The following is a 57080-nucleotide window of genomic DNA, read 5'->3' on the forward strand; positions in this document are numbered from 1 at the left end:
GTGAGAGCACGCTCTCACGGCACCTCTCACCCGATCGGGTGCGGCGTCCGAGGTCCTTGCGGTGAAAGTGACGCGAGGGTTTTGTGAGGCCAAATCTCGTTACCAACGGCAACTCGGTGACTACCAGCGTGGCGGTATGTCGCTTCCCCGATCGCTCGGAAGATCGAGCAGGGTGGGTTGTCGAACGAGGGGCCAGCCGATGGCATCGACCAGGAAACATCCGCCGATCTGCGAAAAGGCCAAAGGGCACGTCTGCAAGTGCGGGAACTGTGGTGGTTCACAACACGGCTGGGTAGGTTGGACCAGGCTCGCTCGGGAACCGGATCGGGTCCGGGAGGCCGAACGCTCGAAGATCAGCGAAAAGCTGAGGGAATGGTGGTCTTCGAAGCGTGGCGCGAAGGTTGGCAACAAAGCCAAGGCCGCGATCATGGATTTGCTGCGGTTCGACTGCACCCGCTGGCTCGCGTGGAATGACCAGCAGGCGGCCGAAGTTCCGACGCAACGCCCGGATGCCGATTCCGCACCGGAGCGATCGCCGGATGACCGACCGCTCGCACTGCCTGGAGCTGATCCTCGGCTTGAGCACGCGGGTGACACTCCTTCTCCCGTGACTATCGACATCGGGCAACCGGCCTCGCTGCCAGAGCACTCAGAGTGGTCGCCAGTGGTGGATCAGGTGGACGCTCTTGCACGGGCGATGACCCAGGAGATCTGGCGGGACATCGTCGAAAACATCGAGGGAAGTCCCGCGGAGGTCAAGGCGATTCGCCTGCAATTGGCCGATCACGGCTGGTGCGACCTGTTCATCGGCTTCGTGATGGTCTTGGAGAAGTTCCGCAAGGTGTTCGACGAAATTCCCGACACGGCGAAGAAGCTCATTGTCGAGGCGGTCCTCCGGTCCAGTAGGCAGGAGAAACGGCCACAGCTCACTGAGCAGGTGGTCGGGATGATCGTGGACAAGGCATGGGGAGCGTTCAAAGCCGCCTTGATCGCACACTCGCCTCTGCTCGGCGCTCTGACCAGCGACGAACTGCTGCGAAACCTTCGCCTGCTCGCGGTGTTCATCTGCCCGGCGCCGGAGAAGCACGAGGAAGTGCAGAAGCATGCGGTCGAACCGCTGGTCGACGACGTTCGCGGTTATGTAACGGACGAAACCAAGGAATGGTTGAGGAGAGAGTTCGGCCAGTGGGCTACCGGCGTCGAACGACAGGCGAAAGCCGACGGAGCGGTTCCGGCAGTTCGTCCGGCGCCCGCGTGATGCTCAAGGCCTGGGCGGACGCGGAGGAGTAGGCCAGTACGGCTCGGCCCGCGCCGCGGCCGCCGCGACGGCTCGTCCGTCGATGGTGGTCGCGGTGCGGGCGAGGCCGACCTTCCGCCACTCGACGCTGAACTCGACCGGCTCGGCCGGCAGCGGGCTGAGCCACAGCTGCCGGTCGCCTCGGTAGCGACGGTCGTCGTAGCTCGCGCCGCCGCCGATCTCCGTCAGGGTGCCTCGGCTGACTCGGAACTGCAGGCCGGCGTCAGTCGGGCCCGGGTAGCCGCCCGCGTGACTGTCGGCGATGTTTTCCCAGGTCACGGTGTCCAGCGAGCCCCGCCGCACGGTCAGGTGGACGACGAAAGTACAGCCGGCCGGGTAGGCGACGACATGCTGTAGCGCGACCACGGCGAGGTCGGTCCGCGCAACGAACCGCGCGATCGGCACCGGGCAGCCGAGCACGTCCACGGGCGGGCCGGTCGTCTCCATGCCCCCAGCGTCCTCGGGCGCGCAAGCAGATACCGGGCCCCGGACCACCGGCGAAACTCGTTCACCGGTGTTTCCGCCACGTGGCCCACCGCCCGGCGAGGCGTTACCTGCTCGTTTCACCAGACCGTTGACGGCTGTGCTCCGGCTCACTACAGTCCCCGGAAACCGTCTGTAAAGTATCCTAATTAAGTCGGGAGCGACGAGTGCGAGCCGGTAGCCCGCGGATGCTGCGCGAGATCAACGATCGCGCCGCCATCGAGGTCCTCCTTCGGGAAGGCCCGCTGACCCGCGCCGAACTCGAACTCGCCATCGGGCTGTCCAAGCCCGCCACCGCGCAGCTCATCACCCGGCTCGAGCTGGACAACCTCGTCGTCAAGGCCGGTGTCCGCGGCGGTGGCCGGGGGCCGCGGGCCCAGCTCTGGGCCGCCAACGGCAGCCTCGCCTTCGTCGCCGCCGTCGATCTCACGCCGCACGTCGCGGACTTCGTCGTCGCCGATGTCGCCGGGGTCGTGCTCGCCGAACACCGGACGCCGCTGCCCGTGCACGCCGGCGCCGATGTCGTCGGGACCTTCGGCCAAGCCCTGAGCCAGGTCGCCGAAGCAGCCGGAATCAAAAGAGAAGACCTGGCCCACGTCGTGATCGGCGCGCAGGGGGCGTTCGACCCGCGGACCGGCCTGCTCTCCTCCGCCCCGCACATCCCCGGCTGGCTCGGCTTCGACGTCCCGCAGAAGCTCTCCGACGAGCTCGGCGTCGACGTCCTCATCGAGAACGACGTCAACCTCGTCGCCGTCGAGGAGATGAGCGTCGGGATGGCCCAGGACGTCGACGACTTCGTCATGGTCTGGCTGTCCGAAGGCGTCGGCGGCGCCGTCGTCATCGGACGGCGGCTGCTGCGCGGTGCCACCGGCGGAGGTGGCGAGATCGACTGGATGCGCGTGCCCGATCCGGCCACTGTGGACACCGGGGACGTCTGGCCCGAAGCCGGCGCCCGGTTCGGCAACCTCGTCGACTCGCCCGCCATCTGCCGGCTCGCCGCCGCGCATGGCATCGAAGCAGCAACCGCCTGGGATGCCGTGGCGAAAACCGGACCGGACCACCCTTTCCGACACGATCTGGCGAGAAGGGTCGCCGGCGGCGTCGCCAACCTCGTCGCCGTCGCCGACCCGCAGCTCGTGCTCCTCTGCGGGGACACCAGCCGCGCCGGTGGCGAGGAGTTCGCCGCGCTGGTGCAGGAAAAGCTGCACGAACTGGTCCTGCCGCGCACGCCCGTCGGCTGCGCTTCCGTGCAGGGCAACGCCGTTCGCGCCGGCGCGCTGCAGTCCGCGCTGGCCACCGCCCGTGAAGACGTCTTCGGCGTCGTCACCCCCACGCTCCTCGGGTCGCAGGCCCGAGGACGAAAGCACCCGTCCCCGACCGAGTAGACCGACCGATGAGGAGGAGGGCCATGCCCCCTACCACCCGGACCCGCCGCGGCGCCCTGCTGGTGGCCGCCGCCGCGGCGTCCGTCCTGCTGACCAGCGCCTGTTCCGGCGCCGCCGCTCCGAGCGGGGGTGACGCGGCGGCCGCGCCCGGCAAGGACGACAAGATCACGATCACCGTGTACTCCAAGTTCACCGACCGCGAGTACGGCGTGGTCACGGCGGGCCTCAACAAGCTCAAGACGAAGTTCCCGAACATCGAGATCAAGCACGAGGGCAACCAGGACGACGACAAGCTCACCCAGTCGATCCGCGGCGGCAACCCACCCGACGTCGCGATTTCCTTCTACACCGACAACCTCGGTGCCTGGTGTTCGACGGGCAGCTTCCAGGACCTGAAGCCCTACATCGACCGCGACAAGATCGACCTGAACCAAATCCCCGAAGCGGTCCGCAACTACACCGAGTACCAGGGCAAGCGGTGCGCGATGCCGATGCTCGCCGACGTCTACGGGCTCTACTACAACAAGGACATGTTCGCGGCGAAGGGCATCACGTCGCCGCCGAAGACGACGTCGGAACTGTTCGAGGCCACCAAGAAGCTCACCGAGTTCAACCCGGACGGGTCGATCAAGGTCGCCGGCTTCCTGCCCTCGATGCCGTTCTACGCCAACCAGGCCCAGTACTGGGCGCCGAACTTCGGCGCGCCCTTCCTCGGCCCGGACGGCAAGTCGGACCTCGCCACCAACCCCGGCTGGAAGGCGATGTTCGAGTTCCAGAAGCAGCTCATCGACTTCTACGGCGGCCACGACAAGGTCGAGCAGTTCAAGGCCGGCCTCGGTGACGAGTACTCCGCCGACCACGGCTTCCACAAGGGCAAGCTGGCGATGATCTACGACGGCGAGTTCCGCACCGCGTTCCTCAAGGACCAGGCGCCGAACGTCAACTACGGCACCGCGCCCGCGCCGGTGCTCGACACCATGGCCGACCACTACGGCGGCGGCTTCACCACCGGCACGATCATCGCGATCCCCAAGGGCGCCAAGAACCCCGGCGCCGCGTGGGAGCTCATCAAGCAGGTCACCCTGGACACCGACACCCTGGTGGACATGGCCAACGGCCTGAAGAACGTGCCCAGCACCAAGGCGTCGCTGACCTCGCCGCGGCTGGACCTGCAGCCGCAGTTCAAGACTTTCCTCGACATCTACGACAGCGGCAAGCTGGTGGCCAACCAGACCACCCCGATCGGCGACGCGCACCTCAAGGCGGTCAACGACTTCGCCGAGAAGTGGCAGGCCGGCGCGGTGCCCGACCTGACCGCGGGGCTGCAGAAGGTCGACGCGCAGATCGACGACGAACTGAAGCAGAAGGGCGCGGGCGGATGACTCTGTCCGATGGGGTCTCGGCGGTGACGAGTACCTCGCCCCGCACGCTCGCTGTCGAAACCGACGGAACCCCGTCCGCGCCGAGCAAGGCGCGGGCGGGGGCCCGCCGGGCCAAGCGCCGCCGGACCGTCTTCCTCTTCATGGCGCCCGCGTTCGTCGGGTTCCTCATCTTCTTCGGCTACCCGCTGATCGCGACGGTCTACTACTCCTTCACCCGGTACGACCTGATCAACCCGCCGGTGTTCATCGGCTTCGACAACTACGTCCGGATGTTCACCAGCGAGCCGCTGGTCGGCACGGCCGCGTACAACACGCTGTGGCTGGTCGTCGTCCTGACGGTCTGCCGCGTGGTGTTCTCCCTCGGCGTCGCCTCGGTGATCTCCCGGCTCAAGTCGGGCGTCGGCCTGGTCCGGACGCTGTGCTACCTGCCGACGCTCGCCCCGCCCGCGGCGGCGACGCTGGCCTTCGTCTTCGTGTTCAACCCGGAGTTCGGCCCGGTCAACCGGTTCCTGCGGCTCGTCGGCATCGACGGCGGGCTCTGGTTCAACAGCCCGGCGATGTCGAAGCCGGCGTTGACGCTGCTGGCGCTGTGGGGCTCCGGCGAGCTGATGATCATCATCCTGGCCGCGCTGCTCGACGTCCCGACCGAGCAATATGAGGCCGCCGAGCTCGACGGCGCCGGCCCGATCCGCCGGTTCTGGCACGTCACGCTCCCGTCGATCTCGCCGGTGCTGCTGTTCGGCGTGGTCAACTCGATCATCTACGCACTGCAGTTCTTCACGCAGGCGATCGTCGCCGCGTCCGCGTCGGCGGGCACCGCGGACGTCGCCGGCAACTCGAAGCTCATCGGGGCGCCGCAGAACTCGACGCTGACGTACCCGATCTGGCTGTACGTCCAGGGTTTCCGCTACTTCAACATGGGCTACGCGGCCGCGATGGCCGTCCTGCTGTTCATCGTTTCCGCGGCCTTCACGTGGATTCTCGTGCGGCAGCTGCGGAAGTCCCAGCACCAGGAGGAGGGCGCATGAACATACCTTTGCGACAGCCTGTTCATGCGCCCGACCGGGTGCGGGTGTCCCGCAAGATCGGAGCGGGCGCATGACCGCCGTGGCCGAAGCGCCGCAGCGCGACGCGGGCGTACCGCCGAAGGTGCGGTTCAAGCGGAACTGGGACAAGCGGCTGTCGTTCATCGCGCTGCATTCGGTCGGCATCGCCATGGGCGTGATCTTCATGCTGCCGATCCTGTTCGTCTTCCTCACCGCGGTGATGGCGAGCGACCAGGCGATGACGGCGAGCCTGTGGCCGACGGAATGGCACTTCGAGAACTTCGTCAATGTGTTCCAGAAGGCACCGCTGCTCGAATACTTCGGCAACAGCCTGCTGTATTCGGCGCTGGCGACGGCGGGCGCGCTGCTTTCGGCGATCCCGGCGGCGTACGCGCTGGCGAAACTGAGGTGGCGCGGGCAGAACCTGTTCTTCATGCTGACCGTGGCCGCGATGCTGCTGCCGCCGCAGGTCACCGTCGTGCCGCTGTACGACCTGTGGGTCCGGATGGGACTCACCGGCACGCTGGTTCCGCTGATCGTGCCGTACTTCTTCTTCGACGCGTTCTCGATCTTCCTGCTCCGCCAGTTCTTCCTCACCATTCCGAAGGACTACATCGAGGCGGCGAAGATCGACGGCTGCAACGAGTTCCAGGCGATGGTCCGGGTGCTGATTCCGATGGCCAAGCCGGGGATCGCGGCCACCGCGATGTTCTGCTTCCTGTTCACCTGGAACGACTACTTCGGGCCGCTGCTCTACACCGGTGAGAACCAGGACCACTGGCCGCTTTCGCTGGCGATCGCGTCCTTCCGCGGCATGCACCACGTCGAGTGGAACATGACGATGGCGGCGACCGCGCTGATCATGGCGCCGGTGATCGTGCTGTTCATCTTCGCGCAGAAGTCGTTCGTCAAGGGCATCACATTCACGGGAGTCAAGGGATGAAGCTGGCAGTCGTCGGTGGCGGGTCCACCTACACGCCGGAGCTGATCGACGGGATCGCCGGGCGACGGTCCACTTTGGACGTCGACGAGATCGTGCTGGTCGACCCGGACGCCTACCGCGTCGAGGCGGTCGGCGGGTTCAGCCAGCGGCTCCTCGACCACGCCGGCCACCCGGCGCGGGTGCGGACCACGCAGTCGCTGGAAGAGGGCGTCGACGGCGCTTCCGCCGTGCTGATCCAGCTGCGGGTCGGCGGGCAGCGGGCGCGCCGCTCGGACGAGACGTTCCCGCACGCCTGCGGCTGCGTCGGGCAGGAGACGACCGGCGCGGGCGGCCTGGCGAAGGCGCTGCGCACGGTCCCGGTGGTGCTCGACATCGCCGACCGCGTTCGCAAGATCGCCGGCGACGACACGTGGATCGTCAACTTCACCAACCCGGTCGGCATCGTCACCCGCGCCCTGCTCAACGAGGGCCACCGCGCGGTGGGGCTGTGCAACGTCGCGATCAACCTGCAGCGCCAGTTCGGCAAGTTGCTCGGCGTCGGCGCGGACGACGTCAAGCTCGTCCACACCGGACTGAACCACCTGAGCTGGGAGCGCGGCGCGCTCGTCGACGGCGTCGACCGGCTGCCGGAGCTGCTGGAGGAGCACCTCGACTACCTGTCCGATGAGGTCAGTGTGCCGGAGAAGTGGCTGCGGCGGATGAACGTCGTGCCGTCGTACTACCTGAAGTACTTCTACGCGCACGACGAGCAGGTCACCAAGCAGCGCACCGAGCGGCCGCGCGCGGACGTCGTGTCCGACGTCGAGGAAGAGCTGCTGAAGATCTACCTCGACCCGGAGCAGAACACGAAGCCGGAGTCGCTCGAAAAGCGTGGCGGCGCGTACTACTCGGAAGCCGCCGTGCAGCTGGTGCACGCGCTGACCGCGGGCGGGCCTGCCGAGGAGCACGTGGTGAACGTCCGCAACGACGGGACCTTCCCGTTCCTGCCGGACGACGCCGTCATCGAGGCGCGATCCATTGTGGACTCGAAGGGGGCGACGCCGATTCCGCAGCCCCCGGTGGAGCCGCAGTTCTCGGGCCTCATTTCGGCGACGACGGCCTACGAGTTCCTCGCGTTGGAGGCGGCGATCAAGGGTGGCCGGGATCGCGTCGCGGACGCGTTGCTGGCGCACCCGTTGGTCGGTCAGTACACGAAGGCCGACACGCTGGCCGATTCGCTGGTGCAGATCAACCGCGAGTACCTGCCCTGGGCCCGCGGATGAAGCCTGCGATTATCGCGATCGACGGCGGCAACAGCAAGACCGAGGTCCTGGTGATCTCGGAAGACGGCGTGGTGCTGGGAAAGTCCCGCGGCCCGGGCGCGTCGCCGCAGAACATCGGCGTCGCGGCCTGCGTCACGGCGCTGGAGGGCCTGGTCCTGGAGGCCTACCCGGACTTCGGGGAGAAGCCGTTCGCCGTGCACACTTCGGCGTACCTGGCCGGGCTGGACTTCCCGCGCGAGGAGGAGGCGCTGCACACGGCGCTGTCCGCGCGCGGGTGGAGCGACACCCTGACGGTCGGCAACGACACCCTCGCGCTGCTCCGGGCGGGCAGCGCGGGGGTGGGGGTCGCGGTCGTGTGCGGCGCCGGGATCAACGGCGCCGGCGTCGGCCCGGACGGCCGCGTCCACCGCTTTCCCGCGCTGGGCAAGATTTCCGGCGACTGGGGCGGCGGCTACCGGCTCGGCGAGGAGGCCCTGTGGTGGGCCGTGCGCGCCGAGGACGGCCGCGGGCCGCGGACCGCGTTGATGCCCGCGGTGGCGGCGTACTTCGGCAAGCCGACGCTGCTGGACGTGGTGCAGGGCCTGCACTTCGAGGAGATCGACGCGGCGTCGATCCACGGGCTGTGCCCGCTGCTGTTCGAAGTGGCCGCGGCGGGCGACGAGGTCGCGCAGGAGATCGTGACCCGGTTCGTCGAGGAGGTCAGCGTCTTCGCGGCGGTGATCCTGCGCGAGCTGGACCTGACCGAGGACGCGCCGGAGATCGTGCTCGGCGGCGGCGTCCTGACCGGCATCGGCGCAGCCGTCATCGCGGAGATCGAGAAGCGGTGCCTGAAGGTGGCGCCGCGCGCGGTGGTCCGCGTCGTCGACGTGAACCCCGTGGTGGGAGCGGCGTTGTTCGGACTCGACACGCTGGGCGCGTCCGAGGCTGCGAAGGCGGCCTTGAAGGCGGCGACCCAGCGCGTCTGAAGACCCTGGCGGGGCCTGCCTCGAAGCGGCGCGAGACAGGCCCCGCCAGACCCCCTTACGGCACCAGGATTTCGCCGGTCTCCAGCAGGGACTTGAGGTCGGAGAGCACCCAGGCCCAGCCGCCACCGGCGTTCTCGCCCGGCCCGGCGTTGACGTCCTCGTGCACGCCGCCGACCATCTCGGCGGTGAGCGGCGCGCCGGTGACGTCGTGGGTGACGGTCAGTCTGGTGCCGGCGGTCTTCGTCGCCTCGATGTCGTAGGTGAGCGTGGTGTAGGGCTCGGCGCCCATCCCTTCCGGGCCCATCAGCAGTTTCCAGGTGATGACGAGCTTGCGCGGCGGGTCGACTTCGAGCACTTCGCCGTCGACGAGGTCCCCGGTGAACCCGGCGTCGATGAACTCCTGCGTCGGGCGGGTGCGGTGCTTGCCGCCGACCTTGAGGTCGAAGTCGGCGAGGCCGGTGTAGCCGTACTTCCGCGTCCACTCGGGCTTGGTGATGGCTTCCCAGATGCGCTCCGGGGTGGCCTTGATGTAGACGCGGTGGACCTGCACGGTGGTCGTCATGGTTCTTCGCCTTCCAGTTCGTTCTTGAGGTCGAGCAGCGCGCTGACGTGGCGTTCGGTGTACTTGTCGATCCACCGGTCGTGGATCTGCCGGATGGGCACCGGGTTGAGGAAGTGCCGCTTTTCCCGGCCTTCCTTCCGCGCGACGACGAGCCCGGCCTCTTCCAGGAGCTTCAGGTGCTTCATGACGCCGAAGCGGGTCATCTCGACCTGGGTCTCCAGCTCGGTGAGCGTGCGGCCGTCGCGCTCGAAGAGCAGGTCGAGCAGGAACCGGCGGGTCGGATCCGCCAGCGCCTTGAACACCAGGTCGTCGTCGGGCACGTCAGCGAGAATAGGTGACCAAAAGGTCACATGTCAAGAGTCGTCACTTTCCCCGTGAAAGTGTTCCGGAGGCCGCACCTCCGGAACACTTTCACGGGGAAAGTGCCGCTTTAGACGACCAGGGACAGGGGGAGGATCAGGGCGATCGCGACCACCGAAATCAGCGTCTCCATCACCGACCAGCTCTTCAACGTCTGGCCCACGGAGAGTCCGAAGTACTCCTTGACCAGCCAGAACCCGGCGTCGTTGACGTGTGAGAAGAACAGCGAGCCGGCGCCGATGGCCAGGACCAGCAGGGCACTGTGCGACGGGTCCATGGTCGCCGCCAGCGGGGCCACGATGCCTGCCGCCGAGACGGTCGCCACCGTGGCCGAGCCCGTCGCCAGGCGGATCGCCACCGCGACCAGCCAGCCGAGCAGCAGCGGCGACAGGTGCGCGTCCTTCGCCAAGCCCGTGATGACGTCGCCGACGCCCGCGTCGACCAGCGTCTGCTTGAAGCCGCCGCCCGCGCCGACGATCAGGATGATCCCCGCGATCGGGCCCAGCGACTCACCGACCACAGTGGACAGCCGCGCGCGGTCGAGGCCGGCCGGGCGGCCGAGCAGCACCATGCCGACGAGCACCGCCGCCAGCAGTGCGATCAGCGGGTCACCGACGAAGTCCAGCACGAGGCGCGCCTGGTTTTGCTTGGCCAGCAGGATGTCCGAGAGCGCTTTCGCCAGCATGAGCACGACCGGCAGGAGCACCGTCGTGAGCGTCACGGCGAAGCTCGGGCGCGGCTTGCCGGTGTCGGCGCGCTCCGGGATCAGGCGCTCCGGCGGCGTCGCGTCCGGGACGAGCCGGGCCGCCACCTTGCCGAACAGCGGACCCGCGATGACCAGCGTCGGGATGCCGACGAGCAGGCCGAACGCCAGCGTCACGCCGACGTTCGCGTTCAACGCGCCGGCCGCGGCGAGCGGGCCGGGGTGCGGCGGCACCAAGCCGTGCAGCACCGAAAGCCCGGCGACCGCCGGAATCCCCAGCAGCATCAACGGTTTCCCGGTGCGCTTGGCCGCGAGCAGCACGACCGGGATGAGCATGACGAGCCCGATCTCGAAGAACATCGGCAGCCCGATCAACGCGGCCACCAGCGCCATCGCCCAGGGCAGCGCGCCGCCGCGGGCCTTGCCGAGGACGGTGTCGACGATCTGGTCGGCGCCACCGGAGTCCGCCAGCAGCTTGCCCAGCATCGCGCCGAGGGCGATCAGGATGCCGACGGACGCGACCGTGCTGCCCACGCCCTTCGAGAAAGTCTCGATCACTTTGCTGATCGGCAACCCCGCGATCAGCCCGAGCAGGAGCGAGCCGAGCACCAGCGACAGGAACGGGTGCAGCTTCACCTTCGTGATCAGCACGACGATGACGGCGATCGCGACGACGGTCGCGACGATCAGGCGGGTGTCGTGGCCGGTCCAGCCGGCGGCGAGGACGGTGTTCACGCGTGCTCCCGGAAGGCGGTCAGGGCGGCTTCGGTGATCTCGGCGGGCGTTTCGCGGATGTCGAAGATCGCGCCGGGCTCGTCCGCTTCGAGGGGTTCCAGGTCGGCGAGCTGGGAGTCCAAAAGGGACACCGGCATGAAGTGACCCGAACGCGACTTCATGCGCTCGGCGAGGATCGCGCGGTCGCCGTGCAGGTGGGCGAACCAGACGTCGCCACCGGTCCGGAGCACGTCGCGGTACCGGCGCTTGAGCGCGGACGACGTCACCACGCCGCCGGTGTCCTGGTGGTCGCGGATCCAGCCGGCGATGGCCTCGAGCCAGGGGGCGCGATCCTCGTCGGTCAGCGGATGCCCCGCGGTCATCTTGTCGATGTTGGCCTGCGGATGGAACGTGTCCGCCTCGGCGTACTCGACGTCCAGCGCGTTCGCGAGCGCCGTGCCGATCGTCGTCTTGCCGGAGCCTGACACCCCCATCACCACGATGACGGTCATCCGCACCTCCCACTTCGTTGTGCCCAGGTGAGTCAAACTCAAAAGTACTACTTATTCAAGATGAAGTACTACTTAATCGAGTCAGACGGCTAGGTTGGGTCCGGTGAGGCACGAGCAGGTACTGGACGCGCTGGGCGCGGCGATCGCGAACGGGTCCTTGGCGCCGGGCACCGTTTTGCGCTCCGAAGAGCTTCAGGAGCGCTTCGGCGCTTCGCGGACGGTGGCGCGCGAAGTCGTCCGGGTGCTCGAGACGATGCGGCTGACCAGCAGCAAGCGCCGGGTCGGCGTGATCGTGCGGGAGCCGGCGGAGTGGAACCACTACGACCCACGGCTGATCCGGTGGCAGCTCGACGGCCCCACGCGGCCGGCGGCCCTGGCGACGCTGAACGAGCTGCGTTCGGCGATCGAGCCGTGCGCGGCGCGGTACGCGGCCCTGCGCGCGACGCCGGAGGAACGCGGCCGGCTGGGTGCGCTGGGGGAGCGGCTGGCGCGTACCGGCCGGGCGGGGGACCTCACGACGTTCCTCGAGTTCGACATCGCCTTCCACGACCTGCTGCTCACCGCGTCCGGGAACCCGATGTTCGCGCAGCTGTCCGAAGTCGTCGCGGAGGTGCTCACCGGCCGGACCGGGCACGGGCTGATGCCGCCCCAACCACAGCCCGAGGCCATCGCGCTGCACCTGGAAGTGGCCGCGGCGGTGGCCGCGGGGGAGGCGGACCGGGCGGAGCGGGCGATGCGGGACATCGTCGTCCAGGCGCGTGAGGAGATCGCGGCGCTGGTCGAGTAGCCTCCTCGGGTACTGGAGTTTTCTTCTGCCGGGGGGCACGGGTGAGCGCGGCGCGCGCGATCGGACTGGTGTTGGGCGTGGCGGCCGACGGCGCCCTGGGCGACCCCCGCCGGCGGCTCCCGGTGACGGCGTTCCGCCGCCTCCCGCAGCGCTCGGGCGCGGTGGCCGCGGGCGTCGCGGTGGCCGGCGGTTTGCTGCTCGAACGCGCCGGCCGCGGCCGCCCGCTGATCCAGGCATCGGCGACGGCAGTGACGACGTGGGCGGTCCTCGGCGCGGCCGGCCTGGCCCTGCAGGGCACGGAGCTGGCCCGCGACCTCGAGGAGTCCCGCTTCGACCCGGCCCGCGCGACACTGTCCGAACTGGACCCCCGCGTGGCCGACAGCCTGGATTTGGTGGGGCTGTCGCGCGCATCGGTGGAGACGGTCGCGGAGAACACCTCGGACGCGGTGGTGGCGCCGCTGGTCTGGGGCGCGGTGGCGGGCGTCCCCGGGCTGCTCGGAGCGCGCACGGTGAGCCTGCTGCGCCGGGCCCGCGTGGGCCGGCGGGGCCACTGGGCGATCGACCGGCTGGACGAGCTGGTCCACCTGGTCCCGACCCGCGTGGCTGCGGGGCTGACGGTGCTGGCGGCCCCGGTGGTCGGCGGCTCGGCGGGCGGCGCGTGGCGGGCGTGGCGCCGCGACACGATCGCCCACCCGAGCCCGAACGCGGGCCGCGTCGAGGCGGCGTTCGCGGGGGCGCTGGAGGTCCGGGTCGGCGGGCGGACGGTTTACCCGCACGGAGTCGCGGAGCTGCCCGTGCTGGGCGTCGGGCGGAATCCGGATGCCGGGCACGTGACGCGGGCGGTGGAGCTTTCCCGGGTCGTCGGGTGGCTGGCGGGGGTTACTTCGGTGGTGCTCGCGGTGGTTGCGGGGCTTTGGCGCCGGTCGCGCTGAATCTTGTCCACAGGCGGGGGTGGATGTGGACAAGTGGTGCGCTCGGCTGGGCGTTCCGGCAGTTCTCTCGGGCGGCGCCGATAGACTGGCCAAGGGGCCGCCCCCCAGGGAAGGGCAGGGCTCCGGCAAAGTCGTGGCCGCGCGGTCTGCCCGGCGTCGCGGCGATGTCATGAAAGGGTCGTTCACGTCGTCTGACGAGGTGAACGACCCGTTCATGACGTGCGGGCGACCGGATCGGCCGCGCTGACCTGACTTTGCCGGGACCCTGCCAGGGAAGGGCGGGGGCCGTGAGTCTCGTCAGGCCCGGCGGCGCAACTGGGCCAACGCCTCCGCGTCGAGCCGCGCGCCGCGTCCGGTCAGCTTGCCGGCGATCCGCTCCCGGTCCTCGGCCGTCTTGTTGCCGCCGAACTTGAACTTCGCCCGGACCCCCGTGATCGTGAACTCGATCCCGCGGATCCCCGGCAGCAACCGCCGGTCCGAAGACTCCGGCGCGGCGCTCACCGGCGCCCGCGCGCCGTCCGGCTCGAAGTGGCGCAACTGCTTGTCCAGCAACGCCGCCTTCGCCGCCGGCTCGTCGACCAGCCGGACGTCACCCTCCAGCTGCACCGTCGCGTAGTACGACGTCGGCACGCCGACCGCCGGGTCGCCGGCCGTGTTCCAGTCCGCGCGGATGTACGTGTAGTCGTCGACCACCGTCAGCAGCGCCCGCGGGTGCTCCTCCAGCAGCGGCCAGATCGGGTTGGGACGCGCCAGGTGCGTGATGATCGTGTCGGCGCCGTCGAACGCGAAGTGCGCCGGGGTCACCACCGGCAGGTCGCGGCCCTTGCCGCCGGCGATCAGCTGGCCGAAGTCGTGCCCGGACAGCCATTCGCGCCACTCCGCGTCTTCGGCGGCGTCCCAGGGGTGGATCAGCATGACCCCAGTGTCACCACCGAAGTGGCCCGGAAGAAGGTCCATTTCGGAGCTATTTCTGATGGCCACTTTCGGCGAGCTCGTCTTCGGCCAGGATCTCCGCGACGGACTTCCGGCGCTGCGCGGGGGCCGCGGACGCGTCCAGCGCCCCGCCCGGCTTCAGCTCACGCACGGTGAAGTACAGCCAGCCCAGCAGCGCCATCGCGCCGAACGCGATCCACTGCAGCGCGTAGGACAGGAACGGCCCGGAGTCCGTCTGCGGCAGCGGCAACGCGCCCAGCACGCCGGGCTGGCCGGTGTCGAGCTGGAAGTACCCCGGCCGGATGTCGAGCTTCCCCGCCCGCGCGACCACCCGCGAGTCGACGACGTAGCTCTGCAGCTGCCCGCCGGTCGACGCGTCGGCGAAGGCGTCCCGGTTCTTCGGGTCGGTCTCGTCGGCGCGCACCCGGGCCGTCACGGAAACCGTCCCGGGCGGCGGCGGCGCGTACGGCAGCACGCCGGACTTGCTGTCGAGCCGGACGTACCCGCGGTCGATCAGGACGACCGTGCCGTCGGTGGTCCGCAACGGCGTCAGCACCTCGAAGGCGCCCTCGCCCTGGACCGTCCGCAGCCGTGCGACGACTTCCTTGTCCGCCAGGTACTGGCCGGTGATCGAGACGAGATGCCACTCGGTGCGCTGGTCGGGCACGCTGCCGGGCGGCAGCAGCTGCGCCAGCGGCAGCGGCGCGGCGGTGAACGAGGCCTCCAGCGCGGAGTTCTGCTGCTCGCGTTCGGCGTTGCGGCTGAACTGCCACGGCGAGAGCAGCGTGAAGCAGCAGATGGCGAAGGCGAACACCACCACCGTCAGAGCCAGCCACCCGGGCTTGAGCAGGAACCGCAACCGCACCCCACCACGGTAGGCCGTGCCCCGGTGCGCCCGCCCGCCGACCTCCGCCGATTGTGACCGTTACCCGCGCGAACGGACCCAATCCAGCAAACCGGGCACCGCGCGTTCGATCATGCCGAGGACGTCCTCGAAGCCGTCGTCGCCGCCGTAGTAGGGGTCCGGGACCTCGGCGCCTTCGGGGGCCGACGGGTCGAACGACCGCAGCAGCCGCACCTTCGCCGGATCGTCGACGCGCGCCCGGAGGAACTCGGCGTGCCCCTCGTCTGCGGCGAGCAGGAGGTCTGCGGCCAGGTCTTCGTCCGACACCTCGGAGGCAACGTGCGCGGTGGGGTAGCCGTGCGCTTTGAGCGTCGCCCGGGCGCGCTTGTCGGCGGGCTCGCCGGCGTGCCAGGGGCCGGTGCCGGCGCTGGTCACGCGCACATCGCCGATTCCGGACTCGTCGAGCTTCGCGCGGAAGACGAGCTCGGCCATGGGGGAGCGGCAGATGTTGCCGGAGCAGACGAAGACGAGGTGCGTCACGTCGCGAGCGTAACCGGCTGGTTCACCCGGTCACCCGCTCGCTCGGCGGTACCCGCCGCCCCGCGGGGTCACTTAGCGTCGATCACGCGAGGACGCGAACCGGAAGGAGAGCGATCATGCACGGGTGCTGCTCGAAGTGCACGGGACAGGGCTGCGGCTGCTGCGGCAACTGCAACTGACGCTGCGCACGGCGCTCGCGGCGGCGGTGTGGACCCGCCGCCGGGGCGCCCCTCAGCGCGGCAGGCAGGTCGCCGACGTCGCTTCGGCCAACGCTTGCGCGTGCAGCGCGTCGAACCGGTGGACCACGTCCGCGAAACCCGCCGCCACCAGCTGCCGGGCCGGGCACGCACGAGACCCGCGCAGCGGAAGCGTCGAAGCCAGTTCCGTCAGCAACCCCTTGTTCAACCCGTCGATCACCGGGCGGATCTGCGAAAGATCGGGGCGGGTCGTCGGCACCTCCGACGGGTGCGCGTCCCAGCGCGCGTACCACCCGCGCTGGACCAGCTTGTTCGCCTCGATCTGGGCGCGGAAGAACCGCACCGCGTCCGCCGGGTCCAGGCCCAGCGCCGGCGCCTGGGCCGACACCGAGTCGTAGATCTGCTGCTCGCGCGCCGGGTCGTCGATCGGGGACGGCGTTCCGTACTTCGCCGCCGCCACCTGGTCCGCGATCGCCACGCGCTGCGCCGCCAGGTCCGTCAACTGCCACAACGAGGTCGCGGAAGCCGAAGCCGGAACCGAAGCCAGGACCAGGCCCGACACCACCGCGATGAACACAGCCAGTACTCGCATGGCCCGCGACGGTACATGCGAAGATCCCCCGGTGCCCACGCTTTCCGAAATCATCACCGTCCTGGAGCAGGCCTACCCGCCCGCGCTCGCCGAGTCGTGGGACGCCGTCGGCCTCGTCTGCGGCGACCCCGCCGAGCCCGTCACGCGCGTGCTCTTCTGCGTCGACCCGGTCGCCGAGACCGTCGACGAGGCCGCCGCGCTCGGCGCGCAGCTGATCGTCGCCCACCACCCGCTGCTGCTGCGCGGCGTGCACGGCGTCCCGGCCGACACCGCCAAGGGCGCGCTCGTCCACCGGATGATCCGCGAGGGCATCGCCCTCTACTGCGCGCACACCAACGCCGACTCGGCCGACCCCGGCGTGTCCGACGCCCTCGCGCAGGCGATCGGGCTGCGCGTCACCGGCCCGCTCGAACCCAACGAAGACGGCGTCACCGGCATCGGCCGCCTCGGCGAGCTGCCCGAAGCCGAGCCCTTCGCGCGGTTCGTCCAGCGCGTCGCCGACGCCCTGCCCGCGACCCTGCCCGGCGTCCTCGGTGCCGGCGACGCCGACCGGCCGATCCGCACCGTCGCCGTCTCCGGCGGTGCCGGCGACTCCTACCTGAAGCAGGCCACCGCGGCCGGTGTCGACGCCTTCGTCACCGCCGACCTGCGGCATCACCCCGCCGGTGAGCACCTGGCGAACCCCGGCGCCGTGCCCGCGCTGGTCGGGCTGACCCACTGGGCCAGCGAATGGCCCTGGTGCGGGCAAGCCTCGGCGGTCGTGGCGCGAGCGTTTGCGGGTAACGTCGACGTTCACGTCTCCACGCGGCGCACCGACCCGTGGAACGTCCGCGCCGAGCGCACATCGATTTAGAGGAGCACCGTGAAGGCCGAACCCGCCGTGCAGCGCCAGTTGCTCGAGCTCGCCAAGGTGGACGCCGAGCTCTCGCGCACCGCGCACCGCCGCCGCACCCTGCCCGAGCTGGCCGAGATCGACGCGGGGGAGAAGACCGCCCGCGAGCGCCGTGACGCGCTCGTGTCCGTGGAGACCGCCGCCTCCGACCTCGACCGCGAGATCGCCCGGCAGGAGAAGGAGATCGAGTCGGTGCGCGCCCGCGAGGACCGCGACCGCAAGCTCCTGGCGTCCGGGTCGGTCAACTCGAAGCAGATGACCGACATCGAGCACGAGCTGCAGACCCTGCAGCGCCGCCAGAGCGCGCTCGAGGACGACCTGCTGGAGCTGATGGAGCAGCGCGAGGCCCTCGGCCTGGACGCACAGCGCACCGGCGCCGAGGTCGACAAGGCCGAAGCCGAGGTCGCCGCCGCGGTCGCCCGCCGCGACGAGGCGTTCAAGGACCTGGACACCACCCGCGCGCGCCGCGACGAAGACCGCGTGAAGCTGCTGCCGCGCTTCCCGGAGCCGCTGCTCAAGCTGTACGAGCGCGTCCGCGAGCACAAGGGCATCGGCGCCGCGCTGCTGCGGGCCCGCCGCTGTGGCGCGTGCCAGCTGGAGCTGGACCGCAACACCGTCAACGAGATCAAGGCCGCCCCCGAGGACGACGTCATCCAGTGCGAGAACTGCGGCGCGATCCTGGTCCGGACCATGGAGTCGGGTCTGTGACGTCGCACGTCATCGTCGAGGCCGACGGAGGGTCCCGGGGCAACCCGGGCCCGGCCGGCTACGGCGCGGTCATCAAGGACAGCGACGGCGAAGTGCTCGCCGAGCGCAAGGAGAGCCTCGGCGTCGTCACCAACAACGTCGCCGAGTACAACGGGCTCATCGCCGGGCTGACCGCCGCGGCCGAGCTGGGCGCGTCCACTGTGGACGTCCGGATGGACTCGAAGCTCGTGGTGGAGCAGATGTCCGGGCGCTGGAAGATCAAGCACCCGGACATGCAGCCGCTCGCCGAGCGCGCCAAGGAGCTGGCCGCCGGCTTCTCGCGCGTGAAGTACGAGTGGATCCCGCGGGCGCGGAACTCCCACGCCGACCGGCTCGCCAACGAAGCCATGGACGCGGCGGCCGGGAAGCCCACGCAGCCAAAGCTGCCGACCCGCAAACCCGACCGCGCGACGACCGCGTGGACCGGGGCGAAAGGCACCCCGACCCGGCTGCTCCTGCTGCGCCACGGCCAGACGGAGATGTCGGCGCTGCGCCGTTACTCCGGCCGCGGCGACGTCCCGCTGACCGAGCTGGGCCGCTCCCAGGCCGCCGCGGCGGCGAAGCGGCTGGCCGCGATGGACGGCCTCGTCGTCGACGGCCAGGCCGTCCCGATCATCTCCTCGCCGCTCACCCGCACGAAGCAGACCGCGCAGGCCGTCGCCGACGCGCTCGGCGGCCGCGTCGAGACCCACCCCGGGCTCATCGAGACCGACTTCGGCGACTGGGAAGGCCTGACGTTCGCCGAAGCGGCCGACCGCGACCCCGAACTGCACTCCTCGTGGCTGGGCGACAGCTCGGTGCCGCCGCCCGGCGGGGAGAGCTTCGACGTCGTCCACCGCCGCGTCCGCAAGGCCCGCGACGAGCTGATCGCCGAGCACGGCGGCACGACGTTGGTGCTGGTCAGCCACGTGACGCCGATCAAGACGCTGCTCCGGATGGGCCTCGACGCGGGGCCGCAGCTGCTGTTCCGGCTGCACCTCGACCTGGCGTCGTTGTCGATCGTCGAGTTCTACCCGGACGGGAACGCTTCGGTCCGGTTGGTCAACGACACCTCGCACCTGGCCTGACCGGCGGAAATGTGGGGTGGATCACGGTCAATGCCGACGCGTGGCCGACCCAGGATGGGGTATTGGCTACAGTGTCTCGACCGCGTCGCCGCGGTGGCGGGTCGGCTGGATCGACCCACTCAGGGGGCGCCAGCTCGCGCGTATCCCACCGGCAGAAGCCTGCGGGCGGAACAGTGACGAGGACATGACGGCTAGCGCACTCACCGAGACCTCCCCGAGCGACGTCCCCGAGGACCCGGCACCCGCGACGACCACGCGCGGCTGGGGCGCGCGCCTGGCGCCGGTGCTGGCCGTGCTCGTCGGCGTCGCGGCGGTCGCCGCCCACGCCACCCGCTACGGCCACTGGATCGTCGACGACGCCGCCATCACCTTCTCCTACGCCCGCAGCTTCGCCGACGGCCTCGGCCCGGTGCTGCAGCCGGGCGCCCCGCCGGTCGAGGGCTTCTCCGACCCGACGTGGATGGTGCTGCTCGGCCTCGGCAAGCTCGTCGGTCTCTTCGACCACGGCGCGCTCTTCGGCATCCCCGACTACGTGCTGTTCCCGAAGGCGCTGGGCCTGCTGTTCACCGGCGGCATCCTGACCGCCTGCCACATCGCGGCGAAGCAGATCTTCACGCGCTTCGCGTGGCTGGCGACGCTGATCGCCGGCCTGACGCTCGCGACGGTCCCGTCGTTCGTCATCTGGGTCGTGTCGGGCCTGGAGAACTCGCTGTTCGCGTTCGCCGTCGTCACGCTGGCGGTGACGCTGTTCGTGGCGGTGCGCAACGATCGCCTGCTGACCCCGAAGGTCGCGCTGTGGGCGGGCGTCATGGTCGCGTTCGCGGCGCTGACCCGGCCGGAGGGCCTGATCTACGCGGGCGCGTACCCGCTGGCGGCGCTGTTCCTGCTGCGCGGCGGCCTGTTCTGGAAGAGCTTCCGCCTCGCGCTGCTGTCGGTGGCGGCGTTCGCGGTGCCGTTCGGCGCGTACGTCGTCTGGCGGCACGCCGAGTTCGGGCGGCTGCTGGCCAACCCGTCGGTGGCCAAGCAGCAGGGCCTGCCCGGTATCGACGCTCTGAAGCGGCCGTTCGAGCTGGCGGGCTACGCGGGCTGGGCCGGGGTGGTCGTGCTGGCGCTGGTGATCGTGTTCGCGCTGGTCAAGGCCCCGTGGCGGCGCCCGCTGATCGCGCTGCTGGTGCCGCTGGGCCTGGGGATCGTCGCGTACGGCGTGATGGTCGCCGACTGGATGTACCAGCACCGGTTCGCCAGCCCGATCTGGCCGCTGGCCATCATCGCGGGCACGCTGTCCGCGGGCGAGCTGCTCAAGCACCGGCGCGCGTTGCTGCGGATCGGGATCGTGGTCGTGCTGGTGGGGGCGTTCGTGCCGACGGCGGTCGGGTTCGCGGCCGCGGCGGACAAGTTCGCGAAGAACCCGAACATCACGGCGTGCCTGGTGGCGGACCGCTTCGGCCGCGGGTTCAACACGTACGCGGACATCCTGGGCATCCAGAAGGCGTCGCTGCTGCTGCCGGACCTGGGCGGGTCGTCGATGACGAGCCGGCTCGAGCTGGTGGACATGGCGGGCCTGGTCAACAAGCCGATCGCGGACCTGGTCCACGACAACGACCTGGCGGGCCTGCGCGACTACGTGTTCGACACGGTGAAGCCGACGTTCATCCACTCGTGGGGCCCGTGGGCGGCGGGCAACGGCATCGCGCTGGACCCGCGGCTGGACCGGGACTACGTGCTGATCTATTCGTCGCCGATCGAGGGCCTGCGCAACGGCGACTGGGTGCGCAAGGACGCGGTGACCGACCCGGCGAAGCTGAAGGCGGCGCAGGACTACGCGGCGAAGACGATTCCGGCGGTGGCGGCGGACCGCTTCGGCGGCCCCCTGGACGACTGCGGCGCGACGATGAAGCCGGGCCAGACGATCACGATGCCGGGCTGACCGTCAGCGGAAGGCGTCGATCTGCCGCTGGACGCTTTCCGGCGTGCCGGGCTGGTTGTCGAGCCTCTCGACCACGCTCGACACCCGGTGGAGTTCGCCGGGGTGCCGTCGCCAGTGGGCCGGCGGCACCTTCAGCAGGGCGACCAGCAGGTCGCCGGGGTAGAAGTCGCCTTCGGCGAGCGGATCCCGCTCCAGGAGGTTGAGCGCGAGCGGCACGAGCAGCTCGATGCTCACCTGCTGGAGCAGCAGGAGCCGGAGGTCTTCGGCGCTCAGGGCACCGATCGGCTTGCGCCGGAGTTCGTGAGCCGTCCGGACCAGTCGGGTCGCGTCGGCGGGCGGGGCGCCCCAAGACTGGCCTTCCAGCTGCTCGAGGCTCAGCGACATGTCGGCCACGGCTAGCTCGCCACGCTCAGGCTCAGCCACAACGCCCCTGTCGCCGCCACCAGGCACAGGGGCGTCGTGATCGCCCCGAGCGCGTGGAACGTCTTCGCCGACGGGTGCTCCGGCAGCGTCCGGCGCCACAGCAGCGTCGCCAATGAGCCCAGGTAGCTCGCGTTCGGGCCGATGTTGACGCCCAGCAGGACCGCCAGCAGCACGCCCGGCGCCGGGTGCGGGCCCAGGACCGACAGCAGGATCAGCGTCGCCGGGAGGTTGTTGACCAGGTTGGCCAGCAGGGCCGCCACCCCCGCCGCCACCAGGAGGTCGAGCAGGCCGGTCGACGTCGGCAGGACGTCGCGCAGCAGCCCGCCGAGCACGTGTTCCGAGACCGCCTCGACGACGACCGCGAGGCCGAGCACGAACAGGCACAGCTGCGGTGATGCCTCGGTGACCAGCTGCCACGGCTTGATCTTGCCCATCGCCAGCGCCCGGACGCCCAGGATCAGCGACGCCAGCGCCGCGATCCAGACCGGCTCCACGTGCCCCAGCTGGCCGACGCCGAAGCCGACGAGCGTCAGTCCCAGGATGACGAGTGCGAACGTCGGTGTTTCCAGGTGCTGCTTCGGCTCGGCGGTCTCGCGCGGACGCAGGTCTTCGGCGAAGAACCGGAGGAACACGAGCAGCTCGATGGCGATCGTGACCAGCCACGGCAACGCCATCGCCGCCGTGAAGCCGGCGAACGTCAGCCCCGATGCGGCGAAGGCCAGGAGGTTCGTCAGGTTGGACACCGGCAGCAGCGTCGACGCCGAGTTCGCCAGGTGCGCGCAGGCGTAGACGTGCGGGCGGGGCGGGAGTTTCAGGCTGGTGGCCGTCGCGAGGACGACCGGGGTGAGCAGGACGACGGTGGCGTCCAGGCTGAGGATCGCGGTCACCCCGGCGGCCGCGGCGAAGGTGAGGACGAGCAGGCGGCGGGGCTTGCCGTGGCACGCCTCCGCCAGGCGGTTGCCGAGCCACGTGAAGACGCCGTCCACACTGGCCAAAAAGGACAAAAGCAGGATCGCGGCCAGGAAGCCCAGGGTCGGGAGGATTTCGACGGCGCGGTCCCCGGCCGCTTCCGGCCGCACGAGGCCGAGCAGGAGCGCGAGCCCGGCGGCCGGCACCGCGGCGACGGCTTCGGGCCAGCCGCGCGGGCGGACGATGGCGAACACCAGCACGGCGGCGAGGAGCGCCAGGCTTCCCGCCCCGGCCCAGAAGTTCACGCTCCCACGCTAATCGACGTCCGGCGCCGGGGCCGCGGGGGCGCCCCCCGTTTTCCACGCTACCGGAAGGCACCGACAATTCCGCGAGCCCGGTGGCGGGCCGCCCGGCGGCGTCGGCGGCGGCCGCTCGGCCGTGGGCCGGTTTTGTCGGTGGTGGCGGGTAAAGTGGAAAACGGGGGGCGCCCCCGCGGGCTCAGACGCCGAGCGGCTCCGGGGTCGCCGCCCCGCGGGCCAGGTCCTGTTCCTTCGCCCGGATCACCGGCAGCACCTCCTTCCCGAAGTGCTCGACGTCCTCCAGGTAGTGCAGGAACCCGAGCAGCAGCAGGTTCGCGCCGCGCTTCTTGTACTCGATCGCCCGGTCGGCGATCTGCTCCGGCGTCCCGATCAGCTTGGTCCGGAACCCGTCGTTGTACTGCACCAAGTCCTCGAACTCCGAGTCGGCCCACATGCCCTTCGAGTCCGAAGTGGACTTCCCGGCCTGCGCCACCGCAGACCGGAACCCCTCGACCGCCTCGACGTTCGCCTTCGCCACGATCTCGCGAAGCACCGCGCGCGCCTCACTTTCAGAAGAACGCGCGATCAAGAATCCGTTAAGTCCGAACCGGACCGTACGGGAATTCGAAGCGGCATACCCACGCACCTCCGACACCTGCTCGGAGAACCCGTCGAAGTCCTTGCCGTTGCTGAAGTACCAGTCCGACACGCTCCCCGCCAGCTTGCGTGCCGCCGTGGAATTGCCGCCCTGGAAGATCTCCGGGTGCGGGGCCGCCACCGGCTTCGGCTTGATGTCGAAGTCGTGGATGCGGTAGAAGTCGCCGCGGAACTCCGCGTGGTCGTTCGTCCACAGCTCGCGCAGCACGCGGATGAACTCCTCCGACCGCCGGTAGCGTTCGTCGTGCTCCAGCCACGGCTCGCCCAGGCCGGTGAACTCGCCCTTGAACCAGCCGCTCACCACGTTCACCGCCGCGCGGCCACCGGAAATCACGTCCGCGCTGGCGATGAACTTCGCCAAGACGCCGGGGTGCCACAGTCCGGGGTGGACGGCCGCGATCACCTTGAGCCGCTGCGTCGCCAGCAGCAGCGCCAGGCTGAAGCCCGTCGACTCGTGCTGGTACGCGGCACCGTAGCTGGCCGTGTAGCGCACCTGCGAAAGCGCGTACTCGAACCCGCTGTTTTCGGCCAGGACAGCCAGATCTCTGTTGTACTCGTAACCCCAGTCCGTCCGCTGTTCGATGTCGGACGTGACGAGGCCACCGCTCACGTTCGGGACCCAGTAGGCGAATTTCAACGGCTCTTCGAGGGACATGGCCCGAGTAGAGCAACGCCGCCGGGGACGGTCAACGCGCGTCCACGCGGTGGGAACTCACGCGCCCCGCTGCGACTTCGCCAGTGCGCCACCGAGTTCCGCGCGCCCGGGGATGCCGAGCTTGCGGTACGCGCCGGACAGGTGCAGCTCCACCGTGCGCCGCGTGAGGTGCAGCGCCGTCGCGATCTCGCGGTTCGTCAGTCCCTGCGCGGCCATCACGGCGATGCGGTTCTCCTGCCGCGTCAAGCCGTGCTCGTTGTCCTTCGCCGGGGTCAGCGCCCGCCGGGCCGACCGCAGTTCCTCCGCCGCGCGCCGGGCGAGCGGACGCGCGCCGCAGTGCTCGCTCAGCTCGACGGCCTGCCGCAGGGTCTCGATGGCCTTTTCGGACTGGCCGTGCCGCGCCTGCAGCGTGCCCAGCTCGGTCAGCGCCGTCGCCAGCTGCAGCCGGGCCGGCGACGAGCGAAGCGTCGTGATCGCCTTCGTCAGCGCGCGTTCGGCTTCGTCGTCCTCGCGCACGAGGCCCAGCGTCGTCAACGCCGTGCCCATCGGCCGCGCCGCGCCCCACCGCGCCGAGGCGTTCATGTCCTCTTCGGCCAGCCGGGCCGCGTCGTCGGCCTGGCCCAGCGCCAACGCCGCCCGCGCCGCGTGCGCGCGCCACGGCACGAACCCCGGGAACCGCATGCCGTGGTGGGCGAGCCGGCGCCCGCAGCTGAGCAGGTCCTCGAACCCGAACCGCGTGTACCCGGTCGCGACGCGCAGGCGGCCGCGCGCGTACAGGAGGTACGTGTGGGTGAACAGGCCCTGGCTCGCGACGAAGTCCATCCGGTCCAGCAGCGACGTCGCCGCCTCGAACCGGCCCAGGTCCACCCAGCACTCGACGAGCTTCGCCGCGCACAGCACGCCGACCGGGCACGTCGTCGTCCCGCCGCGCTCGTCGAAGCGGCGCAGCAGCGACTCGAAGTGGACGCTCGCCCGCTGCAGGTCGCCGCTGGCCTGCAGCGCGATCCCGCGGGCGAGAGTGGGGAGCGCGCCGTGCGGGACGTGCACGTCCCACGGCTCGCGCTCGACGTCGAGGACCCGGCACAGCCGGTCGACGTGCGCCGGCTCGTCGGCGAGCACCGACGTGGCCAGCGTGAAGAAGTAGTGCTGTTCGAAGAGCTCTCCGTCGTCCCCGGTCATCGCGTCCGCGAAGTGCGCGACCGCGTCCTGCGCGGACTCGCCGCTGCGGACGGCGTCGAGCGCCAGCAGCGCCGACCGGCTGCGCCGCGCCGCCGGGTCGGTCAGCGGCGCCCACTGCTCCTCGAAGTCGCGGAACTCCGGCGGCGGGCCGAGCCGGCTGCCGGCCTCGGCGAGGTAGGTCATGCACAGCAGCGGCCAGACGGCGTCCGGCCCGCCGGCGTCGAGCCGCGCGGCGATCTGGCCCGCCGCGCTGATCGCGAGCCGCGCGTCCTGGCCGCCGCACAGCGACAGCAGCATCGCCGACGCGATGAACGCGGCCGTGTCGCGGTTGCCGATCGTGTCGACGGCCTCCCGGACGCGCTGCGCCGCGGCGGGCGGGTCGACCTGGAACTCCGCGTGCGCCAGCTGCAGCAGCACGGCCACCCGTCGCCCCGACGTCAGCCGCTCCTCCAGTGCCCGCCGCAGGTACCGCGCGCCGAGCTCGGACCGGCCGGAGAACACGGCGTTGCGCGCGCTCAGCCGCAGGACGTCGACGCCCCACGGGATCCGGATCGACGTCGCGTCGAGCAGGTGCGCGGCCACCCGCTCGGCCGGCGCGCCGGCCTCCGACAGCAGCTTCGCCGCCCGCGCGTGGTTGACCGCGCGCGTGGTCTTCGGCATGTCCTTGAGGACGGAGTTGCGGACGAACGGGTAGGTCAGCGTCGGCCGGTTGCTGTTGTTCAGCACGTGCAGCCGGACCATGGTGTCGATCGCTTGCAGCGCTTCGAATTCGTCGACGCCGGCGAGCTGGGCCAGCAGGTCGAAGCCGGCGTCCTCGCCGAGGATCGCGGCGGCGTGCAGGATCGCCGGCGCGTGCGGGAACTCCGCCATCCGCGTGTGGAGCACCTGGCCGATCAGCGACGAACCGAGGTCCTTCGGGTCCGCGCCGGGGAGCAGCCGCGGCCGCAGCGCCTGCAGCAGGTACGGGTTGCCGCCGGTCGCCTCGCGGCACGCGGTCGCGAGCTCGCCCGGGGCGAGGCCCAGGATCTCCGCCGCGCCCGCGTCGCCGAGGCCGTTGAGGGTGATCGTCGCCGGCGTGCAGCCCGCCATCTCCAGCAGCGCGACCTCGCGGTGCGGCGGGTGGCCGATCAACGACGTCAGTATGATCAACACCGGCAGGTCGAGCACGCGGTGCCGGATGTAGGCGAGGCACCGCATCGACCAGGCGTCGGCGAGGTGCACGTTGTCGATGCCGAGGAACAGCGGGCCCCGCTCGGTCGCTTCGCGGACGATCCGGAAGAAGCGGTCCAGTGCTTCGCTCTCGCCGGCCGGGCCGCACTCGGCGGGGAGCCGCGCCGAGCCGGGGTCCAGCGCGTCGGCCAGCTGACGGGCGACCCCGCCGGGCAGGTGGCTCTCCAGCCGCGACCCGGTGGCGATCGCGACGGTGAAGCCGGCGTCCGCGGCCAGCGCGGCGGTGGTGTGCAGCGTGGCGCTCTTGCCCATGCCGAACTCGCCGACCAACACCGCGCTCGCCGCCGTGCCGCCGAGCGCGACGGGGAACAGGCTGGTCAGGCGGCCGATCTCGGGCTCGCGGCCGGGGAGCCGCGGGGCGGGGCGCTTCGGTACCGAAGCCCCGCTGACGGGGTGCTCGGGATTTACTTCGGTATCCACCGTAAGGACTTTCATGTTGGGTTGGGGCAGACTACTGGAAACCGGCCCGCCACGGGGGATCCCGCAGGTCACGGCCGGTTCCGGGCACGACCTGAGCAGGGGAGACGATGGACGCAGCGGTTGCGAACCAGGCTCTCGCGGTGGCCGGCCGGGCAGCGCGGGCGACCATCGAAGTCGCCCCGAGCGCGAGCAGCAGGAGCGCGCCGGCGGCCATCCCCCGTCGGCGCGAGAACCCACCCGCCTTCCGGTGCCGGGCCGCGCCACCGCTCGGCGCCGGGTAACCGGCGTCAGGCTGCCGGACGGTGCCGTCGGGCGCCAGGTCGCCATCGGTGGAGGAGCCACCGAGTGCCGGGAAGCCGGCACCGGGGGAGCCGCCGGAACCCGGAGCCCCGCCGCCGGGGGAACCGCCACCCGGTAGGTATCCGAGCCGGACCGCCGCTTCGAGGGCCTCGGCCACCGGGTGGAGCTCCGCCAGGAGGTCGCGGCAGCGGGGACACCCGCGCAGGTGGGTTTCGAACTCTTCCGCGTCGTCGAGAACGCCCAGTTGGTAGGCCGCCGCGGCCCGGTGCTCCGCTCTCATCCGACCGCCGCTTCCCCGAGCGCTTTCCGCAATTGCCGCATCGCCGTGTACAACCGCGATTTGACGGTTCCCTCGGGAATTCCCAGAATTGTCGCCGCCTGCCGGACCGTGTTTCCGGCGAGGTAAGTCTCGACGATGACGGCCTGATATTTCTCATCCAGTTCCGACAATGCCCGGCCAATCGTTAGTGCGGCTAACGAACTGTCCGTGCGGTCGGTGGATTCGGCGTTTTCCGGGATCTCCAGAGCGACCTCCTGCGGGCGGACCCGGCGATTTCGCCAGCCGTCGATGACGATCCGGCGCGCCACCGTGAGCAGCCAGCCGCGCAGCATTCCGGGCTCGCGTTCGAGCGTGCCGGAGTGCTGCCACGCCCGGATCATGGTCTCCTGCACGACATCCTCGGTCCACTGCCGGTCATGGTTGGTCAGGGCCAGTACCTGCGCGAACAGGGTGGCGCGGAAGTCCTTGTAGAGCAGCGGGACGAGGTCGTCTCCCGCGTCGGGGCGCGCTTCGACCGCAGTCGCGGACGGGGCTAGGCCGACGTGGCCGCGACTTTCTCTGCCCGGTGCTTCCATAAAGCTCGCAACCTCACCTGACTGGCGGACCGTGGGGCCTTCGGAGCGTAGCGCACAAACACTTAATAGGCCATATGCATTAGTTTTCGTGCCCCCATTAGCGGTGGCCATAACCGGACTGGTTCAAATTCTGTCCTGTGACGCACGTCACAGTCACTAAAAGGTGACGGCGACAACCGCTTCACGCCTTTTCTCCGTAACCCCCAGTGAGGACTACTTCGCGAAGGGACAACGGATGCCGTTCCGATTCGTGGCCTTGTTCGCCGCCACGACCGCGCTCGTGCTCGGCTGCGTTCTCCCCGCTTCCGCCGGAGAGCTGCAGCAGACCGACCGCACCCTGCTGACGCGCCTGAAGCAGCACGCGCTGTGGGCGACGCCGGCGAGCAGGCAGGCCGCCGAGCGCGCCACCAACCGGCGCGTCCGCGCGGTCGCCGTCCGCATCGCCGACGACCAGGCCCGCCTCGGCGTCGCCCTGCGCGCGGTCGCCGACCGGCTCGCCGTCACCCTCCCGTCCGAACCGACCGAGCAGGAACGCGCCTGGGCGGGCGAACTCGCGGCGGACTCGGGCGACGCGTTCGACCACGCCTACGTCAACCGCCTCCGCGCCGAGTACGGCACCCTCTTCTCCCTCGCCTCCGCCGTCCGCGCCGGCACCCGCGACGACGACGTCCGCGCGTTCGCCCAGACCGCCGTCGACACCTCGCTCGGCCACCTGACGCTGCTCGAAAGCACCGGGCTCGCCGAAACCACTTCCCTGCTCGTCTCCGCCACCGAGGACGACACCCTCGGCGGCGGGGACGTCGCACTCGGAGCCGGCTTCGTGGCCGTCGCCGCCGTCGCCACGTTCGGCCTGCTCCGCCTGCTCGGAACCCCCGGCAGGACCCCGCCGCGCACCCGGAGGTAAGCCCGTCCATGTCCCCGACCGCCGCGCTGCTCCCGGTGTCGCCGCACGACACCGGGATCGCCGAGGCCGCCGCGCTCTCCGGCCGTCTCACCTACCTCTGCATGTGCCTCACGCTGTGCTGGGGCGTCCTCGCCGCGACCGGCTGGGTCCGCCGGTTCAGCGGCCGGGACGCGCTGCGCGCCGGCCACGGCCTGCTCGCCGCGTTCACCCTCGCCACCGGCACCGTGCACGGGCTGACGTTCCTCTTCCTCGAGGACGACCCCTTCGGCGTCGCCGACCTCCTGCTGCCCTTCTACGACGGCTCGCCGCGGCACGCGCTCGGCATCGCGGGCCTCGAGCTCGTCGTCGCCGTGTCGGTCACCGCGGGCCTGCGCCGCGCCCGCGAAGGCCGGTGGCTGCGCTTCCACCAGGCCGGCTACCTCGCCATCGGCCTGCTCGCGGTGCACGCGTGGCTCGGTGCCGTCTCGAGCGGGCACCTGGCGACCGTCTGGCTCGCCGGGATCACGCTGCTCGTCCCGCCGGTGCTGCTGTCGGCGCTGCGGGTGCTGCCCGAGGGCGTGCTCGTCCGGGCCGGGTTGATCGAACCCGAGCCCGAGGTCGCCGCGCTGCGCGTCGACGTCGACAACGACCGCTGCCACTCCTACGGCGTCTGCCAGTCCGAGGCGCCCGGGGTCTTCCAGCTCGGCCACGACGGCCGGCTCGAGTACGAGAAACGGCCCGGTGCCGGGGAAACACCGAACGTCCGCGCGGCCGCGCGCGCCTGTCCGACGAGAGCCATCCACGTGTTGGGAGCCACCCGATGAGCGAACGCATCGTCATCGCCGGAGCCGGTCTCGCCGGCCTGCGCGCCGCCGAACGGCTGCGCGAACTCGGGTTCGACGGCGAAGTCGTCGTCCTCGGCGCCGAGCCCGACATCGCCTACCACCGCCCGGCGCTGTCCAAGAGCCTGCTGACCGGCGCGGTCAGCCGCGCGCAGACGCTGCTCGCCGACCCCCTGGAAGTCGACGCGGAGTGGTACTTCGACAGCCCGGTCACCGCGCTGTCGCCCAACCGCCAGGTCGTGCACCTGCGCGACGAGGAGGTCCGCTACGACGGCCTGATCATCGCCACCGGCGTCGAACCCCGCCGCCTGCCCGGCGCGCCGCACGGCCACCCGCGGGTCGTCGTCGTCCGGACCCTGTCCGACACGACGGCGCTGCAGCGCGCGCTGGCCACCAGCGGCGGCCCGGTGGCGGTCGTCGGGGACGGCTTCATCGGCTGCGAGGTCGCCTCCAGCCTGCGCGAGATGAACCGCGAGGTGGTCCTGATCGGCCGGGCGCGGGCGCTGATGGCCGACGTCCTCGGCCCCGACATCGGCGACTGGCTCACCGCGCTGCACGCCGCCCGCGGCGTCCGGCTGGAGCTCGGGACCACGATCCGCCGGTGGCGTCCCGGAACGACGTCGGTCGGCCTGGAGTTCGCCGACGGGCGGGCGATCGACGTCGCGTGCGTCGTGGTCGCCGTCGGCAGCGTGCCGGCGGTGTCGTGGCTGCGCGGGGCGAAGCTGCCGCTCGACGACGGCGTCGTCTGCGGGCCGACGTGCCACGTGCTGGGGTCGGACACGATCGTCGCGGCGGGGGACGTCGCCCGCTGGCCGAACTTCCGCTACGACGCGACGCCCCGGCGTGACGAGCACTGGCTCAACGCGGTGGAGATGAGCCGCGCGGCGGCGGAGAACCTGCTGGCCGGGCCGGCGGGGTCGCCGGCGTACACGCCGGTGCCGCGGTACTGGTCGGAGCAGCACGGCGTCCGCATCCAGGTCGCCGGCCGGCCGATGCTCGGGACGGACACGGTGCTGCTGGAGTCCCCGGTCCCGGGAACGCGGCCGATCACGGGCTTCGTCCGCGACGGGCGGTTGATCGGGCTGATCGGCCTCGACAGCCCGGCGGCGGTGCTGCACTGGACGGCGGAGCTGGCCCGCCAGCACCCGGCGCCGGCGGTCGTGCCGCCGCAGCGTCCCCCGGAACTCGACCGGCCCCGCCACCACAGCCGGGCCGTGGCCGGGTACTGAACCGGCATGGACGACTCGTTCAGGTCGTCCGGCGCCAGGCTTCCGGCAAAGTCAGGTCAGCGCGGCCGATCCGGTCGCCCGCACGTCATGAACGGGTCGTTCATCTCGTCAGACGACATGAACGACCCTTTCATGGCATCACCGCGACGCCGGGCAGACCGACGGCCTGGGCTACCATCCTCACCGCGGACGAGCAGGCAGGGCGGCCGCGGGCCGGGGTGACCCGGCCCGAGGAAAGTCCGGACTCCGCAGGGCAGGGTGGTTGCTAACGGCAACCCGGGGCGACCCGCGGGAAAGTGCCACAGAAAACAGACCGCCACGGCCCGCGAGGGCCGGGGTAAGGGTGAAACGGTGGTGTAAGAGACCACCAGCGTCCCGGGTGACCGGGGCGGCTGGGTAAACCCCACCCGGAGCAAGGCCAAGAGGAAGCCCCCGGGCTTCTGCGCAGGCGTTCGAGGACGGCCCGTCCGAGCCTGCGGGTAGGCCGCTGGAGCCTGCCGGCGACGGCAGGCCGAGATGGATGGCCGCCGCCCCGCGAGCCGCGAGGCGACCGGGGAACAGGATCCGGCTTACATGCCGGCTCGTCCGCCCCAAGCGCTGGCGGGGACGTTCGTCGCGACGAACGTCCCCTTCGGCCTGTCCCCGGGTGGTTACCCGGTAGTAGGGTGCGCCCATGGCGGGTGACGAGAAGCGGTTCAAGTCGGCGTTCGACTCCTTGCACGCTCTGGCGTACTTCGCGCCCGAGGTGGACCAGGCCCTCACCGGCATCGGGCTGCGGCCCGGCCGGATGCCGTACTTCGCGAGCCGGTCCGCGGCCATGGGCGCCGTCGGGCCCGAGGTCGTCGCCGCCACCTTCTACAACTTCAACCCCGAGGTCGTCGCGCGCGTGATCCCGCGCGCCTGGACCCTCGCGACGCCGGAGCAGATCCTCGCCGCGCGGCTCGACGGCGTCGACCAGGCCCTGACCCGGCTCATCGGCGAGGACGAGATCAAGAGCGACCAGGTCGTCGAGGCCGCCGAGCTGGCCCGCGAGGCGACCGCCGGGTGCGCCGTCGAAGGCCGGCCGCTCTACGCCGCCCACGCCGGGCTGGACTGGCCGGAGCCGCCGCACCTCGCGCTCTGGCACGCCATCACGCTGCTGCGCGAGCACCGCGGCGACGGCCACATCGCAGCCCTCCTCCTCAACGGCCTGAGCGGCGTCGAAGCGCTCGTCACGCACGTGGCCACCGGCGTCGGCTTCACGGTCGACGCGGCCAAGCTGACGCGCGGCTGGAGCGACGAGCAGTGGGCCGCCGCCCAGCAGCGCCTGCGCGACCGCGGCCTCCTCGACGGCGAAGGTGCCTTGACCGATGAAGGCGTCGCTGTCCGTGATCGCGTCGAAGCGGCCACCGAGGCCGCCGCGCGCGGGCCGTGGGACCACCTCGGGGCGGAGAAGCTGGCCCGGCTGGAGGAGCTCGGCCGGGACCTCACCCGCCGCGTGGTTGCCGCCGGCGCGTTCCCGAAGGGCGTTTTCGCCCAGCGCCGCGCCTGAGTGCGAAGATCACGCTATGTAGTGAAAAGCGTGTGAGGTTTTGAGCGCCGTGTGACGGACAACTCGGAGCACCAAGATCGACATGGCCGCCGACCGGCCGAAGGATGGTCACAGAGCGGACTCGGGCGACGGGGCCGTTCGGGTCATGTCACACTGTTCCAGGCCGCACAACGGCCACGGCGCCAGTACCCACAGTGAGCAAATTCCGGGCAATGGGGTGAGTTCGTCAGCACACTGAGAATGATGGGTGCCCGGGCTTTAACCCGAGGGCCCTTGCCGCGATGATGGTGGGCGTGGAGTTTTCGTGTGCCCTGCCCGCCACACCGGTTGACAAGCCAGCCGTCATCTACGCAGCGCGCTTTGACCACTACCCCTCGTAGCCCCCATTATGTTCGAAGCACCGCCTGAGCCACAGCCGCGCGGGCCCCACCGCGCACCGGGAGTATCGCGATGATGACCTTGACCACCCTCGACACGCTGGCCGCCGGCGGCGAACTGGGCACGGGCAACGTGCGCCAGTGGCTGCTCGACAACATCATCCCCCTCGTGCTGCTCGCCGTGGCCCTCCTGCTCCTCTGGCTGGGCGGCGGCAAGGGCGACAACGCCGGTGTCATGCGCCGGCTCGCCGGCGTGGTCATCGCGCTCGCCATCATCGGACTCGCGGTCAGCGGCGCGGGCGTGAACGTGGGCCAGTGGATCGCCGGCCTGTTCACCGGCTGAGGCGGCGGCGTGCGGATCAGGACTGATGACGAGGTCTACCGGGTCGACGCCGTGTGGCTCGGCCCGCCGAAAGCGACTTTTCCCTGGAGAGCCCGCTACGTCGCGTGGCTCATCGGCATCCCCGCGTTCTTCGTCGTCCTCGGCATCGAACGCTGGGCGGGGTGGAGCTTCGGGTTCTTCTCGACGGCTTGGGCGTTCGTCGCCACCATCGTGATCACGCGGCTGCTCACCGCCAAGATCAGCCACGAGCGCCCGCTGGGCACCGTGGTCGCGATGGCCGGGCGCGAGCTCAACACCCCCAGAGAGGTGACCACGGGCACGGGGGGCGCGGTCAGCGCCAGCCGCGTCCGGGTACGGGCCGAGCGCCCGCTGCCGAAGCACAAGCGGAGGCGGCAGTACCAGCACCACGGCGGGCCGCCGCGGGCGGAGTTCACCCAGGGAACACCACGAGCGCGCCGGAGCCGCGGCAACGCGGCTCCGGCCGGGAGGTAGTCGTTGTTCGGTCGCGGCGGTAGCCGAGGAAAACGGGGTCGGGAGACGCACTCGGGCGCATGGCAACCGCCCGAGCAGGTCCGCGCGCCGCGGAACGGTTCGGGAGGCGGCAAGAGCAGCCGTCGCCTGACCGGCGAGCAGGCGATCCCCGCGTATACCCCCTCGATCGCGGTGCGAAGCATCGACGGGCACCTCGTCCGCACGGGGTACGAGGTCTACGCCTGGTACCGGCTGGCGCCGCAGCGCTGGTCGTTCCGGTCGGACTCGCAGCGGCGCGACCTCGTCGCGGCCATCGCCGGCCAGTACGCCGAACTGCAGGGGCGCTGGCTGCACCTGCGCGTGACGAACCGGCCGTACCCGATCCGGATGTGGGCCGAGGCGCACGTCTACAACGCGCACGGCCGCCCCAACGACGTCCCGGGCGCGCTGTCGTTCGACGACTACCTGATCGGCGAGCAGCAGCAGCTGATGGGCCGCTCGATGGCCGAAAAAGAGGTCTACCTGGGCGTCCAGGTGCAGACCCGGCGGATGGTCGACCGCGCGGTCGAACGAGCCGCGCCCGTGTTGCGCAAGATCCTGCCCGAGGCCGTCGACGCCGAGCTGACCGCGCTGGACTCCGAGGTCGAGCACCTCGACCAGGTCATCGGCAGCGCCGGGCTGGAAGGCCGGCCGGTGCACGCCGAGGAGATGTCCTGGCTGATGCACCGCTCGTGCTCGCTCGGCCTGCCCGCGCCGCGGAACATGCCCGCGGTGCCGGGCGCGGCCTGGGAGCCCGAAGACCTGGCCAGCTTCACCGACGCCGCCGACTACTACGCCGACCCGTACGCGCCGACGGTCACCGTCCGCGGCCGCACCGGCTCCAACGCCGGCGTCTCGCGGCACCTGGCGGTGCTGACCGTCGGGCAGATGCACGGCCTGCAGATCCCCGAGGTCGACGACCCGTGGATCCAGCACGCCGACCGCCTGCCGGCCGCGGTCGAGGTGTCCGCGCGCATCTACGTCCGGCGCCCCGAGGAAGTGGCCGGGGAGCTCCAACGGCAGATGAACAAGGTGCGCTCGCAGGTCAAGCACTACACCGACGAGCACGAGCTGGAACCACCGCAGTCGCTGTCGCGGCAGGCCGGGCGGGTGCTGGAGATCGACGACGAGATGACGTCGGGCTTCACCGCGCTGGCCACCCGCGTGCGGTCGTGGTGGCGGCTGGCGGTGTCGGGTCCGACCGAGCGCGACGCGCTGCGCCTGGCCCAGCAGCTGCTCGACCTCTACAAGCCGAAGATCGCCATCGAGCACCCCGAGGCCCAGTACGCGCTGGCGCGGGAGTTCATCCCGGGCGAGCCGCTGGCCTCGGCGGCGTACATGCGCCGCGGGTCGGTGGTCTGGGCGTCCTCGGCGGTCCCGACGGCGACGGCGGAGGTCGGCGACCGCCGCGGCATCCTGCTCGGCGAGACGTGCACGGCCACGCGGCGCCCGGTGGCCTGGGACCCCTGGATGGCCCAGGAGATCCGCGACGGCTCCGGCCTGACGGCCATGGTGGCGGGCCTGGGTGGTGGTAAGTCGTTCCTCGGCGGTGGCATCGTCTACAAGACGCTGCGCGCGGGGGCGAACTGGACGATCCTCGACCCGTCCGGCCCGCTGTCGCGGCTGTGCGACCTGCCGGAGCTGCGCCCGTACGCGCGGCCGATCAACCTGCTCAACGCCCAGCCGGGGATCCTGAACCCGTACCGGGTGGTCGCCGAGCCGCTGATCGAGCACTTCATGGACGAGGACGACCCCGAGCGCTCCTGGCGCCGCGAGAAGGCGCTGGCGGGCGCGACGCGACGGCGTCTGGTGCTGGACGTCCTGACGGGTGTCCTGCCGTACGAGGTCTCGCGGATGGCCCAGACGCGGATCGTGCTGCTGCGCGCGGTGCGAGCCGTCGGTGGCCGTTTCGACGCGGATCCCGGCCAGGTGATCGATGCGCTCCGGCGGGATTCGTCGGAACACCACGAGCACGCGGGCGTCGTCGCGGACTTCCTCGACGAGATGCGCGAGCGGATGGCGCTGCTGATCCCGGAGACGGACGCGGACCCGTACTCCGAGACGCGCGACGACCGGCTGACGGTTCTGACGATGGCCGGGCTGACGCTGCCCAAGGACGGCGTCCCCCGCGAGTACTGGACGGACGCGGAGTCCCTCGGCGTCGAGATGCTGAACCTGGCGGCGTGGCTGACCCAGCGGTCGGTGTACGAGAAGCCGAAGGAGATGCGCAAGGGCGTCTGGATCGACGAGGCGTTCTTCCTGTCCGAGGTCCCGACCGGGCGCGTCCTGATGAACCGCTTCGCGCGTGACTCGCGGAAGTGGAACGTCCGGGTGCTGCTGTCCTCGCAGATCCCGGCGGACTTCTTGAAGATCCAGGGTTTCGTGGCCCTGCTGGACTCGGTGTTCGTGGGTCGCTTGGACGACGACGACGCCCAGGCCGACGCGTTGCGGCTGCTGAAGGTCCCGGTCGGCGTGGGGTACGAGCAGGTCGTGGCGGCGTTGGGCCGTCGTCCGGGTTCGCAGCGAAGCGGGCTGGAGCGGGACGTGGAGCCCCGCCAGTTCATCTTCGGCGACGGCGCGGGCGGCGTGGAGCGCATCCGCGTCGACTTCTCCGGGCCGCACCTGGACCACCTGCGGGCGGTCATGGACACGACCCCGGGTTCCAAGGACGCGGCGCCTTCGCGCCGGCCGGGGAACGAGCTGGCGCTGCCGGCGGAGGAGAAGAAGCCGTACGTCGCGGTCCCGCCGGAGGACGACATCGAGCTGGAGCAGGACTTCGAGCTGGCGGCGGAACTGGAGGTCGGCCTGGCCGACGAGAACCTCCTGGGCGCGCCCGACCCATTGGCGTCCGAAACGGGCGAAGTGGAGGGCGGGGTGTCCGCCAACGGCAACGGCAACGGCGGGCAGCAGCACGCCCGCACGGGCGGAAAGGGCGGCACCGGCCGGGACGCCGCATGAACACCGTGCTGACGCTGGCGGTCCTGCTGACGTTGGCCGCAGGGTGGCACTCGCTCAAGCGGCGGATCAAGGAAGGTCCGCGGCCGGGCCGGCGCACGCCGGGCCGCAAGGCGACGATGTTCGCCGTCATGCTCGTGCTCGGCCTGCAGGCGATCGCGACCGCCCCGGCGGCGAGCGCGGCGGCCTGTGGTGAAGCACCCAACCCCGAACGCCCCGGCGCGGGCATGGTCGGCGCGATCGACCCGGCCGAAGGCCACGGTGAGGCGGGCAGCGCGTACGTCGACTACAGCTACGCCGGGCTCGTCTGGAACACCTTCGAGACGAACTGCAGCGGGCTGAACCTGACCCCGGCGGGCTCCACTTTGGACACCTGGGGCGGCAACCAGCTCTTCAACCTGGGCAAGAACATCGTCGGCGCGACGAACTCGCTGCACTACACCGTGCTCGAGGGTGGGCTGCTCAACCCGTTGTACAGCGCGGTGAAGTCCGGCGCGGAGAAGGTCTACAACAACATCTACGCCCAGCTGTTCGGGCTGGTCGCGCTCGTCATGTCGATCATGCTGTTCCGCAACATCTGGCGCGGCGACCTCGCCGCGGTCAGCAAACGGGCGCTGTACGCGCTGGCGGGTGTGTGGCTGGCGGCGTCGTCGCTGGCGATGTTGCGGTACTTCGACCCGATCGACAAGGCGATCGTCCAGACCACGACGAACATCCAAGCCGGCTTCGTCGACGACGCGGACAACCGCGTCATCCGGCACGTGCTGCCGACGAGCCTGCACAACGAGGTCGTCTACAAGAACTGGATCCGCGGGGAGTTCGGTTCGCCGACCGCCCCGCAGGCCGATCAGTTCGGGCGCCCGTTGCTGGACGCGCAGGCGTTCACGTGGGCGCAGCTGCGCAACGGAGACGACGGCAACCAGGCCGTCATCGACGGCAAGAAGAACGCCTACAAGGACATCTCCACCAAGCTGGGCCCCGCCACCGGCTACTTCACCGGCGAAGCGGGCGGCCGCACGGGCGCGGGCTTCCTGTCCCTCGGCCAAGCCCTCGTCTACTCCCTCTTCCAGCTCCTGGCCAAGGCAAGCGTTCTCCTCGCCCAGGTCCTCATCCGCCTCTTCGCCCTGACCGCCCCGCTGATCGGGCTCATCGCCCTGCTGCACCCGGAAATCCTCCGCCGCGTCCTCAAGGTCGCCGGCGGCGTCGCGTTCAACCTCGTCGTGCTCTCGGTCCTCGCCGGCGTGCACGCCCTGCTGCTGCAAGCCATCTTCGACGCCGGGAACTCGCTCAACATGCTCACGCAGATGGTCCTCGCCGGGCTCATCACCGTGCTGCTGTTCATGGTCGGACGGCCGGTGCGCCGCCTGTGGCAGATGGTCGAGATGTCGGTCAGCATGGTCGGCGCCGCCGTGCCGTCGCCGGGCGGTGGGATCTTCTCGCGGTTCCGGCGCACCAAGAACGGCCCGACGCCGCAGGACGAGTTCTGGCAGACCGTGCGCGACACCGACGACGTCGTCGACGGCGAGCAGCGCGGCCCGCTCGGCGCCACCGCGGGTGGCGGCCGGTTCCGGCCCGAAGCCACGATCTTCGCCAACGCCCAGCGCCTCGACAACGGCTCGGGCGCGTCCCGCCCGGCCGCGGCGTGGTCGGGCGCGTGGCCGGGAGCCGTCGGCGGCGGGGGTTCCGCGGGCGCGCTGCCCGCCGGCGGCCGCCCCGGCGCCCCGGTGTTCGGCCAGTACAACCCGGCCAACGGCGACGGCGGAGACTACGTCGTCGTCGGCGCCGGCGGTCGGCCGACCACGCGCGAGGAAAGCCGGCGCGTCGACACCTCGCCGGTCGCCGACCGGCGCTGGAACGACGAGCCCGAACCCGTTGTGGTGCCGTCCGACCTGCGCACGCCGGAGTCCGGCTTCAGCGACTACACGCCGCAGGACGTGCCGCGGACGCCGGGCGTCCGGGCGCAACCCCGGCGCGTCGACCCCGAAGTCGTCGCGGGCAAGCCGGTCTTCGTGCTGTACCGGCCGTCGCGCGGCATCGAAGTCCGCGAAGAGCCGCGGGACACCGACCAAGTCATGGGGCGGTGACCGATGCCGATCCGCACCAACCGCGGCCGCGCCGCGGTCTACCGCCGCCTGTGGGGCTGGCCGCTGCGCTCGCCGCGCCACCTGATGGGGACGCTGGTGGTCCTGGCGATCCTGGTCACCGCGCTCGGCATCGTGCTGCCGAAGGTGGTCGGCAAGCCGCAGGCCAAGGCGTCGCCCACGACCGGCCCGACGACGTCCGTCACGACGACCCCGCCGGGCGTCGCGGCGCCGGTCCCGACGGCGAACCTGCCGACGCGGCTGTCCGCGCCGCTCGCGACCCCGACCACCGCCGCGCCGAACGGGGACGCCGTCCGCGTCGCCAAGGAGTGGGCCGCGGCGTGGGTCAACCACCCCGCCGGCATCACCTCCGAGCAGTGGCTGGCGCAGCTGAAGCCGTTCACCACCGAGGAGTACCTGCCGGTGATGGCGTCGGTCGACCCGGCGAACATCCCGGCCACCAAGGTCACCGGTGAGCCGGTCGTCGGGACGTCGTACACCAGCTCGGTGCAGCTGACGATCCCGACGGACGGGCCGAAGCTCGCCATCACGGTCGTCAGCACCAACGCCGGCTGGCGCGTCGCCGACTACGACCAGGCGAGCTGACCGTGCGGCGGCTGGGGTTGTGGCTGGGGCTGGTCGTATTCGTCGCGATCGGCGCCCTCATCGTCACCGCCGTCGCCGCCAAGGTGGTCATCGACAACCAGCAGGCGCAGGCCAGGGGCGTGTCGCTGATGAGCTGCGACGCCTCGGTCGGGCCGACCCAGCCCGGCCAGGGCGAGCGCGGCACGGTCGACGCGTCGAAGCTCGACGACGAGCAGAAGGGGACCGTCGCGCTGATCATCTCGGTCGGCAAGCAGCGGTCCCTGGCGCCGCGCGCGTGGCAGGTCGCGATCCAGGCCGGGATGACCGAGTCCGGGCTGCACAACCTCACCTACGGCGACCGCGACTCCCAGGGCATCTTCCAGATGCGCCCGTCGATGGGCTGGGGGACGGTGTCGCAGGTCACCGACCCGACGTACGCGGTCAACAAGTTCTACGACGTGCTGCTCGCGGTGCCGGACTGGGAGAACAAGCGGCCCGGCGACGCGGCGCAGGCCGTCGAGCGCTCGGGTTTCCCGGACCGGTACCACAAGTGGGAGCCGATGGCGGCGACGCTGGTGGAGAACGTCGGCCAGGTCGTCGACGTCGTCGCCTGCGGCACCGGCCTCGGCCAGCTGCTGCCGCCGAGCCAGGCCGCCGGCAAGGCGATCAGCTTCGCGCTGGGCGAACAGGGCAAGCCGTACGTGTGGGGCGCCACCGGCCCGAATTCGTACGACTGCTCGGGCCTGATGCTGCGGGCGTACGAGTCGGCCGGGATCATCCTGCCCCGGGTTTCGCGCGACCAGTACCACGCGGGAGCGCTGCTGCCGGTGCGGGAGGCGCAGCCCGGTGACCTCATCTTCCTGGCCAACGACCCGTCGAACCCGGACACGATCCACCACGTGATGATGTTCCTTGGCGACGGCAAGGTCGTCGAGGCCCAGCAGACCGGCGTGCCGGTGCACACGCGTTCGTTCTCGTTCGACGAGGCCGAAGTCGTACCGCAGGCGGTCCGGCCCGGCGTTTAGCATGGGTTGAGGGCCCTCGACCCGAACGGGGCCGGCCGATTCACCCGACGTCGCGGCCGCTTCCACGAGCAGGTGGCCGCGTACTGGCAGAGGATGAGCACGTGGGACGCAAATTCGGCAAACGAGGCAAGCCCGGCACGGGTTCGCCCCAGGACCCGGCGGCGCTGTTCGGCGCGCCCCAGCCGCCGAGGCAGTCGGCGCGCCCCGCGTCCAGCACGCCGTTGGCCGACCAGCTGGCCCAGGGCTACCCGGGCGTGGACCCGGGGTACGTGGTGTTGCCGAGGTCGTTGGCGGAGGGTATGTCGCTGCCGTGGCAGCACCAGATGGCGGCGCTGCTGGCCCAGTTCCACGCCGAGCACGCTTCGCTGGCATGGCCGATCTATCGCGTGGTGCCGTCGCGGTACGAGCGGCTGGCGGATCTGGACGAGGAGCAGCTGGCCGAGGCGGGCTACCTGGTCGAGATGGACGCCGACGGCGAGATGGTCTACCGCGAGCGCAGCGGGCGGAAGGTGGAGGACCCGGAGAACACGTCGGTGCTGGTGTCGTGCCTGGACCCGATCCCGCGACCGGCGGCGCGTCCGGCGTCACCTACGGGGGCCCCGCCGGGCCAGGTGCCGGCGCCGATGAACATCGGGCCGGCACCGGTGTGGCGGACGGTCCCGCAGCCACCCCCGTCGACCTCTGGGGGGTGGGGGCGGCCGGCGGAGGAGGGGAGTTCGGCTCGGTCGGGTCCGCCTGCACCCGCGGGAGCGCCCCGCCATGCGGCGCCGGAGCGGTCTTTCTCCGCGCCGCCGGGGGAGGTGGTTGACGAGGTCCCGTCGACGGCTGGGTCCGGGGCGCGTTTTGTCGCGCCGGTTCCGGTGGAGCACGAGCCGCAGGCGTCTTCCGCGCAACCGTCGCCTGCGGCTGTCGAGCCGCCCTTCGACGGTGGGCGATCGTTTGCCGGTGGTGCGCAGCAGTCGGCTGTCGAGCCGGCGTTGCAGTCTCAGTCGGCCGTTGAGCCGCAGCCGTTGTCGGTTGCTGAGCAGGAGCAGCGGCCGGTTGGGGCGCAGCAGCCGGAATCGCCGGGCGTGGCGCAGCAGCAACCGGTCGCCGAGTCTGGGCCGACTGTCGAGGCGGAGCCGGCTTCGCCGGGCGTGGCGCAGCAGCAGGCGATTGTCGAGCCGCCGGTGCAGTCGCCGCGGCCCGTGGAGCCGGAACCGGCGGCCGCGGATGAGCGGCAATCGTCTCCGGAGCCGGAGCCGGAGCCGGAGCCGGAGCCGGAGCCGGAGCCGGAGCCGGAGCCGGAAGCGGAGGCCGGGGACCAGCCACAACCGGTCGCCGAGCACGAGGTGCAGCCGCGGCGGGTTGATGAATCGGAATCACCGTTCGTCGCTCAGCAGCAGTCACCAGCCGAATCCGCGGTGCAGCCTCGGCCGCCTGTTGAGCCGATGGTCCCGGGCGAGCAGCAACCGTCTGCCGAGCCGGAGCCGCCGTCGGCGACTGCTGACCAGCCGCGACCGGTCGCCGAGCCGCAGGCGCGGCCGGAACTGCCCGTTGAGCGGGGTCCGGAGCCGGCGGTCGCGGGCGAGCAGCGTCTGGTCGCTGAGTCGGTCGCGCAGCCGAAACTGCCGGTGGAGTCGCAGCCGGAATCGGCGGTCGCGGGCGAGCAGCATCCGGTTGCTGAGTCGGTCGCGCAGCCGGTACTTCCTGTCGAGTCGCAGCCGGGATCGCCGGCCACGGCTCACCAGCAACCGATCGCTGAGTCGGCGGCCGTGGATCAGCTGCGATCGCCCGCTGAATCGGCGGTGGAGTCGCGGCCGTCGGTTGAGTCGCAGCCGGAGTTGCCAGGTGCGGCTCAATCGCAATCGCCTGCCGAGTCGGAGCCGCAGTCATCGGCCGCGGAGCAGTGGCAATCGTCTGCCGAGTCGGCCGCGCAGCCGGAGCCGGATTCGCCGGAAATGGCGCACCAGCAACCGATCGCCGAGTCGCCTGCCTCGCCACAGCGGCCCGTCGAGCCGGAGCCGGCGGCAGCGGATGAGCGGCAATCGCCTGCCGAATCGGCGGCACAGCCGCAGTCGCCTGGTGAGTCGGCGGCTGCCCGTCCGCAATCGCCTGCCGAGCCGGTGCAGTCACAGCGGCCTGCTGAGCCGGAGTCGGTGGCCGCGGACCAGCGGCGATCGCCTGTCGAGTCGGAGGCGCAGCCCGAGCCGCCTGCCGACTCGGAGCCGCTGTCGGCGGCTGCGGATCAGCCGCCACCGGTCGCCGAGTCGGTGGTGGAGTCGCGACCGCCTGTTGAGTCGCCTGCCGTGGTTCCGTCGCATTCGCCTGTTGAGTCGGCGGAGCTGCCGCAGGCGATTGCCGAGCCGACGCCGCCCGTCGAGTCGCACTCGACCGGGCATCAGCAGCCCGTTGTGCCCGGACCGCAATCGCAACCGCCCACATCGACTCAGCAGCCGCCCGCTGCGGCTCAGCATCAGCCGCTCAGTGGGCCGCCGCCGCAGGCTGGCTCGCAGCTGCCGTCCAGCGGCCTCCAGCCGCCTGCCCCGCCGCAGCCTGCAGGCCTTCAGCCGCCTATTGGGACGCAGCCGCCTGCTACCTCGCAGCAACCCGCCGCCGGGTCGCAGCAGCAGCCGGTCGCCGCGCCGCAGCAGCCCGCCGTTGGGACGCAGCCGCCTGCCACCCAGCAGCCGGCTGCCGCGCCGCAGCAGCCCGCCGCGGGGCCGCAGCCGCCTGCCACCCAGCAGCCGGCTGCCGCGCCGCAGCACCCCGCCACGGGGCCGCAGCAGCCTGCTTCGCAGCAGTCGGCTGCCGCGCCGCAGCACGCCGCCGCGGGGTCGCAGCAGCCTGCTTCGCATCAGCCGGCTGCCGCGCCGCAGCACGCCGCGGCCGGGCCGCAGCAGGCCTCGCAACAGCCCCACGCCACCCCGCAACAGCCACCTGCCGGGCCTCAGCCGCCCGCCCCGCAGCAGCTGCCCGGCAACCCGCCGCAGCAACCTGCCGCGCCGCCGTGGAAGACCAACCCCACTCCGCCCGTCCGGCCCGCCAAACCGGTCTTCCCGGGCCCGGAATCAACCCCTCAGCCCTTCCCGGCCCGCCACGCCGCCCCGGCGCGTCCGGTCTTCCCCGGCCCCGGCACCATGCCCCCGGCGCCACCCACCGCGCGCCCGGTCTTCCCGGGCCCGGACACCCCGCTCCCGCAACCCTCGAAAGACCAGCAAGAGCCCGCCACCCCGCCGCGCGGCACCCCGCGTGGGTGGTTCGACGAGTTCACCGACCAGCCACAAGAACCCCAGGAACCCCAGGACTTCGGCCCCACCGGGCAGCCGACCGAGATCCCCTACCGGTACAAGCGCTGAAAAACCGGCTCCGAGGTGCGAACCTGGGTTCATGGCGAAAGACCCGAACCCGGACCAGGGGTGGTACTACAACACCCGCACCCACCAGGTCGAGCACCTCGAACGCAGCCGCAGCGTCGACCTGCTCGGCCCCTATCCCGACGAGGCCACCGCCCGCCGGGCGCTCGACATCGCCAAGGAACGGACCCGGCAGGCCGACGCCGCCGACGCTGCCTGGAACGACGACTAAAGACGACTAAGACGACTAGACCGCCAACCGCGGCCCCAGCACGAACTCCGGGTCCACCTGCGCAGCCAGATCCGCGCCCGCCCAGGCGCGCGCGTTGCGCAGGTGGAACTCCACCGCCTGGCGCTGGTAGCGGGCCCAGTCGCGCTGCTCCGCGTCCACCGCCGCGTGCATCGAGCGCAGCGTCGACAAGTTGCGTGGCTCGAGCTCGGTGATCGGCCGGGCCGCGCCGCGCTCCGCCGCGCGTACGTGCCCGGACGCCGACATCCACCCCAGCAACGCCGAACCGACCTGGTCCTGCAGGAACTCGACGTCGTCGGCGTCGGTCACCTTGTTGCCGACCACCACCAGCCGCACGCCGTAGTCGCGCGCGTAGTCCGCGTACTGGCGGTACACGCCCACGCTCCGGACCGTCGGCTCGCACACCAGGAACGTCACGTCGAACCGCGTGAACAGCCCCGACGCGAACGCGTCCGCCCCCGCGGTCATGTCCATCACGACGTACTCGCCCTCGACGTCCACCAGGTGGTTGAGCAGCAGCTCGGCCGCCCCCACTTTCGAGTGGTAGCACTTGACGCCCAGGTCGTCCTCGTCGAACTGCCCGGTGACGCCGAGCCGCACGCCGCCCAGCTGCCGGAAACACGCCGAGAACACCGGGTTGTCCTCGAACGGCCGGACCAGCCGCGACCCGCGGCCCGGCGGCGTCGTCTTGATCATCGACGCCGCGTCGGGGATCCGCGGGTTGTCGCCGCGCAGGTAGTCCTTGATCAGCGCCATGTTGTCGCCGAGCGTCGGCCAGGCGAGCGCTTCCTCCTCGGTCGCGCCGAGCGCCACCGCGAGGTGCTGGTTGATGTCGGCGTCGATGGCGAGCACCGGCAGGCCGGCGTCGGCGAGGTACGCGACGAACAGCGACGACAGCGTGGTCTTGCCGCTGCCACCCTTGCCGACGAACGCGATCTTCACGAGAGAACCCTTCCTGAGAATGAAGACGGTTTTCATTATTACCGGTCAACGTACACCCGACCGGCCCGCGCCCGATCGGGCGATCATCCGGTCCTTCCGGGGTTAGGGTTGGGGGGTGCCTCCCCTGGTGATCAGGACACACTCGGCGGGCGGGGACTTCGGCCCCCTGCGCGCCGAGTTCTCGCTGCCGGAGTCGTTCGGGCCCGATGTGCTGGCCGAGGCGGAGGCGGCGGTCCTCGACCCGCTGGCCGAACGCCGTGAAGACGCGACGGACCTGCCGTTCGTCACCATCGACCCGCCCGGCGCCAAGGACCTCGACCAGGCGATGGTCGTCGAGAAGACCGCGCACGGCTTCCGCGTGCACTACGCGATCGCCGACCTGGCGTCGTTCGTCCCGCCCGGCGGCGCGCTCGATCGCGAGTCGCGCCTGCGCGGCCAGACGCTCTACCTGCCGGACGGGAACGTCCCGCTGCACCCGCCGGTCCTGTCCGAAGGCGCCGCGAGCCTGCTGCCCGGCGAGATCCGGCCCGCGGTGCTCTGGACCATCGAAACCGACGAAGCGGGCGAGCCGACCGCGACGCGGGTGCGCCGCGCGCTGGTCCGGTCCACCGAGCAGTTCGACTACGAGACGGTCCAGGCCGCGCTCGACGCCGGGAACCCGCACCCGTCGGTGGCCGCGCTGCCCGAACTGGGCCGGCGACGGCGCGAACTGGCCGTCCGGCGCGGCGCCGTCGAGCTGCAGCTGCCGGAGCAGGAGATCAGCGGCAACCCGGACGGCGGCTGGGTCCTCGCGCGCCGGCCGCGCACCGTCGTCGACGCGTGGAACGCCGAAATCTCGCTGCTCACCGGGATGGCCGCGGCGCGGATCATGATCGACGCGCGGGTCGGCGTCCTGCGCACGCTGCCCGACCCGGAACCCGAGGCCGTCGACTGGCTGCGCCGGTCCGCCGACGCGCTGGGCATCGCGTGGCCGTCCGGCGCGACCGTTTCGGAGTTCCTGTCCCGGCTGGACCCGGGGCAGCCGGCGTCGATGGCGCTCTACGCCGACACGACGCGGCTGCTGCGCGGCGCGGGCTACACGGCGTTCGACGGCGAGCTGCCCGCGTTGACGACGCACGCGGGCATCGGCGGCGCGTACGCGCACGTGACGGCGCCGATCCGGCGGCTCGTCGACCGGTTCGCGACGGAGATCTGCCTCGCCGTCTCGGCCGGCCGCGAGGTACCGGAGTGGGTGCGGGCGGCGCTCGCGGACGTCCCGGACCGGATGATGGCGTCGGACACGCTCGCCGCGAAGGTCGAGCGCGCGTGCATCGACCAGGTCGAGGCGTGGGTGCTGGCCGAGCACATCGGCGGCGAGTTCAGCGCGGTGGTGCTGCGCGCGGACGAGAACAAGGCGGAGATCCTCGTCGAGGACCCGACGGTGATGGCGAAGTGCGCGGGCGAGAAGCTGACCGCGGGGGAGCGGATCGGCGTGCGGCTGACCGCGGTGGACGTCGAGAAGCGGAAGGTGTCGTTCGAACGCGCATGACTTTCGTCGACGATCTCGGGGAGCCGGTGCCGCTTTCGGGCCCGGCATCGCGAGTGGTTTCGCTGGTGCCGTCGCTGACCGAAGCGGTCGAGCTGAGCGCGCCCGGCCGCCTGATCGGCGCGACGGACTACTGCACGCATCCGTCCGATTTGGACGTCCCGCGGGTGGGCGGGTCGAAGTACCCGAAGCTCGACCGGGTGCTGGACCTGGCACCCGACCTCGTACTGGCCAATTCCGAGGAGAACCGCCAGGAGGACGTGGAACGCTTGCGCGCCAACGGGATCCCGGTGTGGGTGATGGCCGCGGCGGCGTCGGTGCCGGCGGCGCTGGGCTCGCTGCGGCGGATCCTGGGGCAGGCGTACGAGCTGGACGAGCCGGAGTGGCTGGTCACGGCGGAGGAGCTCTGGCGCGAGACCCGGCCGGTCCGGTTCCACGCGGTGGTCCCGGTGTGGCGCAAGCCGTGGATCGTCCTGGGCCGCGACACCTTCGGCGGCGACGTGTTGCGGCGGGTGGGGGTGGCGAACGTGTACGCGGGTTCGTCGGAGCGGTACCCGCGGCCGGACGTGGAGGAACTGCGGGCCCACTTCGCGGCCGACGCGGATCTGCTGGTGCTGCCGGACGAGCCTTACCTGTTCACGGAGGAGGACGGCCCGGACCACTTCCCGGACGCGCGGTACGTCCTGGTCTCGGGCCGCCACCTCACGTGGTACGGACCTTCACTCGTCGAGGCGCACGAGGCTCTTACAGCGTCAATCCCGTCAGAACCGTGACCCGCTCCTCGGTGAAGTCCGCCATCGCCGACGCGGGGCCCTCGCGGCCCACCCCGGAGTCCTTCACCCCGCCGTACGGCATCTGATCGGCGCGGAAGCTCGGCACGTCACCGACGAGAACGCCACCCACGCGAAGCGCCGCCGACACCTCGAACGCCGTCGGCAGGTCGCGCGTGAACACGCCCGCCTGCAGTCCGAAGCGGGACGCGTTGATCCGCGCCACCCCCTCGGCCACCGACGCCACCCGGACCAGCGAGACCACCGGCCCGAACACCTCCTCGGCCATCACCGACGCGTCCTCCGGGACGTCCGCCAGCACCGTCGGCTCCACCGTCGCCCCCGAGCGGCCGCCGCCCGTCAGCAAGCGCGCGCCCGAAGACACCGCGTCGGAAACCCAGGATGAAACCCGGGCAGCCGCGTCCTCGTTGATCAACGGGCCCACGTCCACGCCGTCCGCGCGCGGGTCGCCGGTGCGCAGCGAAGCGACCTGCTCGACGACCTTCGAAGCCAACGCGTCGAAAACGGAATCGTGCGCGTACACCCGCTGCACCGAAATGCACGACTGCCCCGCCTGGTACATCGCGAACGTCGCGATCCGCTGGGCCGCGAAGTCGAGGTCCGGCCAATCCGGACAGACGAGCACCGCGCCGTTCCCACCCAGCTCCAAAGCCACGTGCTTGCGCGGGACGCGGTCGCGGATCGCCCAGCCGACCGGGACCGAACCCGTGAACGACACCACCGGCAGCCTCGGATCCTCGACCAGCCGCGACGACGTCTCGTTGTCCACCGGCAAGATGGACCACGAGCCGGCGGGGAGATCCGTCGAAGCCAGGATTTCGCCCAGCAGCAACGCCGTCAGCGGCGTCGCCGGCGCGGGCTTCAGCACGATCGGCGCGCCCACCGCGATCGCCGGGGCCACCTTGTGCGCCACCAGGTTCAGCGGGAAGTTGAACGGCGTGATGCCCAGCACCGGGCCGCGCGGCACGCGGCGGACCAGCGCCAGCCGGCCGGTGCCGCCCGGGTCGGTGTCGAGGCGCTGCAGCTCGCCCGAGAAGCGGCGGGCCTCCTCGGCGGCCCAGCGGAACGTCGACACCGCGCGGCCGACCTCGCCGCGTGCCCACTTGAGCGGCTTGCCGGACTCGGCGGTGATCAGCGCCGCGATCTCTTCGGACCGCTCACCCAGTGAACGGGACACGTGGTCCAACGCCCCGGCGCGGACGTGCGCGGGCAGCGTCGCGAACTCGTCGGCGACGTCGTGCGCCGCCTGCACCGCGGCTTCGACGTCCGCAGCCGACGGCACGAAGTGCGACCCGGCGGAGGAGCCGTCGAACGAGTGCCGGACAACGGCGGTCGCACCGCCGGTCACCGGCTTTCCGGCGACCCAGAAGGGGAAAGTCATGCGCGAGCCTCCGTGCGGACAGCGTGCTCGAGGACCGAGAGGCCCTCGTCGAGCAGGTCGTTGGACAGGGACAGCGGCGGCAGGAGCCGGACGACGTTGCCGTAGGTGCCGCAGGTCAGCACCACCACGCCGGCCCGGTGGCAGGCCGCCGCGACGCGCTTGGTGAGGTCGGCGTCCGGCTCCGAAGTTCCCGGACGAACGAACTCCGCCGCCAGCATCGCGCCGCGGCCGCGGACGTCACCGATCACGCCGGTCTCGGAAGCCAGTGCGCGAAGCCGTGGCAGGACAACGTTTTCGATGCGCTTGGCCGAGTCCGCGAGGTTCTCCGTCTTCATCGTCTCGATCGAGCCCAGCGCGGCCGCGCACGCGATCGGGTTGCCGCCGTACGTACCGCCGAGACCGCCCGGGCCGACGGCGTCGAGCAGGGCGGCGCGGCCGGTGACCGCCGACAGCGGCAGGCCGCCCGCGATGCCCTTGGCCGTCGCGATGAGGTCCGGGACCACGTCCTCGTCGGTGGACGCGAACCAGGAACCGGTGCGGCAGAAGCCCGTCTGGACCTCGTCGGCGACGAACACGACGCCGTTTTCGCGGCACCACTCGGAAATCGCGGGCAGGAAGCCGCGGGCGGGCTCGATGAACCCGCCTTCGCCTTGGATCGGCTCCAGCACGACCGCGGCCACCTGGTCACCGCCGATCTGCTTCTCGATCCGGTCGATCGCCAGCGCGGCCGCTTCGGGGCCGGACAGGCCGTCGCGGTACGGGTACGAGCCCGGCACGCGGTAGACCTCGGGCGCGAACGGGCCGAAGCCGTGCTTGTAGGGCACCGACTTCGCGGTCATGCCCATCGTCAGGTTGGTGCGGCCGTGGTACGCGTGGTCGAACACGACGACGGCCTGGCGCCCGGTCGCGACGCGGGCGATCTTCACCGCGTTCTCGACGGCTTCGGCGCCGGAGTTGAACAGCACCGACTTCTTCGCGTGGTCGCCCGGCGTCAGTTCGGCCAGCGCCTCGCAGACCTCGACGTACCCCTCGTACGGCGTGACCATGAAACAGGTGTGGGTGAACCAGCAGGCCTGCTTGCGGACGCGGTCGACGACGGCCGGCGCCGAGTGCCCGACGTTGGTCACCGCGATGCCGGAGCCGAAGTCGATCAGGACGTTGCCGTCGGCGTCGGTGAGCAGGCCGCCGCTGGCCGAGGTGACGTAGACGGGCAGCACCGAGCTGACCCCGGCGGCGACGGCGTTCGCGCGGCGCTCCTGCAACTCGCGCGAGGCGGGGCCGGGGATTTCGGTACGCAGCCTGCGCTGCCGGGGCGCCGGGGCCTGCGGCGCGGCGGTGGTGCTTGCGGTCACGGCGTGCTCCTGGGGAAGGTCGGTGGACGTCCTCAGGATGAGCGGTTACCGGACGGTCGTCAGCTGGCCGTTCTGTACAAGAAGGCGCGTATGATTGGCCGTTATGGCACTCACCGTGGCCGGTCTGGCCGCCGACCGCGCGCTCGGGCTGCGGGTGCTGACCGGCGAAGACGTCCTCGACCGGCCGATCGGGTGGGTCCACCCGACGGAGCTGACCGACCCGCAGGCGTTCCTCGAAGGCGGCGAGCTGCTGCTCACGACCGGGCTGGCCCTGGACGAGGAGACGTCGCCGTCCTACGTGCGCCGGCTGGTGGACGCGGGGGTGGCGGGGCTCGGCTTCGGCGTCGGGTTGAGCCACGAGTCCGTGCCGCGCTCGCTGGTGGCGACGGCGGCGGAGGTCGGCCTGCCGGTGCTGGAGGTGCCGCGCGAGACGCCGTTCATCGCGATCACCCGCGCGGTCTCCCGGGCGGTGGCGGCCGACGAGTACGCGACGACGGTCCGGATCGGCAACGCCCAGCAGGAGCTGACCCGCACGGCGGTCGGCAAGGGCGGCCCGGCGGGGGTGCTGCGCAAGCTGGCGAAGCTCGTCGACGGCTGGGTGCTGCTCCTCGACCGCACAACCGTCTCTGAAGCGGCTCCGGCGAGTGCACGCGCGTATGGCGCTTCGCTGCGCGAGGAACTGGAGCGGCTTCGCGCCGGTACGCGGGTTGTCGCGCTCGACGGGCAGGAAGTCGTGCTGCAGACCCTCGACACCAGCGCGCGCCGCGTGCTCGCCGTCGGGGCGTCGCTGGACACGGCGGGGCGGCACATCGTCAACACGGCGGTTTCGGTGCTTTCCCTGGCGCTGGAACAGGATCGCGCGCAGGCGGCGGCGCGGGAGGCGCTGCGGACCGGGCTGCTGGAGCTGCTGGTGGGCGGCCAGGCCGAGCTGGCCCTGCGGGTGCTGGCCGCCTCCGGGGCCGAGGCGCCGGCCGCGCCGTGGTCGGTGCTGGTGTTCGCGGGCCCGCCCGCCGCGCGGCGCAAGCTGCTCGGGGCGCTGGAGAACGAGCCGGTGTTCGCCGCGCGGCACGGCTCGTCGGTGGTCGCGCTCGGCGCCGCCGGCGCCGTGACGGACGCGGCGCTGCGGATCGGCGGCCTGCACGGGGGCGTGGCCGGCCCGGTGTCCACATCGGACTTCGCGACCGGGCTGGAGCAGGCGGAACTGGCCTGCCGGGTCGCGGAGGCGGAGGGCAAGGTCCTGGTGTCGGCGGCGGAGCACACGGGCCGCGGCCTGCTGTCCCTGATCGAACCGACGGTCGCGCAAGCGTTCGCGCGCGGCCTGCTGACGCCGTTGCGAGAGCACGATTCGACCGGTCGCGGAGACTTGGAGACGTCGTTGCGCTGCTGGCTGGAGCACCACGGCCACTGGGACGTCGCGGCGGCGCGGCTGGGCGTCCACCGGCACACGCTGCGGAACCGGATCCGCAAGGCCGGGGAACTCCTGGGCCGGGATCTGGACTCACCGGGCGTGCGCGCGGAGCTTTGGGTGGCGCTGCAGGCCTAGCCGCCGGTCACGAGGACCATCGGCGAGTCCCCGCAACGACGCAAGGACGGCCCCGGTTCCGCGCCAGCGGACCACCAAGCCGGGACGTCGGCCTCCCGCACCAGCGACCCGGTCGGCTGCCGCACGCTGTTGGACACGATCACCCGCCCCTGCGCGTTCAGCAGTGCCGCCCCGCGCCCCAACGACCGCAGCCGGGGACGTACCGCGCGCTCGAACTCGCGCACGTACACGTCCGCGCCCACGACTCCCGCGAACGCGCCGCCGAGGAGCACCGGGATCGTGAACGTCAGCGTGTACTCGTCGGTGCACAGGTAATCGACGTACGGGCCGTTGATGTGCCGCCGCCCGGTGTCTCGGGGGACCGTGAACCACGACTGGCGCGTGTAGTCCAGGAAGTTCTCGCTCGCCGGGTCCAGGCTGATGAACAGCTGGGACGGCGGCTCGCCCGCGGAACAAGTCCACCACTCGAAACCGAACTCGGAATCGGCCAGCACGCGCGGGGCGCTGACGAAACCCGCGCCGATGACCAGGCCGCCGAGCGCCTCGATGACCTGCGGGCGGATCCGGTGCAGCCCCGCCGCGGACGGGGCGTCGGCCAGCACCGACTCGGCCGCCGCCAGCAGGGGCTTCAGCCGTTCGAAGACCCCTTCCACCAGCGCCGAAACCTGCTCGACGATCTCGTCGCCGGCCAGCGTGCGGGTGTCGTTCACGGTGCTCACCTCGATACGCGGAGTAGGGCGGCGTGACTGAGCCGGCCAAAAGCAGGCCGCCCCTGTGCAGCACGCAACCGTTGACGCGAAACTCTTCGGCCGTGACTGTGGCCGGGTCAGTCACCATCGGCAGAGTACGGGGTGAGCAGGTCGAGGTGCACGTCCGCCAAGCGGTCGAGCGCGCCCAGGATGTGTTCCTCGGTGAGCTTGCGGGCCAGCTCGCCGTCCGCGGCCGCGATCGCCGTCGTGATCGCCGCGTGCTCCTCGCAGGCGTGCGAACCCGGGTCGAGCGGCAGCCACAGCAGCCCGCCTCGCTCGGTCTGCAGCTGGAGTTCTTCGTGCGTCAGCCGCGGCGACTGCGCGGCCGCCGCGACTTCCAGGTGGAACTGCCGCTCCGCCCGCGTGAAGTCGATGCCGTGCGCCGTCCGGAGGTCGTCGGCCGCCAGCCGCAGCCGCGCGATGTCCTCCGGCGAGCTGCGTTCGGCCGCGAGCTTGGCGGCGGCACCGGCGATCGCCAGGTAGTGGTCGCCGACGTCGCGCAGGTCCGACAAGGACACCTCGCGCAACCGCGAGCGCCACTCGTCCGGGGGAGGGTTGGCCGGCGCGCGGACGAAGCTGCCGCCGCTGCGCCCGCGCCGCGTCTCGACCAGCCCCTGCTGCCGCAAGGCCACCAGCGCTTCCCGGACGGTCACGGTCGAGACGCCGAACTGCGCGCTGAGGTCGGCTTCGCTCGGCAGCTGCTCCTGGTCGGCGAGCAGGCCGAGCGTGATGGCGTCGGCCAGCCGCGCCGCCACCGCCTCCGCCCGGCCGACCTGGCCGAGCGGCGCGAACATGGCGGACCGCGCGCTGTGCGACATGCCCTTGCGCATCGTGACCCTTCGCCTCGCCGGCAACCCGTTCGCACCAATCTTGCCTGATCCCCTTGTCCTATTACATATGGACTTATATGTTTTAGCCTCCCGACCGCAGCCAGGAGGCACCGTGCACGAGCTGAAGCACTACGTCGGCGGCGCGTACGTCGAGTCCAAGTCGGGCCGGACGGCGGAGATCATCGACCCGGTCACCGGGCGCCCCTACTGCACCGCGCCGATCGCCGGACCCGAGGACGTCGACAACGCGCTCCAGGTCGCCGCGACCGCGTTCGAGACCTGGCGCGCGACGACGCCGGCCCAGCGCCAGCTCGCGCTGCTGAAGATCGCCGACGCCCTCGAAGCCCGCGCCGACGAGGTCGTCCGCGTCGAATCCGCGAACACCGGCAAGCCGATCGCGCTGACCATGGCCGAAGAGATCCCGATGATCCTGGACCAGGTCCGCTTCTTCGCGGGCGCCGCGCGCGTGCTCGAAGGCCGGTCCGCCGGCGAGTACATGGAGGGCCACACCTCCTTCGTCCGCCGCGAGCCCGTCGGCGTGTGCGCCCAGGTCACGCCGTGGAACTACCCGCTGCTGATGGCCATCTGGAAGATCGCGCCCGCGCTCGCGGCCGGCAACACGGTCGTGCTCAAGCCGTCCGACACGACGCCGGCGTCGACGCTGCTGCTCGCCGAGATCGCCGGCGAGTTCCTGCCGCCGGGCGTGTTCAACGTCGTCTGCGGCGACCGCGACACCGGTCGCGCGCTGGTCGAGCACGACATCCCGGCGATGGTGTCGATCACCGGCTCGGTCCGGGCCGGCATCGAAGTCGCGCGCAGTGCCGCCAACGACGTCAAGCGCGTCCACCTCGAACTGGGCGGCAAGGCACCGGTCATCGTCTTCGCCGACGCGGACCTCGAAGCCGCCGCCGAAGCCATCGCCGTCGCCGGGTACTTCAACGCCGGCCAGGACTGCACCGCCGCCACCCGCGTGCTCGTCGCCGACGAAGTCCACGACACCTTCGTCGCGGCACTCGCCCGGCAGGCCGAGAACACGAAGACCGGCAAGCCCGACGACGAAGACGTCGCCTACGGACCGCTCAACAACGCGGCCCAGCTGGAAAAAGTGTCCGGGTTCATCGACCGGCTGCCGGAGCACGCGACCGTCCACTGTGGAGGACACCGTGCCGGCGAAGAGGGCTACTTCTACGAGGCCACCGTCGTCTCCGGGCTTCGCCAGGACGACGAGATGAGCCAGGACGAAATCTTCGGCCCGGTCATCACCGTCCAGCGGTTCGCCGGCGAAACCGAGGCGCTGAAGTCGGCGAACGCCGTCCAGTACGGCCTCGCGTCCTCGGTCTGGACCCGCGACCACCAGCGCGCAATGCGCCTGGCCGCGAAGCTCGACTTCGGCTGCGTCTGGATCAACACCCACATCCCCCTGGTGGCCGAGATGCCGCACGGCGGGTTCAAGAAGTCCGGCTACGGCAAGGACCTCTCGCTGTACGGCCTCGAGGACTACACCCGCGTCAAGCACGTGATGAGCGCACTGTGAGGGTCGCCGTGCCGAACCAATCGCCCAACCAAGCACCGTCCGAGACGCGGGAAGAGCCCGCGGCGCCGGAAAGCACGCGCCCGGCGATCCGGCTTTCCGGGCTGCGCAAGCACTTCGGCGACGTCCACGCGGTCGACGGCGTCGACCTCGACATCCCGCCCGGCGAGTTCTTCTCCATGCTCGGCCCGTCCGGCTCCGGCAAGACGACGGTGCTGCGCATGATCGCCGGCTTCGAGCTGCCCACCGAGGGCACGATCGAGCTGGAAGGCCGGGACGTCAGCCGCCTCGCGCCGTTCGAGCGCGACGTCAACACAGTGTTCCAGGACTACGCGCTGTTCCCGCACATGACCGTGCAGCAGAACGTCGAGTACGGCCTGCGCGTCAAGCGCGTCCCGAAGCAGCAACGCCGGGAGCGCGCGCTCGAAGCGCTGAAGACGGTGCGGCTGGAGGACTACGGCTCGCGCAAGCCCGCGCAGCTGTCCGGCGGGCAGCGCCAGCGCGTCGCGCTCGCCCGCGCGCTGGTCAACCGGCCCAAGGTGCTGCTGCTCGACGAGCCGCTCGGCGCGCTCGACCTCAAGCTGCGCCAGGCCATGCAGCTGGAGCTCAAGCAGATCCAGCGCGACGTCGGCATCACGTTCGTCTTCGTCACCCACGACCAGGACGAAGCCCTCACCATGAGCGACCGCATCGCGGTGTTCAACGACGGCAAGATCGAGCAGGTCGGGACGCCCGAAGAGGTCTACGAACGCCCTGCCAGCGCGTTCGTCGCCGGGTTCGTCGGCACGTCCAACCTGCTGGGCGGCCGCGGCGCCGAGTCCGTGATCGGGCGGCCGGGGCTGTTCAGCATCCGGCCGGAGAAGATCCGCATCGACGGCGAACTGTCCGAGCCCGCCGCGGCCGGGCACACCAGCGCGACCGGCACGGTCACCGACGTCGTCTACGCCGGGGCGACCGTGCGGTACGCCGTCGCCCTCGACGCCGGCGGGCGGCTTTCGGTCGTCCGGCAGAACGTCGACGACACGGCTTTCGCCGACGGGCGCGTCCGCCTGAGCTGGCGAAACGAACACAGCTTCCAGGTCAGTGACATCCGGGGCTTCGCCCCGGGGCCGGGGGGGCCGCCACCCGGAGCCCCCGAAAAGCGCCAGTAGTTCCTCGAAAGGGTTGCCATGAAGAACAGGAAGACGCGGCTTGCCGGGATTCTCGGCGCCAGCCTGCTGTTGGCTGCATGTGGCACGTCGGGCACGAGTTCGTCCGCGCCGCCCGGCGCGCAGGGCTTCACCCCGCCGAAGCTCGAAGCCCTGAAGGCGCTCGGGCAGCCGGAGGGCCAGCTGAACGTGCTGGCCTGGCCGGGGTACGCGGAGAACGGCTCGAACGACCCGAAGGTCAACTGGGTGACGCCGTTCGAGCAGCAGACCGGCTGCAAGGTGAACGTCAAGCCGTTCGGCACGTCCGACGAAGCCGTGACGCTGATGAAAACCGGGCAGTACGACGTCGTGTCCGCCTCGGGTGACGCGTCGCTGCGGCTGGTGGCGTCCGGCGACGCCGAGCCGGTGAACACCGCGCTCGTCCCGAACTACGCCGACGTCCAGCCATTCCTCAAGGACAAGTCCTGGAACAGCGTCGGCGGCGTCTCCTACGGCATCCCCCACGGCTGGGGCGCCAACCTGCTGACCTGGCGCACCGACAAGGTGACGCCGGCACCGGCGTCGTGGTCGGTCATGTTCGACGCGAACTCGCCCTACAAGGGCAAGGTGATCGCCTACGACTCGCCGATCTACATCGCCGACGCCGCGCTGTACCTGCAGGCGCACCAGCCCGACCTGGGCATCAAGAACCCGTACGCCCTGGACGACAAGCAGTTCACCGCCGCCGTCAACCTGCTCAAGCAGCAGCGGCCGCTGGTGAGCGAGTACTGGTCGGACTACCTCAAGGAGTCGCAGGCCCTGAAGAACGCCGACGCCGTCGTCGGGACCGCCTGGCAGGTCACGATCAACCTGACCAAGGGCGAGGGCGCGCCGCTGGAGGCGGCCGTGCCGAGCGAGGGCGCGACCGGGTGGTCGGACACCTGGATGGTCGCGGCGAAGTCCGCGCACAAGACGTGCGCGTACAAGTGGCTCGACTACATCATCAGCCCGAAGGTCAACGCCCAGGTCGCCGAGTACTTCGGCGAGGCGCCGGCCAACCCGAAGGCGTGCGCGGAGATGACCGACAAGACGCTCTGCGACACCTACCACGCCAACGACGCCGGCTACGCGGCGAAGATCGCGTACTGGACCACGCCGATCCAGCAGTGCCTCGACGGCCGCACGGACGTCAAGTGCAAGGACTACGGCGAGTGGACGAAGGCCTGGACCGAGATCAAGGGCTGACCCCGGACTCCGGGAGCGGCGGGCTGTGTCCCCCCACTCCGCCCGCCGCTCCCGGACCTGTTCTTGCGAGGTGTGATGACCGCCGTTTCCGCCTTCTTCTACCGGAAACCCAAACTGCG

Annotated in this window: 52 protein-coding genes and 1 other RNA gene (1 of these 53 running past the window's edge); 33 read left to right on the top strand and 20 right to left on the bottom strand. The window is 71.3% G+C overall.

All coding sequences use genetic code 11. The annotated features are described in order from the left end of the window. The first annotated feature begins 199 nt into the window (after positions 1 to 199). Entirely contained in the window at positions 200 to 1258 is a 1059-nt protein-coding gene (locus ABFJ78_RS30935) for a hypothetical protein (RefSeq protein WP_436390080.1), read from the top strand. 3 nt (positions 1259 to 1261) lie between these two features. Here the strand turns inward: ABFJ78_RS30935 and ABFJ78_RS30940 are convergent, their stop codons facing one another. Next, positions 1262 to 1744, bottom strand: coding sequence for a hypothetical protein (locus ABFJ78_RS30940; protein WP_436390081.1), 483 nt, complete (start codon positions 1742 to 1744; stop codon positions 1262 to 1264). Between the two features lie 224 nt (positions 1745 to 1968). Here ABFJ78_RS30940 and ABFJ78_RS30945 point away from each other — a divergent pair, with 224 nt between their 5' ends. The 6 genes from ABFJ78_RS30945 to ABFJ78_RS30970 all read left to right on the top strand — a co-directional run bounded on the left by ABFJ78_RS30945 (position 1969) and on the right by ABFJ78_RS30970 (position 8763). Further along, the gene (locus ABFJ78_RS30945; RefSeq protein ID WP_436390169.1) at positions 1969 to 3165 is read left to right on the top strand and encodes an ROK family transcriptional regulator; all 1197 of its coding nucleotides are present in this window, start codon (positions 1969 to 1971) and stop codon (positions 3163 to 3165) included. Positions 3166 to 3188: 23 nt separating this feature from the next. Then, positions 3189 to 4547 (top strand): extracellular solute-binding protein, encoded by a 1359-nt coding sequence (locus ABFJ78_RS30950; protein WP_436390082.1) that lies wholly within the window; start codon positions 3189 to 3191, stop codon positions 4545 to 4547. Further along, positions 4544 to 5575: a carbohydrate ABC transporter permease gene (locus tag ABFJ78_RS30955; RefSeq protein ID WP_436390083.1), complete on the top strand. Its 1032-nt coding sequence runs from the start codon at positions 4544 to 4546 to the stop codon at positions 5573 to 5575. Before ABFJ78_RS30950 ends, ABFJ78_RS30955 begins: the two co-directional genes overlap by 4 nt. A 70-nt stretch (positions 5576 to 5645) precedes the next feature. Continuing rightward, positions 5646 to 6536: a carbohydrate ABC transporter permease gene (locus ABFJ78_RS30960; protein WP_436390084.1), complete on the top strand. Its 891-nt coding sequence runs from the start codon at positions 5646 to 5648 to the stop codon at positions 6534 to 6536. Beyond that, entirely contained in the window at positions 6533 to 7798 is a 1266-nt protein-coding gene (locus ABFJ78_RS30965; RefSeq protein ID WP_436390085.1) for a 6-phospho-beta-glucosidase, read from the top strand. Before ABFJ78_RS30960 ends, ABFJ78_RS30965 begins: the two co-directional genes overlap by 4 nt. Then, positions 7795 to 8763, top strand: coding sequence for an N-acetylglucosamine kinase (locus tag ABFJ78_RS30970; RefSeq protein WP_436390086.1), 969 nt, complete (start codon positions 7795 to 7797; stop codon positions 8761 to 8763). The genes ABFJ78_RS30965 and ABFJ78_RS30970 overlap by 4 nt, the downstream gene beginning before the upstream one ends. Before the next feature lie 55 nt (positions 8764 to 8818). Here ABFJ78_RS30970 and ABFJ78_RS30975 read toward each other — a convergent pair whose 3' ends face one another. From ABFJ78_RS30975 to ABFJ78_RS30990, 4 genes are all read right to left on the bottom strand, one after another. Beyond that, on the bottom strand, positions 8819 to 9325 hold the full coding sequence (locus ABFJ78_RS30975) for an SRPBCC domain-containing protein (protein WP_436390087.1): 507 nt from the start codon (positions 9323 to 9325) through the stop codon (positions 8819 to 8821). Beyond that, entirely contained in the window at positions 9322 to 9645 is a 324-nt protein-coding gene (locus ABFJ78_RS30980; RefSeq protein WP_436390088.1) for an ArsR/SmtB family transcription factor, read from the bottom strand. The genes ABFJ78_RS30975 and ABFJ78_RS30980 overlap by 4 nt, the downstream gene beginning before the upstream one ends. 110 nt (positions 9646 to 9755) lie before the next feature. Then, positions 9756 to 11123, bottom strand: coding sequence for a gluconate:H+ symporter (locus ABFJ78_RS30985; RefSeq protein ID WP_436390089.1), 1368 nt, complete (start codon positions 11121 to 11123; stop codon positions 9756 to 9758). Next, positions 11120 to 11614, bottom strand: coding sequence for a gluconokinase (locus ABFJ78_RS30990; RefSeq protein ID WP_436390090.1), 495 nt, complete (start codon positions 11612 to 11614; stop codon positions 11120 to 11122). Before ABFJ78_RS30990 ends, ABFJ78_RS30985 begins: the two co-directional genes overlap by 4 nt. Positions 11615 to 11717: 103 nt before the next feature. Here ABFJ78_RS30990 and ABFJ78_RS30995 point away from each other — a divergent pair, with 103 nt between their 5' ends. Both ABFJ78_RS30995 and ABFJ78_RS31000 read left to right on the top strand, forming a co-directional pair. Beyond that, positions 11718 to 12401 (top strand): FadR/GntR family transcriptional regulator, encoded by a 684-nt coding sequence (locus ABFJ78_RS30995; protein WP_436390091.1) that lies wholly within the window; start codon positions 11718 to 11720, stop codon positions 12399 to 12401. Positions 12402 to 12442: 41 nt separating this feature from the next. Then, complete coding sequence (locus ABFJ78_RS31000) at positions 12443 to 13333, top strand: cobalamin biosynthesis protein CobD/CbiB (protein ID WP_436390092.1); 891 nt, start codon at positions 12443 to 12445, stop codon at positions 13331 to 13333. Between the two features lie 297 nt (positions 13334 to 13630). Here the strand turns inward: ABFJ78_RS31000 and ABFJ78_RS31005 are convergent, their stop codons facing one another. From ABFJ78_RS31005 to ABFJ78_RS31020, 4 genes are all read right to left on the bottom strand, one after another. Continuing rightward, positions 13631 to 14248, bottom strand: a complete 618-nt coding sequence (locus ABFJ78_RS31005; RefSeq protein WP_436390093.1) for an FMN-binding negative transcriptional regulator — start codon at positions 14246 to 14248, stop codon at positions 13631 to 13633. Positions 14249 to 14297: 49 nt separating this feature from the next. After that, positions 14298 to 15131 (bottom strand): SURF1 family cytochrome oxidase biogenesis protein, encoded by an 834-nt coding sequence (locus tag ABFJ78_RS31010; RefSeq protein ID WP_436390094.1) that lies wholly within the window; start codon positions 15129 to 15131, stop codon positions 14298 to 14300. Between the two features lie 60 nt (positions 15132 to 15191). Further along, positions 15192 to 15650 (bottom strand): low molecular weight protein-tyrosine-phosphatase, encoded by a 459-nt coding sequence (locus ABFJ78_RS31015; protein WP_436390095.1) that lies wholly within the window; start codon positions 15648 to 15650, stop codon positions 15192 to 15194. 231 nt (positions 15651 to 15881) lie between these two features. Then, positions 15882 to 16439 carry a chorismate mutase gene (locus ABFJ78_RS31020; RefSeq protein WP_436390096.1) on the bottom strand — a complete coding sequence of 186 codons (558 nt, stop codon included), beginning with the start codon at positions 16437 to 16439 and terminating at the stop codon, positions 15882 to 15884. 31 nt (positions 16440 to 16470) lie between these two features. Between ABFJ78_RS31020 and ABFJ78_RS31025 the strand changes: the two genes are divergently transcribed. The 4 genes from ABFJ78_RS31025 (at position 16471) to ABFJ78_RS31040 (ending at position 21072) form a co-directional block, all read left to right on the top strand. After that, a complete protein-coding gene (locus ABFJ78_RS31025) occupies positions 16471 to 17292 on the top strand; it encodes a Nif3-like dinuclear metal center hexameric protein (RefSeq protein WP_436390097.1) in 822 nt (273 codons plus the stop codon). Positions 17293 to 17301: 9 nt separating this feature from the next. Then, on the top strand, positions 17302 to 18039 hold the full coding sequence (locus tag ABFJ78_RS31030; protein WP_436390098.1) for a zinc ribbon domain-containing protein: 738 nt from the start codon (positions 17302 to 17304) through the stop codon (positions 18037 to 18039). After that, entirely contained in the window at positions 18036 to 19145 is a 1110-nt protein-coding gene (locus ABFJ78_RS31035; RefSeq protein ID WP_436390099.1) for a bifunctional RNase H/acid phosphatase, read from the top strand. Before ABFJ78_RS31030 ends, ABFJ78_RS31035 begins: the two co-directional genes overlap by 4 nt. A gap of 184 nt (positions 19146 to 19329) precedes the next feature. Continuing rightward, positions 19330 to 21072, top strand: coding sequence for a hypothetical protein (locus ABFJ78_RS31040; RefSeq protein ID WP_436390100.1), 1743 nt, complete (start codon positions 19330 to 19332; stop codon positions 21070 to 21072). A 3-nt stretch (positions 21073 to 21075) separates the two neighbouring features. Here the strand turns inward: ABFJ78_RS31040 and ABFJ78_RS31045 are convergent, their stop codons facing one another. From ABFJ78_RS31045 to ABFJ78_RS31070, 6 genes are all read right to left on the bottom strand, one after another. Further along, entirely contained in the window at positions 21076 to 21456 is a 381-nt protein-coding gene (locus tag ABFJ78_RS31045; protein WP_436390170.1) for a contact-dependent growth inhibition system immunity protein, read from the bottom strand. Positions 21457 to 21467: 11 nt separating this feature from the next. Continuing rightward, positions 21468 to 22709, bottom strand: a complete 1242-nt coding sequence (locus ABFJ78_RS31050) for an SLC13 family permease (RefSeq protein ID WP_436390101.1) — start codon at positions 22707 to 22709, stop codon at positions 21468 to 21470. Positions 22710 to 22902: 193 nt separating this feature from the next. Then, complete coding sequence (gene sfnG, locus ABFJ78_RS31055) at positions 22903 to 24015, bottom strand: dimethylsulfone monooxygenase SfnG (RefSeq protein WP_436390102.1); 1113 nt, start codon at positions 24013 to 24015, stop codon at positions 22903 to 22905. 57 nt (positions 24016 to 24072) lie between these two features. After that, the gene (locus ABFJ78_RS31060) at positions 24073 to 26844 is read right to left on the bottom strand and encodes an AAA family ATPase (RefSeq protein ID WP_436390103.1); all 2772 of its coding nucleotides are present in this window, start codon (positions 26842 to 26844) and stop codon (positions 24073 to 24075) included. 31 nt (positions 26845 to 26875) lie between these two features. Continuing rightward, a complete protein-coding gene (locus ABFJ78_RS31065) occupies positions 26876 to 27424 on the bottom strand; it encodes a hypothetical protein (protein WP_436390104.1) in 549 nt (182 codons plus the stop codon). Continuing rightward, positions 27421 to 27999 (bottom strand): sigma-70 family RNA polymerase sigma factor, encoded by a 579-nt coding sequence (locus ABFJ78_RS31070; RefSeq protein ID WP_436390105.1) that lies wholly within the window; start codon positions 27997 to 27999, stop codon positions 27421 to 27423. The genes ABFJ78_RS31065 and ABFJ78_RS31070 overlap by 4 nt, the downstream gene beginning before the upstream one ends. Positions 28000 to 28234: 235 nt before the next feature. On the opposite strand from ABFJ78_RS31070, the gene ABFJ78_RS31075 reads away from it, so the two are divergent. The 13 genes from ABFJ78_RS31075 (at position 28235) to ABFJ78_RS31135 (ending at position 43927) form a co-directional block, all read left to right on the top strand. Next, positions 28235 to 28903: a DUF4142 domain-containing protein gene (locus ABFJ78_RS31075; protein WP_436390106.1), complete on the top strand. Its 669-nt coding sequence runs from the start codon at positions 28235 to 28237 to the stop codon at positions 28901 to 28903. A gap of 8 nt (positions 28904 to 28911) precedes the next feature. Next, on the top strand, positions 28912 to 29706 hold the full coding sequence (locus tag ABFJ78_RS31080) for a ferredoxin (RefSeq protein ID WP_436390107.1): 795 nt from the start codon (positions 28912 to 28914) through the stop codon (positions 29704 to 29706). After that, positions 29703 to 30953 (top strand): NAD(P)/FAD-dependent oxidoreductase, encoded by a 1251-nt coding sequence (locus ABFJ78_RS31085; RefSeq protein WP_436390108.1) that lies wholly within the window; start codon positions 29703 to 29705, stop codon positions 30951 to 30953. Before ABFJ78_RS31080 ends, ABFJ78_RS31085 begins: the two co-directional genes overlap by 4 nt. Before the next feature lie 190 nt (positions 30954 to 31143). After that, an RNA gene (rnpB, locus tag ABFJ78_RS31090) (RNase P RNA component class A) lies at positions 31144 to 31541 on the top strand. Between the two features lie 85 nt (positions 31542 to 31626). Continuing rightward, a complete protein-coding gene (locus tag ABFJ78_RS31095; RefSeq protein WP_436390109.1) occupies positions 31627 to 32484 on the top strand; it encodes an SCO6745 family protein in 858 nt (285 codons plus the stop codon). Positions 32485 to 32934: 450 nt separating this feature from the next. Further along, the gene (locus ABFJ78_RS31100; protein ID WP_364463711.1) at positions 32935 to 33204 is read left to right on the top strand and encodes a hypothetical protein; all 270 of its coding nucleotides are present in this window, start codon (positions 32935 to 32937) and stop codon (positions 33202 to 33204) included. Positions 33205 to 33213: 9 nt separating this feature from the next. Next, positions 33214 to 33696, top strand: coding sequence for a hypothetical protein (locus ABFJ78_RS31105; protein WP_436390110.1), 483 nt, complete (start codon positions 33214 to 33216; stop codon positions 33694 to 33696). Between the two features lie 3 nt (positions 33697 to 33699). After that, the gene (locus ABFJ78_RS31110; RefSeq protein ID WP_436390111.1) at positions 33700 to 36672 is read left to right on the top strand and encodes an ATP-binding protein; all 2973 of its coding nucleotides are present in this window, start codon (positions 33700 to 33702) and stop codon (positions 36670 to 36672) included. Further along, positions 36669 to 38753, top strand: a complete 2085-nt coding sequence (locus tag ABFJ78_RS31115) for a magnesium transporter (protein ID WP_436390112.1) — start codon at positions 36669 to 36671, stop codon at positions 38751 to 38753. The genes ABFJ78_RS31110 and ABFJ78_RS31115 overlap by 4 nt, the downstream gene beginning before the upstream one ends. 3 nt (positions 38754 to 38756) lie before the next feature. Beyond that, positions 38757 to 39356: a hypothetical protein gene (locus ABFJ78_RS31120; protein ID WP_436390113.1), complete on the top strand. Its 600-nt coding sequence runs from the start codon at positions 38757 to 38759 to the stop codon at positions 39354 to 39356. A gap of 2 nt (positions 39357 to 39358) precedes the next feature. After that, the gene (locus ABFJ78_RS31125) at positions 39359 to 40360 is read left to right on the top strand and encodes a C40 family peptidase (RefSeq protein WP_436390114.1); all 1002 of its coding nucleotides are present in this window, start codon (positions 39359 to 39361) and stop codon (positions 40358 to 40360) included. 101 nt (positions 40361 to 40461) lie between these two features. Continuing rightward, entirely contained in the window at positions 40462 to 43698 is a 3237-nt protein-coding gene (locus ABFJ78_RS31130; protein WP_436390115.1) for a hypothetical protein, read from the top strand. A 31-nt stretch (positions 43699 to 43729) separates the two neighbouring features. Further along, positions 43730 to 43927: a hypothetical protein gene (locus ABFJ78_RS31135; RefSeq protein ID WP_436390116.1), complete on the top strand. Its 198-nt coding sequence runs from the start codon at positions 43730 to 43732 to the stop codon at positions 43925 to 43927. Positions 43928 to 43942: 15 nt separating this feature from the next. On the opposite strand, the gene ABFJ78_RS31140 is transcribed toward ABFJ78_RS31135, so the two are convergent. After that, entirely contained in the window at positions 43943 to 44887 is a 945-nt protein-coding gene (locus ABFJ78_RS31140; RefSeq protein WP_436390117.1) for an AAA family ATPase, read from the bottom strand. 127 nt (positions 44888 to 45014) lie between these two features. Between ABFJ78_RS31140 and ABFJ78_RS31145 the strand changes: the two genes are divergently transcribed. Together ABFJ78_RS31145 and ABFJ78_RS31150 are read left to right on the top strand one after the other, a co-directional pair. Further along, entirely contained in the window at positions 45015 to 46415 is a 1401-nt protein-coding gene (locus ABFJ78_RS31145; protein WP_436390118.1) for an RNB domain-containing ribonuclease, read from the top strand. Continuing rightward, on the top strand, positions 46412 to 47185 hold the full coding sequence (locus ABFJ78_RS31150) for a helical backbone metal receptor (RefSeq protein WP_436390119.1): 774 nt from the start codon (positions 46412 to 46414) through the stop codon (positions 47183 to 47185). The genes ABFJ78_RS31145 and ABFJ78_RS31150 overlap by 4 nt, the downstream gene beginning before the upstream one ends. On the opposite strand, the gene ABFJ78_RS31155 is transcribed toward ABFJ78_RS31150, so the two are convergent. Continuing rightward, a complete protein-coding gene (locus ABFJ78_RS31155) occupies positions 47157 to 48584 on the bottom strand; it encodes an aldehyde dehydrogenase family protein (protein WP_436390120.1) in 1428 nt (475 codons plus the stop codon). The genes ABFJ78_RS31150 and ABFJ78_RS31155 overlap by 29 nt on opposite strands. Then, positions 48581 to 49936, bottom strand: coding sequence for a 4-aminobutyrate--2-oxoglutarate transaminase (gene gabT / locus ABFJ78_RS31160; protein WP_436390121.1), 1356 nt, complete (start codon positions 49934 to 49936; stop codon positions 48581 to 48583). Before gabT ends, ABFJ78_RS31155 begins: the two co-directional genes overlap by 4 nt. A 103-nt stretch (positions 49937 to 50039) precedes the next feature. On the opposite strand from gabT, the gene ABFJ78_RS31165 reads away from it, so the two are divergent. Next, entirely contained in the window at positions 50040 to 51479 is a 1440-nt protein-coding gene (locus tag ABFJ78_RS31165; RefSeq protein ID WP_436390122.1) for a PucR family transcriptional regulator, read from the top strand. On the opposite strand, the gene ABFJ78_RS31170 is transcribed toward ABFJ78_RS31165, so the two are convergent. Together ABFJ78_RS31170 and ABFJ78_RS31175 are read right to left on the bottom strand one after the other, a co-directional pair. Further along, positions 51476 to 52189, bottom strand: a complete 714-nt coding sequence (locus ABFJ78_RS31170) for a cache domain-containing protein (protein ID WP_436390123.1) — start codon at positions 52187 to 52189, stop codon at positions 51476 to 51478. The genes ABFJ78_RS31165 and ABFJ78_RS31170 overlap by 4 nt on opposite strands. A gap of 116 nt (positions 52190 to 52305) precedes the next feature. After that, entirely contained in the window at positions 52306 to 53058 is a 753-nt protein-coding gene (locus tag ABFJ78_RS31175) for a FadR/GntR family transcriptional regulator (RefSeq protein ID WP_436390124.1), read from the bottom strand. Between the two features lie 112 nt (positions 53059 to 53170). On the opposite strand from ABFJ78_RS31175, the gene ABFJ78_RS31180 reads away from it, so the two are divergent. The 4 genes from ABFJ78_RS31180 to ABFJ78_RS31195 form a co-directional block, all read left to right on the top strand. Then, complete coding sequence (locus tag ABFJ78_RS31180; protein ID WP_436390125.1) at positions 53171 to 54592, top strand: gamma-aminobutyraldehyde dehydrogenase; 1422 nt, start codon at positions 53171 to 53173, stop codon at positions 54590 to 54592. A gap of 8 nt (positions 54593 to 54600) precedes the next feature. Beyond that, positions 54601 to 55740, top strand: coding sequence for an ABC transporter ATP-binding protein (locus ABFJ78_RS31185; protein ID WP_436390126.1), 1140 nt, complete (start codon positions 54601 to 54603; stop codon positions 55738 to 55740). Between the two features lie 18 nt (positions 55741 to 55758). Next, positions 55759 to 56961: an ABC transporter substrate-binding protein gene (locus tag ABFJ78_RS31190; protein ID WP_436390127.1), complete on the top strand. Its 1203-nt coding sequence runs from the start codon at positions 55759 to 55761 to the stop codon at positions 56959 to 56961. Between the two features lie 75 nt (positions 56962 to 57036). After that, on the top strand, positions 57037 to 57080 hold the start of the coding sequence (locus ABFJ78_RS31195; protein WP_436390128.1) for an ABC transporter permease. Its footprint extends 796 nt past the window's final position; 44 of the gene's 840 nt are visible here — the first part of the coding sequence; its start codon is at positions 57037 to 57039; its stop codon lies off the right edge, out of view.

The sequence above is a fragment of the Amycolatopsis sp. MEPSY49 genome (genome assembly GCF_051337345.1).
In the GTDB taxonomy this organism is placed as follows: Bacteria; Actinomycetota; Actinomycetes; order Mycobacteriales; family Pseudonocardiaceae; genus Amycolatopsis.

Coding starts and splice junctions, on each gene's coding strand:
- ABFJ78_RS31085 (WP_436390108.1), top strand. CDS start 29,703: ATGAGCGAACGCATCGTCATCGCCGGAGCCGGTCTCGCCGGCCTGCGC.
- ABFJ78_RS30965 (WP_436390085.1), top strand. CDS start 6,533: ATGAAGCTGGCAGTCGTCGGTGGCGGGTCCACCTACACGCCGGAGCTG.
- ABFJ78_RS31135 (WP_436390116.1), top strand. CDS start 43,730: ATGGCGAAAGACCCGAACCCGGACCAGGGGTGGTACTACAACACCCGC.
- ABFJ78_RS30935 (WP_436390080.1), top strand. CDS start 200: ATGGCATCGACCAGGAAACATCCGCCGATCTGCGAAAAGGCCAAAGGG.
- ABFJ78_RS31080 (WP_436390107.1), top strand. CDS start 28,912: ATGTCCCCGACCGCCGCGCTGCTCCCGGTGTCGCCGCACGACACCGGG.
- ABFJ78_RS30940 (WP_436390081.1), bottom strand. CDS start 1,744: ATGGAGACGACCGGCCCGCCCGTGGACGTGCTCGGCTGCCCGGTGCCG.
- ABFJ78_RS31020 (WP_436390096.1), bottom strand. CDS start 16,439: ATGCGAGTACTGGCTGTGTTCATCGCGGTGGTGTCGGGCCTGGTCCTG.
- ABFJ78_RS31190 (WP_436390127.1), top strand. CDS start 55,759: ATGAAGAACAGGAAGACGCGGCTTGCCGGGATTCTCGGCGCCAGCCTG.
- ABFJ78_RS31120 (WP_436390113.1), top strand. CDS start 38,757: ATGCCGATCCGCACCAACCGCGGCCGCGCCGCGGTCTACCGCCGCCTG.
- ABFJ78_RS30975 (WP_436390087.1), bottom strand. CDS start 9,325: ATGACGACCACCGTGCAGGTCCACCGCGTCTACATCAAGGCCACCCCG.
- ABFJ78_RS31175 (WP_436390124.1), bottom strand. CDS start 53,058: ATGCGCAAGGGCATGTCGCACAGCGCGCGGTCCGCCATGTTCGCGCCG.
- ABFJ78_RS31100 (WP_364463711.1), top strand. CDS start 32,935: ATGATGACCTTGACCACCCTCGACACGCTGGCCGCCGGCGGCGAACTG.
- ABFJ78_RS31095 (WP_436390109.1), top strand. CDS start 31,627: ATGGCGGGTGACGAGAAGCGGTTCAAGTCGGCGTTCGACTCCTTGCAC.
- ABFJ78_RS30955 (WP_436390083.1), top strand. CDS start 4,544: ATGACTCTGTCCGATGGGGTCTCGGCGGTGACGAGTACCTCGCCCCGC.
- ABFJ78_RS31150 (WP_436390119.1), top strand. CDS start 46,412: ATGACTTTCGTCGACGATCTCGGGGAGCCGGTGCCGCTTTCGGGCCCG.
- ABFJ78_RS31065 (WP_436390104.1), bottom strand. CDS start 27,424: ATGAGAGCGGAGCACCGGGCCGCGGCGGCCTACCAACTGGGCGTTCTC.
- ABFJ78_RS30960 (WP_436390084.1), top strand. CDS start 5,646: ATGACCGCCGTGGCCGAAGCGCCGCAGCGCGACGCGGGCGTACCGCCG.
- ABFJ78_RS30950 (WP_436390082.1), top strand. CDS start 3,189: ATGCCCCCTACCACCCGGACCCGCCGCGGCGCCCTGCTGGTGGCCGCC.
- ABFJ78_RS31075 (WP_436390106.1), top strand. CDS start 28,235: ATGCCGTTCCGATTCGTGGCCTTGTTCGCCGCCACGACCGCGCTCGTG.
- ABFJ78_RS31165 (WP_436390122.1), top strand. CDS start 50,040: ATGGCACTCACCGTGGCCGGTCTGGCCGCCGACCGCGCGCTCGGGCTG.
- sfnG (WP_436390102.1), bottom strand. CDS start 24,015: ATGTCCCTCGAAGAGCCGTTGAAATTCGCCTACTGGGTCCCGAACGTG.
- ABFJ78_RS30970 (WP_436390086.1), top strand. CDS start 7,795: ATGAAGCCTGCGATTATCGCGATCGACGGCGGCAACAGCAAGACCGAG.
- ABFJ78_RS31045 (WP_436390170.1), bottom strand. CDS start 21,456: ATGTCGCTGAGCCTCGAGCAGCTGGAAGGCCAGTCTTGGGGCGCCCCG.
- ABFJ78_RS30990 (WP_436390090.1), bottom strand. CDS start 11,614: ATGACCGTCATCGTGGTGATGGGGGTGTCAGGCTCCGGCAAGACGACG.
- ABFJ78_RS31115 (WP_436390112.1), top strand. CDS start 36,669: ATGAACACCGTGCTGACGCTGGCGGTCCTGCTGACGTTGGCCGCAGGG.
- ABFJ78_RS30945 (WP_436390169.1), top strand. CDS start 1,969: ATGCTGCGCGAGATCAACGATCGCGCCGCCATCGAGGTCCTCCTTCGG.
- ABFJ78_RS31040 (WP_436390100.1), top strand. CDS start 19,330: ATGACGGCTAGCGCACTCACCGAGACCTCCCCGAGCGACGTCCCCGAG.
- ABFJ78_RS31155 (WP_436390120.1), bottom strand. CDS start 48,584: ATGACTTTCCCCTTCTGGGTCGCCGGAAAGCCGGTGACCGGCGGTGCG.
- ABFJ78_RS31005 (WP_436390093.1), bottom strand. CDS start 14,248: ATGCTGATCCACCCCTGGGACGCCGCCGAAGACGCGGAGTGGCGCGAA.
- ABFJ78_RS31070 (WP_436390105.1), bottom strand. CDS start 27,999: ATGGAAGCACCGGGCAGAGAAAGTCGCGGCCACGTCGGCCTAGCCCCG.